Consider the following 57,671-nt stretch of genomic DNA (forward strand, 5'->3'; position numbering starts at 1 on the left):
CATACTGTTTGCCACAGCAATCACCTTTCTTCTTATAAGCAATACATTTCCTATTTTGAGTGTAAATATGATGAAAATGCAAGAGCTATTTTAAAAATAATGTAAAATTTCAATGACCGTAAGGAGTATGGCCTGAAGATGTGAACAAAATGCGAACGGATTTGTGAAAAGTTTTTGAATGGGGAAAGTGATGTGAGAAAAGTCACATTGAATATGTAGCTTCTTTTTTATAATAAAGGCAAATAAAAAAATGAAAGCTTACTAAGGATTGCAGCAGAAAAGAAGGGATATAGATGCACGAGAACATGAAAGATTCTTTAAAGCGGCCACTTCAAGATTTACGCATTTCAGTTATTGATCGTTGTAATTTTAGGTGCACATATTGTATGCCTGCTGAAGTGTTCGGACCTGATTATGCTTTTTTACAGGAAGAGTGTTTATTAACGTTTGATGAAATAGAAAGGTTAGCGAGATTATTTATAAGTATGGGAATTAATAAAATTAGGCTTACTGGCGGTGAACCTTTATTGCGTAAAGACTTACCGAAGTTAATTGGAAGACTTGCAAAGCTAGAAGGCTTAAAAGATATTGGGCTCACAACAAACGGAATTCATTTAGCAAAACAAGCTAAGGCGCTAAAAGAAGCAGGATTAAAGCGTGTAAATATTAGTTTAGATGCAATAGAGGATTGTGTCTTCCAAAAAATTAATGGAAGACATGTAAGTACGAAACCTGTACTGAAAGGAATTGAAGCAGCGAAGGAAGCTGGATTAGAAGTAAAGGTAAATATGGTCGTAAAAAAAGGGATGAATGATAGTCAAATTCTTCCTATGGCTCAGTATTTTAAAGAACAAGAAATACAGTTACGTTTCATTGAGTTTATGGATGTAGGCAGTACGAACGGATGGAACTTTGAACAAGTCGTTACGAAGGAACAATTAATAGAGAAAATTAATCGTGTATATCCAATTGAACCTGTTAAACCTCGTTACTTTGGAGAAGTTGCGAAATTGTATCGATATGTAGGAAGCGATGCCGAAGTTGGATTTATTACTTCAGTATCTGAGTCATTTTGTTCTTCTTGTACGAGAGCCCGTATTTCGGCAGACGGCAAGTTTTATACGTGCTTATTTGGAGAAAAAGGAACGGATTTACGATCGCTTCTTCGAGAAAATATTTCTGATGCATCACTATTAAAAATTTTACAACATACATGGCGATATAGAACAGATCGATATTCAGATGAAAGAACGGCGGAAAGTACAAATAAACGTCAAAAAGTTGAGATGTCTTACATTGGTGGATAGCGAAAGGAGGATTCCTTATGCAAGAGCGATATTCAAGACAAGTATTGTTTTCTGGAATAGGTGAAATGGGACAAAGGAAAATAAGGGAAAAGCATGTGCTCTTAATTGGTGCGGGGGCGCTAGGAGCTGCAAATGCAGAAGCGCTCGTTCGGATGGGAATTGGGAAATTGACAATTGCCGATCGTGACTATGTCGAATGGAGTAATTTACAACGGCAACAGTTATATACAGAAGAAGATGCAAAACAATGCAAACCAAAAGCAATTGCAGCGGCAGAACATGTAAGAAGGATTAATTCTGAGGTGGAAATTGTACCAGTTGTAACGGATGTCACAATGAAAGAAATGGAAGAGTTAACGAAAGAAGTGGATCTCATATTAGATGCGACTGACAACTTTGATACGCGTCTACTTATAAATGATATTTCACAAAAAGAAAATATACCTTGGATATACGGTGGATGCATTGGAAGTTACGGTGTAACGTACACAATTCTTCCAGGAAAAACACCATGTTTTCGCTGCTTAATGGATCATCCGATGGGCGGTGCAACATGTGATACAGCGGGAATTATTCAGCCAGCTGTACAGATGGTTGTTGCTCACCAAGTGACAGAAGCAATGAAAATATTGGTGGATGATTTCGAGACGCTACGAGGAACAATGTTATCATTTGATATTTGGAACAATCAATTTCTCTCATTAAAAGTAAATAAACAGAAAAAAAGTACATGTCCATCTTGCGGAAATACACGTACGTACCCAAGTTTAACATTTGAATCACAGGTGAAAACGGAGGTGCTATGCGGACGGAATACAGTTCAAATCCGTCCAGGAATAAAGAGAGCTCTAAATTTAAACGAAATTAAAAAAAGATTACAAAAAATTGTATATGTCCAAAAAACGCCGTACTTACTATCATTTCTAATTGATGAATATCGTTTCGTTTTATTTACAGACGGTAGGGCATTTGTTCATGGGACAAATGATGTGAAAATGGCAAAACGACTATATGCAAAATATATAGGATGAACAGAGAGAGTTTCTCCTTATTAAAACGAGGTGAAAAAGAATGTTAGAAAAACGTATACCGATTCCAGTGGCAGAAGCAGTTGCACGAGTAATGAAATATGCTCATCAAGGTGAAACAGAAGAGGTTTCTCTTATAGAAAGTTACGGTAGAACGCTTGGAGAAGATGTTATTGCAGATCATGATGTCCCACATTTTGATCGCTCTCCGTACGACGGATTTGCGATTCGAGCGGAAGACACAAAAGAAGCAAGTAGCAGTAATCCCATTCAGTTTGAAGTGATTGGTGAAATTGGAGCAGGGGTTGTTTTTACAGAAGAAGTGAAAGCATTTCAAGCTGTCCGTATTATGACAGGGGCCGCAATTCCGAGAGGGTGTAATGCGGTTGTGATGTTGGAGATAACGGAAGGGTTTGAAGAAAACGAAAAGACTTATATGACATTAAAACGCTGTTTCGCAGCCGGTGATAACATTTCTTTTAAAGGAGAAGATGTAAAACAAAATAGCACCCTTGTGAAAAAAGGGACTGTTATTAATCCTGGAGTTGCAGCACTTCTTGCTACGTTTGGTTATAGTTCCGTACATGTTGTAAAACAGCCGATTATTGGAATTGTAACGACGGGTAGTGAACTGCTTGAAGTACATGAACAATTAAAGCCAGGGAAGATTCGAAATAGTAACTCCTATATGATAGCTGCGCAAATTGAACGAGCGGGCGGAGTTGTACGGTATTATGGACAATTCGTTGACGATTTTGAGACGTGTTATAACAATGTAAAAAAGGCGATAAAAGAAGTTGATATTTTAATTACGACTGGTGGCGTTTCAGTAGGAGACTATGACTATTTGCCTGCTATTTATGAGAGATTACAAGCTAATGTACTTTTTAACAAAATAGCGATGCGACCAGGAAGTGTGACAACTGTAGCTGAGGTAGAAGGAAAACTACTATTTGGTTTGTCTGGTAATCCTTCAGCTTGTTATGTCGGTTGTGAATTATATGTTAGACCAGTCATTGGAACATACTTGCATAGAAAAGATTCGCACGTATTTCGTGCAGAGGCAATTTTACAAAAAGACTTTCCGAAAGCAAATCCGTTTACTCGATTTGTAAGAGGGAGAGTAGAAATTGTAGATGGTCAATTGCAAGTTACACCAGTTGGTTTAGATAAATCTAGCGCAATTTCTTCACTTGCAGAAGCGAATGCATTTATTGTTTTGCCAGGGGGAACGAGAGGATTTAAAGCTGGAATTACTGTTTCGGTACTGTTATTAGAATTAACCAGCGGAAGTGAATGGCCATGGAAAGAATCGCTTCGTTCATACAAATAATAGAAAAATAGGTTGCTAATTTATACAAAGATAAGAGGTGCGAAATGACACATACGTATTATGAAGTAATTGATACACCTATATCAATTGAAGAAGTGACAAACAAAGTAATTCGGCGTGAGTGTGGTGCGATTACTACTTTTATTGGCACTGTTAGAGAATTTACGAAAGGCCGACGTACGCTTTATTTAGAGTATGTAGCTTATAAGACGATGGCGGAGAAACAGCTTGAGAGAATTGGTACCGAAGTAGGGGAGAAATGGCCTGGAACATATGTGGCAATTACACATCGCATTGGTACATTACAAATTTCTGATTTGGCTGTTGTCGTTGCTGTTGCTACACCGCATCGGAAAGCTGCTTATGAGGCGAATGAATATATTATGGAACGTATAAAACAAATTATTCCGATATGGAAAAAAAGAGTTTTGGGAAGATAGTGAGTCGTGGATAGGCGATCAGTTAGAGAAAACAGCATATGGTAATGGCGAGCCTGGAAAGGAGATGAGAATTTGATTGAAGTACTATTATTTGCACATTTACAAGAAGAAGTAAGTAAGCCAGCATTACACATAGATTGTGAAAATATTACAGTCGCGAAGCTGAAGGAAGTTCTGATTAAGGAATATAATGTAGCAATTTCAAACGAGATTATGGTCGCGATAAATGAAGAATACGCAAATGAGGATGACATTATTCAAACTGGTGATGTCGTAGCAATGATTCCGCCAGTAAGTGGTGGTTGATTCTTTTCAGCCTAATCATGTAAGAACGTGATTAGGCTGGAGGGAATGAATATAACTACGTATACATAGGAGGGAACAGGATGAAAAGTCCTAATTTTCAATTAAGTTTACAAACTTCTAATCTAATTATCGGTTTTATGGTGTGGGTTATTTTATCATCATTGATGCCCTATATTAAAGTGGATATTCCATTAACTGCGGGACAAATTTCTATGGTAACAGCAGTACCCGTTATTTTAGGTTCTGTTCTTCGCATTCCAATTGGTTATTGGACCAATCGTTTCGGAGCAAGAAAATTATTCTTTATTAGTTTTATTCTATTATTATTTCCTGTTTTTTATATTAGTGTTGCCAATTCTATGATGGATTTAATTATTGGTGGATTATTTGTAGGAATCGGTGGTGCTGTATTCTCTGTAGGAGTAACTTCTTTACCAAAATACTTTCCAAAAGAGAGTCACGGTTTTGTAAATGGTATTTACGGTGTCGGTAACGCTGGAACAGCAATTACTTCATTTTTAGCGCCTGTTATCGCAACTTCAGTTGGCTGGAGAACGACAGTACAATGTTATTTAATTTTACTTGCAGCGTTTGCACTTATGAACTTTTTATTAGGTGATCGTAAAGAGAAAAAAGTGAATACACCACTAATGGAACAAATAAAAGGTGTATATAAAAATGAGAAACTTTGGTTTTTATGTATCTTTTACTTTTTAACTTTCGGATCATTTGTTGCATTTACAGTATATTTACCAAACTTTTTAGTATCTCATTTCGGATTAGAGAAAGTAGATGCAGGTATGCGGACAGCCGGATTCATCGTACTCGCAACAATTATGCGTCCGATTGGTGGTTGGCTGGGTGATAAGTTTAATCCATTTAAAATATTAATCTTCGTATTTATCGGTTTAACACTTTCAGGTATTATTTTATCATTTATGCCAAGCATGAACGTATATACATTTGGTTGCCTATTAGTCGCATTTTGCGCAGGTATCGGTAATGGTACAATTTTCAAACTCGTTCCGATGTATTTCTCAGAACAAGCTGGTATTGTAAATGGACTCGTTTCAGCTTTAGGCGGACTTGGAGGATTCTTCCCGCCACTAATTTTAACATTACTGTTCCAACTAACAGGTCATTATGCAATTGGATTTATGGCATTATCAGAAGTCGCACTTGCTTGTTTAATCATTACAGTATGGATGTATAGTCAAGAAAAGCTGTTAGTGATGTTAAAGAATCATTAATAAAGAAAAAGAGCCGTCCCAAAGTATTTTGGGGTGGTTCTTTTCGTAATATAATAGGCTTCGCTATATTTTTTAGGACCAGATTCTTTAGTAAGGCTAATAGATATTGTGAAATAGTACACTTAAACTAAAAAATACAGTTTAGGTCGATAAGATAAAATTATACATTTCTATAAATAATCTATAATTTTCTTTATGGATCATATTTGTTATGTTAAAGAAAAGAGAGGGGAGGGAAATGAAATGAGTGTTTTTTCTGATTATTGAGAACTAATGGTGTTTTCCGATGAATTAAATGTGGTCCATATGTAGTAAAGTGTTTAATCCAACTAAAATATATGTAGAATGAGGTTGTAAATGTTTGTTTTTATTATATTAGACGTAATATTACCGATATTAATATTGATGCTAATTGGTGCAATCTTACAAAGAAAGTTTCAATTTGACTTAAAGCAACTATCTACACTTATTACGTATTGCTTGATGCCTGCGGCTGTATTTGTGAATATATATGATATTCGTATAGAAATAGATTTGTTGCTCCAGATAATATACTATTTAATGCTTTACAGTCTAAGTCTGATCATAGTAAGTCATTTTATTTCAAAAATATTAAAGTTAGAAAAAGGGGAAAGTGCAGCTCTAAAAAATAGCATTTCGTTAATGAATTCCGGTAATTATGGATTACCAGTAAGTCAATTAATTTTTAGTCACAATCCAGTGGGGGTTTCCATTCAGATTTTCATTGTTATTTTCCAGAATCTTTTAACCTATTCATATGGAGTATATAACTTACTATCAGCAACAAAAACAATCGGAGGTATTATTCAATCATTTCTAAGACTGCCTGTATTTCATGCGCTCGTATTAGGGATTCTCTTTCAATCTTTTACAATTCAATTACCTAATTCTATCTTGCTACCTCTTAATCAGCTTGCGAATGGTTTTGTTGCAATAGCACTCATATTGCTAGGGGCGCAATTATCCAACATTAAGCTTAAATTTTTCCATCGAGTCATAACATGGGCTTTAATTGGAAGGTTACTGATGGGACCATTAGTAGCACTTACCATGATCTACCTACTAAAGATTGATGGTATTGTTGCACAATCATTATTTATTGCAAGTTCTTTTCCTACTTCAAGAAATACAGCAACCATTGCTATGGAGTATCAAATAGAGCCTGAACTACATGCGCAAATCGTTTTATTTTCAACACTTTTTAGTATTGTTACAGTAACTGTCGTTATTTATTTGTCATATATTTTGTTTTGAATTTACATGCAAAAACGAATAGATTTGAGGTGGCGAGTGATGGAAGGGAATCGATATGAGAAAAAGCAGTCTTTCATATATTAGGTGTCGTTTACAATTGTATCGTGTCTGATAATTAAGCGGCTTAATTCAAAAAAGGAAACTCATTAAGGTTTATTTCGTATACAAATCTTTAAAGCATTTACATATAGACTTGCGAAAAAAGACGCAATCTCGCTTATAATTAAGATTACATGAGCTTAGGATGATAGCGATGGGGCGGGAGTGTCAAGTAAGAATTTTATCTTTATTGATTTTATGAGGTTTTTCCTCATAATTGTATTTAAGGGAGATGATTCTAAAATGAGTAAACAGAATATTAGTACAACTATTTCAGGAGATTTGATTGTTACCCATCTAATTGGCCAGATTAAAACAGAGGATGTGTATGAATGGTTTAATGGCTTTGAGCAGGTTTGTCAGCAATTTATTTCTGAGGGGCGGAAATACAAATTGTTGGTGGATAGAAAAGGATACACGCCAAATCATTTTTCTGTTCAAAAAGTATGGAAAGAGAAGTTCTTCAATGAAACTATTTTGAATCATAGCAAGGCAATTGCATTTCTTCTTGAAGAAGGAGAGATACTGAAGTATTTGCAACAATCCAATACAAAAGAATCCGTAGAGTTTTTTGACGATTATGAACAAGCGCTAAATTGGTTGAATGAATATCCAATATAAAAACTGAATAGAAAGAGTTGCTCGTAATGTTGCACTTGTCATGAAATTTACTTGCTTACAAGTTGCCAACACCATTCATTTTCTTCGCAGATTGCCTGTGCAGTTTCAAAAAAAGAAACCAAAACAAAAAGAACAAACGCTTCTAAAAAACGTTTGTCCAAAGGTAATTACTATTTTAGCTAAGAAATAGATTACAATTTGTGTGAACGAGAAAGTCTTTTTATAAGATTAGGAAGGACAGAGGTTAACTCTAGTTTCAAACGCTTCGTAAACGATGGATCTTTACCAGAAGTTGAAATAGTGACAACATATTCATCATTTCGTATGACACCAGGTGTGTGAAACGATGATTCTGTACCATCGCTTACAACGTTAACCCATTGGAAATCATGGGTGGCCTGTTTGACCATCATATTTACAGCATGTTGATTTGTAGCTGCATAAATAAGATGAGCATCTTTAATATCATCATTACTAAAAGTTTTTTGTTTCCAAGTAATATAAGGTAGTTCCTTCATTTCCTCGCAAATCTCCGGGCTAATAACGGTGACGAAAGCGCCTGTATCTTTTAAACCAGACGCTTTTCGATATGCAATTTTACCTCCACCAATGATAACGACCACTTTATTTTGCAGATTAAACATAAGGGGGTACATGTTATACATACACACATTCCTCCATTCGTTCTAACAATGTTAATTTCATATATGTATCAAACTGTAGGCAATTACAAGTCGTAACGTGATTATATTTTTTTGTATGCAACTTAATTTTTTGAAGTAACAATCCGGTAAAGAGAAGGTATGGCATGACATATACATGGGACGCAGTCGATGTTATCGTCTTGAGCTCAGCAGTAAAAGAGGGCGTTCCTTTCGTTAAAAAGGAGCACGATACTGGCATACCGATTTTTTGCTCGACAGCTGCTCCAATTTGTTGTAACTCATGTATCGGCTGTGGATCACTACTACCTCGTCCTACGAGTAAAATACTACTATTTTGCATTGGCATGGCTTCACGTATTCTTTTCACTACAAGTTCAACCATATACGGATGCGTACTAAAAGGAGGTACAACTGAAAATGTGATATGTGGATATTTCTTTTGTAGTTGCTCTATTTCAAAAGGAATATCACGTTTATAGTGAGCTGCTGCAAATAATAAAACAGGTACAATTATTATTTTAGTTGCTCCCTCTAGTATCGTTTCTGCAACTGCATCCGAAATGGTAGGTGTTGTTAGTTCTAGAAAAGCTATTTTTTGAATTCTTTCATTACGTTCTTTCATGACTGATTGAATAAAGCGAATAAATTGTTCATTGCCTTCTTGCAGGCGACTACCGTGTCCAACATATACAATTCCTTTCATCGTACCACCAAATCTTTCTTCATAATAATGTTTTGTAATTGCTCATCTACATTATGGAATCCGACTTTATTCGCATAGTGTAAAGTTGGAACGTCAGTATACGAGAATGGGAGAGTAACAATATCGAGAAAGCCAAGACGTTTTACTTCTGCTAGAAACGTATCAATAGAAGCGCGTCCTTCAAATACAATGCTATCCCATAAGAATTCAGAAAGCATACGAGAATGAACTTCATCGAAACGATGATCAATTGTATACTCATGAGTCATCATATAGGAGCCGGCACCAATTTTCTCTTGAATAAAAGCAATTCGGTTAATATTTCTGCCTAAATAAACAGTTGTATCGGAAGAGAACTTTGCTTCTTTACTTAGTAGGCCATATTGCATAAGTTTTTCTTGAGTGGCAACGTTCATGTGTTGCAGCTCTGCCTGTAAGGAACGAATATCTTTCTTGTATTTACTACATGATTGCATCAAAATTTCTACACTTTCAGCTGAACAAAAAACAAGGCGATCAACGTTAAAGATTTCATTGATTTGTTCAAGGGTTAATGTATATTCTTCCTTTTTGAAAGTTGGAATTTGATATATTTCTGCACCAGCTTCTTGTAACCTTTGCTTCATTACACTTGTTTTATTTGTTGCGGATGTAAATAAAACTTTTTTACCATGTAATGGTTTACGTTCTTTCCAAGCGATTTGATTACGTAAGGAAACGACATCACCAACAATTGTCATAGAAGGGTTAGAAATATTTTCATTTTTGACGATAGAAACAATGGTAGATAGTGTCCCTGTGACAACGCGCTGTTTACCAGTTGTACCCCATTCAATGACTGCTACTGGCGTATCTTCTTTCTTTCCTGCTTGTCGTAAGTTTTCGCAAATTGTAGGTAAGCTTTTTATACCCATGTAGTAGGCAATCGTATCGCTATTGTGAGATGAATTATATTTTCCATGATCGGTTAAAGGACCTTTTGCATGTCCGGTTAGTAAAGTAACGCTATTACTGTAGTTACGGTGGGTAAGGGGGATACCTGCATAGCTACTAGCGGCGATGCTAGATGTAATGCCTGGTACAATTTCATATGGAATATTTGCTGCTGCTAAAGTTTCTGCTTCTTCACCAACACGGCCAAAAATAGATGGATCTCCGCCTTTTAATCGGACAACAATTTTTCCCTCTTTTGCAAATTGAAGAAGGTGTGCGTTAATCATTTCTTGTCGCATAATATGATTCTTTGGCATTTTTCCGCAATACATAAGTTCACATGTTTGTTTTGTATAGCTAAGAAAGAAAGGGTTTAGTAAACGGTCATATAAAACAATATCTGCACGTTTTAAACACTCTATCGCTTTCTTTGTAATAAGCCCTTCATCACCTGGTCCTGCACCAACTAAATATACATATCCGTTCATATAATTGCACCTCATCTAGTTTTATTTAAAAGGAAGCCAGGGGGGGAGGCTTCCTTTTGTAAATTACATATATATATAAATGTCATCATCAATGACTTCTACTTCGTACGTTTGAATACAACCGTCATCAGGTTTTTGAACTTCACCTGTTAGTAATGAAATCTTCCAATCATGCAGTGGACAAAAGACGAATTCACCAGATACAATTCCTTCTGCTAACGGTCCGTTTTTATGAGGACAACGATTTTCTACAGCTCGAATATCACCATTTGAAAGGCGGAATAGGGCGATAGACATACCTTTCATTTGTACCTCTTTACCGATTTGAATAGGAAGATCTTCTGCACGCATAACTTTTATTTTTTCTTTCGTTTGTATCATATAGATCACAGCTCCTTATTTCACAGTTTCTACTTCATACATCGCTTTTAATGATTTCGTTTCTAGTGCTTGTCCCCAAGCTTCTTTATATGTGCCACGAGCTGTTTGGAAACGTTCATTTAACTTAGTGACCATATTTGCATCTTGCAGTATTTCTTTTATGTGATCGAAGCCTAATCGTTCTGTCCAGTAGGCAGTACGCTCTCCGTAAATACCAGTTTCACGATAATATTGCATGTAAGCTGTAGCGATGCGAAGAACATCATCTTCAGTAGGTACAATCATTACAAAATCAGCTTCACGTACTTCTGTACCACCATTTCCACCAATATAAAGTTGGTATCCATTTTCGACACAAACAACGCCAAAATCTTTCGTAAGTACTTCCGCACAGTTACGCGGACAACCCGTTACACCCATCTTCATTTTATGAGGTGTATCTACCATTTCTAATGATTGTTCAAGGAGCATACCAAGTCCTAATGAATCTTTTGTACCGAAACGGCAGAAACGAGAGCCAACACATGATTTTACATTACGAAGAGATTTTGAATACGCATATCCAGAAGTCATATTTAAGTCAGCCCATACGTTAGGTAAATCTTGTTTCTTAACACCGTATAAGCCAATTCGACTTGCACCGGTAATTTTCACAAGTGGAACATTATACTTTTTCGCAACTTCAGCAATTTTCATTAAATCATCTGCTGTTGTAACGCCTCCGTACATACGTGGAATAACAGAGAATGTACCATCGTGTTGGATGTTACCATTCATTCTTTCATTAACGAAACGGGAGGCTTTATCATCTTCATATTCTTCTGGAATCGCCATACGTAAATAGTAGTTCAAAGCAGGACGACATTTCGAACAGCCATCTTCATGTACAAAACCAAGAACATTTCGTACTTCTTTTGGTGATTTTAAGCCTTTTTCATGAATTGCCGCTACGACTTCATCACGTGATAAAGGTGTACATCCGCACATACCAGCAGACTGGGCTGAGGCATCAAAAGCCTCTCCGAGTGTATGAGATAAAACTTGTTCTACAAGTGGACGACATTTACCACATGACCCTGCGGCTTTCGTACAGCCTTTAACTTCTTCAAAAGTCGTTAACTCTTGTTCTAAAATGGCATGTACGATTGTTCCTTTCGTAACACCATTACATCCACAAATCGTGTCATCCGCACTCATTGTAGCAACATCAAATTCACTTTCTTCACCAGCTTTGTGAAGAATGGACGCTGGTGTATATTCTTGTATATCTTCTTCTTTCTTTAACATGCTAAAGAGGCGTGTACCATCAGCTGTGTCACCATATAAAACGATACCGACGACTTTATTGTCACGAATTAATACTTTTTTATAGGAACGTTTGCATTCATTAAAGATGGATATTGCTTTCGTTTGATCATCTTCATAAATTTGGCCTGCAGAGAATAAATCACAACCAGCAACTTTTAATTGCGTACCGACGATACTGCCCGAATATCCATCAGTTTGTAAATTTGTTATATGTTTTGCTAATATTGCACCTTGTTCATAAAGAGGGGCAACAAGTCCATATGCGATACCGTCATGTTCTGCACATTCGCCAACTGCATAAATGGACTCATCATTTGTTAGCATATAGTCATTGACTACAATGCCGCGATTGACAATTAAACCAGCATCTCTTGCTATTTGCGTATTTGGTCGGATTCCGACAGCCATTACGATTAAATCACAATCTACAACTTCACCATCTTCAAATTGAATGCCCTCAACATGGTTTGTACCAAGAATTTTTACAGTTTTCTTTTCCATTAAAAACTTCATGCCTTGTGCTTCTAAATCTTCACGCAGTAGAGAAGCTGCTTTCGTATCTAGTTGTTGCTCCATTAAGCTAGGCATTAAATGAACAACATGTACGTCCATTCCTAAGTCAATAAGACCTCTTGCTGCTTCTAAACCAAGTAATCCACCACCAATGACAACGGCCTTTTTCTTTTCTTTAGCAGTATCCATCATAAACTGTGTATCTTCAATAGTTCGAAAACCTGTTACACCAGGAAGAGTGGAACCTTCAACCGGTAAAATAAAAGCACTAGAACCTGTTGCAATAATAAGCTTGTCATATGTAAGAGTACGATTCTTTTCTGTAATAATAACTTTTTCTTCTCGGTCAATACTTTGAACTCTTTCATTTGTATACAAAGTTATTTCGTTTTCTTCATACCAACTGTATTCATTCATAATGATATCTTGTATATTTGTTTTACCTTGTAAAACATGAGAGAGCATAATGCGATTATAGTTTGGGTGTGGTTCATCTCCAAAAATAGTAATCTCATATGAATCACAATCATGTTTTAATATTTCTTCCATACAACGTATGCCAGCCATACCATTTCCGATCATAACTAAACGTTTTTTCATTTTCGTTTCCCCTTTTTATGTGAAATGTTGAACAAAGGATTATATTTTTATTATAGAAAATCAAGAAAGGGGGAGATGTGATATTTATCACATTTTTATAATGATTCACAAATTGTTAAAATTCTGATTTATGTGAGGGTGATGTGGATAGGTTTCGCAAAATGAAAAAGCAGGACATCAGTATGTATACTCATGTCCTGCACTTTATTTACGCTCTCGTAATGGCACGTGGAAATAAAATATTATTTTCTACATGAATGTGCTCAAATAAATCAGACTCTAACGCTTCAAGGCGATTGTAAACAAGTCGATAAGTGCCGCAAGCTCCTTCTGGAGGAGTAAAGTCATGTGTAACTTTACGAAGCTCTTTAATAATGTTGCCAGCGTGGTTATGTTCATTTTCTAGTTCATCTACTACTTTACGTAACTTTGCATAGTTTTCATCAGTTGGATTTTTTTCAAATTCTAAAATTAATGGGAAATCTTCTGTTTCTTCTTTAATTAAATGCTGTTCTAATTCCATTTTAAGTTCATGAAATAGCTTATGAATTTTAGCTAAATGCGGCTGATTTGCTCCATGAACACGTAATACTTTCGTCACATAAGGACTTAACTGTGGTAACTCTTCATTTAAATAACGATGATGCTTATGAATTACATAATCAATCAATTCACGATAAGAAGCATTTTTCCAATCAATTTCAGATTCATTTAATCGTTTCGTATTATGATAAAGCGTATTTAACTCTGTAATTACTTCAGTAGCTGATAAATTTCTTTCATGAATTGCATCAATAAGTGGCTTATTACCGCCACAACAAAAATCTATTCTATAGGATTTAAAAAGATCACTAGCTTTCGGAAACTGTGTAACAATCTCACCGACAATAGAAGTTTCAGTAAATGTATGTTCCATATGAATGCCTCCATAAAGTTTAAATGTAATATCTAAATTAAGAATAGCGATAAATGAAAAACAACGTGGTGATTGAAATCACTTATTATGTGTCTGATTTGAGAATAATAGGAGTGGTATTTAACAGCGGACATTAATATTTTTAATAGACTGATGAACATTTATTTGTATATAGAAGAAAATGGATATATTTCCTATTACATTTTTAAATAAAATCCATAAAGTATAATATATAGATTGAAAGGAGGGGATTTGAATGGAATTCCAATTGTTGGTGACTTGTATATTACAAGAAGGTAATGCTTTCTTTTTAGTAACGAAAGTAGACGATGTTATTACGTTAAAAGTACCGATTACTGCGGGAGTAGCAGGTTTATTCTTAGCTTTAGGTGTACCAAGATGTTCTTAATTTAAATCTCTAGAGTAGAAAGAGGAGGACAAGCCTCTTTCTACTAATACATAATTATTTTATGTAAACTGAAGTATTCTTTTTTTAATAGCACGTTTAAAATGGACATGCATATACTATAATGTTTCATTGGCTGTTAGTGATGAAAAGTAGTTTTCATACGTGCATGCAGTGATATTTTTAAGTTATGAAAATTAAAGAGGTGCTATTATATATGAAAAGAAGGACATTTGATATTCCAGTTACATTGCGAAGAGAGTGGTTTTTAATAGAATTAGCCCATTTAACGAAGAAATATGGAATTGAAATTGCAACTAGCAAAATGGAAGCTGCACCGTTTTTAAGAGATCAAGTTACGGAATCAAAAATAGGGTCAGGGCTCCAATACGATAAATATGATGATGAGTATATCATTGAAAATTAAAGGGTAAAAGCAAAACAAATTTCTTTATAACAAAATATAAAATAAAGCAGATTCTAAATATGGAATCTGCTTTATTATGAAATACTTTTAGTCAACTAACCTCTTTCTAGTGTTTTTCCTACATATTTCACTTGCGTTATTCCAAAAGATTCACGAAGAATGCGAGCATAATCTTTTAATTCTATTGGACGTTTATTTTTGGTGCCTTTAAAGGTTTCTGTATAATTTTTATTTGTTAATGATATGTGACCATAATTAGTTAATTTACAAGTGATAGCTCCTTTATTAAAAGGAGATTCTTTATGTTCTACAATGATTTTCTGGATATTATTAACCTTTTTCTCATCTATTGGATTTAAAGTGAAGGCATAGCCTATTTTCCATTCATCTGAAGGTTCAGATTGCAAGAAATTTGTAGATTCCCCGTTAGCTCCTTTTCTCATTTCTAAAATGTGTGTACCTTTTCGGGTAATTCGTTTGCGAATTCGATATTCACCCGTTTGAGAAGAGATGACTTTTCCGTTAAAAGGGACTGGATGTAAAGGTAGATGAGAGGCAAAACCGGCGTCTATAACATAATCTTTATTATTATGATGTAATATGATAATGACATGACCATCATCGGGTTTCCATTTATTATCATAAAGGTCATAAACAGTACCAGCTACTTTATATACTTGAAATCCACAATCCATTAAAAAGTAATACAATAAGGAGTTTAATTCATAACAAAGACCGCCTCGTTTTTGAATAAGTAACTTTTCTATTAAGTTATTTTTTGAGATGTTTTTAATAGTACCAGCCATAATATCGAGATTTTCATAGGGGAGAATCAATCCCATTTTTAAGAGAATTGCATCTAAATCATCAAATGTTATTTCTTTTGCAGGAATTTTTAATCGTTTAAAAAACTCCTTTTGTAAATCGGTCATCATAAAGCATTCTCCTTTCTTTTACAGAATTTTCTTCTGCTCACCAATAGGTTAGTACTTCTAAAAGTTTAATTCAAGTCTGCGAAAATTATCATAATATATGTTTCTGGAAATATTAGTATCTATTCATAAAATTCAGTTTAATATTTAATGATAGGAAAGTCTTACAATATTAGCTTCTATTTTGTTTAGTTTGTATTTAATTAAATAAAAGCACATATATTCATTAACTTTTTTTATAACTAGCTGATAATAAAGTGTTTTTTTACTAAAGTTTTTTCAAGATTTGTATGCTTTATATAAACAATAATAATTGGGGGATATTAGATTCAGTAAAGTTAACAATTGTTGAGAAACTTTTTTTGTAGCATTCACTCAAAAGGAAGAGATAGAAACAAAGAGAATAACGTGTGTTAAGGAAGAAGGGGGACTAGTAATCTCTTAAGAATAGGGACAGGGTCTTGTTTAAGTACAAAGATTATCTAGTATTAAGAGAGAAGATAAAAAATATTACAACGAGCGCCTTCTTTCAAAAAATGTGGGGGGAGTAACATGCGATTGATGAGAAGATGTGTTGCCTTACTAATTGTATTTTTTATCATGGTTCCAATGATTAGCACAAATGTGCGAGCAGAAGTTGTAAAAGAGCTTAAAACAGGCTTTCCAGATCAAGAAGTCTTTACACCTGGAGAATGGTTTTTAGGTCAAAAACCTGCTAATTATGATGAAAGTAAGCCTCCAATTCTCTTTGTGCAAGGAAGGAATGGGAATGCTGATAGTTGGTATGGAAAGACAGTATATCACGATATGAATGATATGTATGACTATGCTTTGAAAGCAGGCTATCAAACAGTATTTATACAATTATATGATGCTGCTGGGAAAGGGTCAGCTAGTCAGTGGGATAACGGAAAATTGTTAGCACAAAAATTAGAAGAAATATATAATCATTTCGGTAAAAAAGTTAATATTGTAGCACATAGTAAAGGTGGTATCGATACACAAGCTGCATTAGTAGAATATGGGGCAAATCGATTTGTCGGAAATGTTATTACACTTGCGACGCCACATCATGGATCAAACTTAGCGGATTTATCATATAGTTGGTGGGCAGGATGGCTTGCTTCTATATTAGGTCAAAAAGATGATGGTACGTATTCATTACAAATGGGCGAAATGGCAAAATTTCGTTCAACGATTGATAATAATCCAGCAGCTAAATTAAACCGTTATTATACAGTTACTGGGACTAGCTGGGGCCCTGTATTTTCGGCGTTATCAATGGGTGGATTATATTTGTCATCATACGGTTCAAATGATGGACTAGTAAATGAGTGGAGTGCTAAGCTGCCGTATGGAACGCATTTATTTACAGATTCTAGATTTGATCATGATAATATACGAAAAGGATCTGCTGTGTTCTCACGAATTGAACCGTATTTACGTACAGCAAATGTACCGGTTCCAGCTTTAGTAGCATCCAGCACTAGTTCAAATGAAAATATAGAACAATTAAATACAACTTCAAATCAAAGCATTTTAGGAGGGGAATTGCCACAAAATCAGTGGATAGAGCAAACTGTTGCGGTTGATAAAAAGGCAGAAGGAATTGTTTCTATATTAACTGCTTCGTCGGATGTAGAAGTACAAATGATATCACCAAAAGGAAAAGTGTATACAAATAAGGATAGTGTTATAACTACTGGTGAAGATGAATCTTTCTTTGGTGGCGCGACAATTAAAACATTTAAATTTGATAAAATGGATGTAGGAGAATGGAAAGTTAAAATGATGGCGAAGCAGTCGAAAGATGCATATTTAGTTGTAAGCGATTACAAGAATAGCGCACCATTTGTTCTTCAAATGCCTACAAAAGTAAAAGCAAATAAATCTGAGTATAAACTGAAAAAATCACCTGTGGCACCTGAAATGAAAGGAAATCTTTCCATAACAGTAAGAGTCGTGAATAAAGAAGGGAAACTAGTCTCTGAATATAATGAATTACAAAATGTGAATAACAATACATTTACTGGTGCTTTGAAGGACATAAAGCAACCAGGAGTATATAACGTTACGATGGATATAAAAGGGATGAATAAAGAAGGACAACCATATAATCGTACAATCGTTAAGTCGGTTTATGTGGAGAAATAAGAAAGAATGAGAAAAAAGTACCGAACTTTTGTAGTAGTAAAGTTCGGTGCTTTTTCATGTTTATTAGATTAACAAAAAGGTACAAAGGGAATTTTTGAAGGCACAAAGGTTAAGTATTTGGTAGCGAATTCTTGAAATGTAGCAGGAATGCTTTTTAAATTGTAATTGCACCTGCAAAAGTAAAACGAGTATCTTCAGTTACAATGATGTGATTGTTTAAGTGAATTTATATCTTTTAAATATTTGTATATATAAGGTTTGGAGTCGTTGACCTTTATTTACGTAGCACGGCAGGAAGAAGAGAAAAAGTATCGAATGAATGTACATATGTAGTATTGTTTGCTTTTGGTGTGAATAGTAGTTAAAGATACGTTGAAATATTTTATACGGTAACAAAAGAGTAATTAAATAATAGAGGGAGCAACTTACATGGAAAATATATTAAAAGTATCTTCAAAATCAAGCCCCAATTCAGTCGCAGGCGCAATTGCAGGTGTACTAAGAACAAGTGGAAATGTAGAAATTCAAGCGATTGGAGCGGGTTCATTAAACCAAGCGATTAAAGCAATTGCAATCGCAAGAGGATTTGTTGCTCCAGGTGGTATTGACTTAGCCTTTGTTCCAGCATTTCAAGAGGTTACTATTAATGATCAAGAAAGAACGGCGATTAAATTGATTATAGGTCCTAGGAAGAAAAGGTCTTAAAAGAAAGTGTTGATATGAATCATTTGAAAAGGTTGATAGATAAAGTAATAAAAAGACCACTCTCATTTTGAAGTGGTCTTTTGTATTTTCGTATTTCATATTGTGGATACGCCCCACATACTGAATTCGTAGTGATATTCAGTGCGCTCAATAACGATCCCGAATTCTAAATCATCCCCAACTAATACAAAATCTGCATATCCAGTTAGAAATTTTGATATGGTTGATAACTCTTCTAAATTCTCAAATACTTCACCAATGTTCAGTTTAACTGCTTCAATTTTACCACCCTTAGAGAAAAAGAGCCTCCCTTGATCAACTGGAAATTTAATGGTTTTAGCTGTTTCTTTTAACAGTACTATTGATAGTCTTCTGTTTTCTTCATAATTAGTGCTACCAAAGTTTTTTATGTTTGAAGTTTGTGTTAGCGTGTTAAATAAGTCTTTACAAAATAAATCATTAGATTTTGGATCCATAAATGAGTCCATAGAAACTGTAACAATATTAGAAAGTTCGTCTACGAGTTCTTTTCTACTACCAGTTCTTTTTGCTTTCATTTTTAGAATTTCAATTCGGCTTTTATTCATATTACTCAAAAATTTTCACACCTTTACTCACGTAGTGGATGAATAAAACCACTTACTTCGACAAAGTAATAATAACATATGGGAGTAATCTTGGTGGGAATTAGAAAAGAAAATCTTGTTGAAATGACAGCTGAAATGACAGCTGAAATTGATTTAGAAATAAACGGAATATATATTGTTGAAAATGGTCAGGTTCAGCTAATAGAACCACCCAAAAGTGGATTTGGTGAACAATCATTTGTATATCAAAGTGGAAAAGTAATTCGGATAGAAGAGCGGAAGACAAGATTAATTTAATACTATTTTAGAAAAGATATAACGTGAAAAATAAAAAGTGCCACAAATGTTTGTACAGCAGACATTTGTGGCACTTTTATCTTTTTATATAGCATAAAACTAAAACTGCTCATTCTTCTCCCAAGATTCCACAATATAATGTGCAATCGTTGGATTAAAGCCTTTCCCAACTAAAAACATAATGGCAGCAACTTCTGTTAAAGCGTGTTTATGTGATGTATGTTTTGCTTCATTTAAACCGTAATCTACCCAAGGTTTTACGAAATCTAGTACAGGTTTCTTTAAAGGTAAGAACTGTGTACCGACAACTTGTTGAATCTGTTGTTGCGTTGGTTCTGTAATTGGTCCAGGTGGTAAAATTTGAGGCTGTGTAATATCCAGTGTTGGTCCAGGCGGTAAAATTTGTGGTTGTGTAATATCTAATGTTGGCGGTTTAGGTGGTGAGACACGTGCGTCGTAGTTTGGTTGATACATTTGTTGTTGTACTTGAGTTTGTTGTGGCTGAGTTGGGTATGGGTTTTGTTGAAACTGTTGTTCTTGAGTTTGTGCTGCTACATATGGATTTTGTTGAAATTGTTGTTCTTGAGTTTGCGGTGCTACATATGGATTTTGTTGAAATTGTTGCTCTTGAGTTTGTGGTACTGCATATGGATTTTGAGGATATTCGTAACTTGGACGTGTGTCATATGGATTTTGTTGAAATTGTTGTTCTTGAGTTTGTGGCGCTGCATATGGATTTTGTTCATATTGTTGCTCTTGTTCTTCATATTGTTCTGTATATCTTTGTTCTTGTTGCTGAGGGTAAAATGGTTGTTGTGGGTAAGGCGGTTGATTATTATAGAACATATTTATTCCTCCTTCATGATGATGCCTACCACCTAGTGTATGGGCGGACAAGAAAATATGTGATGAAAAAATGCGGGCGTGTTACAATAAGTAACTGGGTGAAGATAAAATGACAAAACAAGAAAAGATAGAAAGAACAATTACTTTTGTAAAACATATTTTAGAAAAAGATGCGAGTGGGCATGATTGGTATCATATTGAGCGTGTACATAAACTGGCGATTTCTTTATCCGAGCAAGAAGGAGGAAATCGTTTTATAATTGAAATGGCAGCATTACTTCACGATGTGGCAGATGAGAAGTTAAATGAAAGTGAAGAAGCAGGAATGAAAAAAGTTTCTGATTGGTTAGAAGAGTTACATGTTGAAGAAGAGGAAAGTAAGCATGTTCTTCATATTATCGCCAATATGTCTTATAAAGGTGGTCATGGCGGTAAAGTGGAGTCAATTGAAGGGAAGATTGTTCAAGATGCAGATCGCTTAGACGCTCTTGGTGCAATTGGAATAGCTCGCACATTTGCGTATGGCGGGGCGAAAGGGAGACTAATGTATGATCCAACTATTCCTCCTCGTGAAGTGATGACGAAAGATGAATATAGAAAAAATAATGACCCATCTTTAAATCATTTTTATGAAAAACTTTTAAAACTAAAAGACTTAATGAATACGAATGCAGCAAAACAAGAGGCTGAAGTTCGTCATCGTTATATGGAACAGTTTATTGAACAATTTATGAAAGAGTGGAATGCACAAATATGAAAATGTTAACTGTGGAAAACTTATCAAAATCATATGGAGAGAAACCGTTATTTGATGGATTATCATTTAGTATTGCAGAAGGACAACGTGCCGGAATTATTGGTGTAAATGGTACTGGTAAATCAACGTTATTAAAAATTATTGCAGGGGCAGAAATTCCTGACACAGGTGATATGACTCATTCACGTGGGTATACAATTAGTTATTTATCACAGCAACCAGAGTTTGATGAACAACTAACAGTATTAGAACAAGTCTTCCATGGTGATACACCTTTAATTCGTCTTCTTCGTGATTATGAAAAGGCGCTATTACATATCGAAAAAGATCCAAGTAATGAGAAAGTGCAAGAGCAGTTATTTGCAGTGCAACAACGTATGGACGCAATGAGTGCGTGGGAAGCAAATGCGAATGCAAAATCGTTATTAACGAAACTAGGAATTACGGATTTCACAGCAACTGTTGGAAATTTATCAGGTGGGCAGAAAAAACGTATTGCGATGGCGCAGTGTTTTATTGAAACACCGGATCTATTAATTTTAGATGAGCCTACGAACCATCTTGACCATGAGACAGTTGAGTGGTTAGAGGAATATTTAGCAAGGTACACAGGTGCAGTATTACTTGTAACTCATGATCGTTATTTCTTAGATCGTGTGACGAATCGTATTTTCGAATTAGACAATGGAAAACTGTATAGTTATGAAGGGAATTACAGTACGTTTTTAGAAGCGAAAGCACTTCGTGAAGAACAAGAACTTGCACAAGAATCAAAACGTCAAAACTTATATCGCCGCGAATTAGCATGGATTCGCCGTGGTGCAAAAGCTCGTTCGACTAAGCAAAAGGCACGTATTCAACGATTTGAAGAGTTAAAAGGTCAAGAAGGTCCAGCTGCAAAACAGTCAGTTGATATTGCGCTTAGCGGTAGTCGCCTTGGGAAAAAAGTACTTGAGTTAAAAGATGTAACGAAAAAATTTGGCGATAAAACAGTATTAAACAACTTCAATCATATCGTGAAACCAGGCGATCGTATCGGAATTATTGGAGCGAATGGAAGCGGGAAATCTTCGCTATTAAATATGCTTGCAGGTAAAATATCTCCTGATAGTGGTGAAATTGAAGTTGGGCAAACAGTAAAAATCGCTTACTATACGCAAGAAAATGAAGAGATGAATTTAAATCAACGTATGATTGAATACATTAAAGAAATCGCGGAAGTCATTCATACGACAGACGGAAAAGTAATTGGTGCGTCTCAAATGTTAGAACGTTTCTTATTCCCACCACATTCACATGGTACACCGCTTGGCAAATTATCTGGCGGTGAAAGAAGACGTTTATATTTATTACGTATATTAATGGGAGAACCGAACGTACTATTACTCGATGAGCCTACGAATGATCTAGATACACAAACATTAACTGTATTAGAAGATTATTTAGAAGATTTCCCGGGTGTCGTTTTAACTGTATCGCATGATCGTTACTTCTTAGATAAAGTAGTAGATGAATTGTTCATCTTTACGGGAGAAGGAGAAGTACGTGAATTTTTAGGTAGCTATACTGATTACTTAGAAATGGAAAAAACGAGAGAACTTATTGAGAAAGCGGAAGTGCAGAAAGAGAAAAAAGTAGTGGAAGAAGCACCGAAACAACAACGTAAGCGTAAACTTTCATATAACGAGCAGCGCGAATGGGAAACTATTGAAGATACAATTGCGGAACTTGAAGAAAAGCTAGAATCAATTGGAGAAGAGCTTGCGAATGTTGGTTCTGATTTTACGAAAGCGCAAGAATTGTCTGAAGCACAGCAGAAAACAGAAGAAGAGCTAGAAAAAACGATGGAAAGATGGAGTGAACTATCGGACATTGTTGAAGGATTAAAATAAAAACAAGCTGCATATATTGAAAAGTAAAGAGAAAAACTTTACACTATTGGTAGAACCTATTTTAGGAGGGAAAAAATGAGAACATCTAATCCAATGTTGAAAAAAGAGGCATTCCGTAAAGAAGGAGCAAGTGCTTCTGCGATGACTATTGGCGGAACAGTAGGCAAAACGTTTATTATGCTTATCTTGCTACTTGCAACGTCTGTCTATTCATACATACAGATGATAGAGGGTACGATGAAGATGCCAGTATTAATTGGCGCTTTAATCGTTGCGGCAATCATCGCATTTGCGTCTATGTTCTTCCCGCGTATTTCACCTTTTGGTGCACCAATCTATGCGGCGGTAGAAGGGGTTGTATTAGGTAGTATTTCAGCTGTTTATACAATGAAGTTTGGCGATTCTATCGTTTTAAATGCTGTATTACTAACAATCTCAATTCTATTTGCAATGTTAGTGTTATATGCAACACGCGTAGTAAAGGTAACGGATAAATTCCGTACAGGCGTGATGGCAGCGACACTTGGAATTATGGTTATGTACTTAGTCGTATTTCTACTAAACATGTTTGGTGTAACGGTTCCGTACATTCACCAAGGCGGTACAATCGGTATTATTATTAGTGCAGTTGTTATCGTGGTTGCTGCATTAAACTTATTACTAGATTTCGATTTAATCGAAAATGGTGTACGTAGTCAAGCTCCGAAATATATGGAGTGGTATACTGCAATGGGACTAATGCTTACATTAGTTTGGTTATACTTAGAAATTCTTCGTTTCGTTTCTTACTTTACGAAAAATGACTAATAAAAAATCCTGCATGAAAAATGCAGGATTTTTTTATTTTCAAAGATAAATTGATGATGTGGTATAATATGGATGTTGGTAACTTTAAATTGAAGGGGATGGAATATGATGAAAGAGAAGAAAGGGATTATGAAAAAACTATTTTCTAAAAGTTTTTTCATAGAACTAGATGATGCTTTAACGTATCCATCGGGAGAAGTTATTACTTCAGCTATTGAAAGTTATGCAGCTGAATGTAATGAACAACTTAAATTTGAGAGTAAAGTAAAACCGATAACTTTTTATTTAGAAGAAGTATTGTATCGTGCGGAAATAAAGATGGCCCGTGGAGGATATTACATTTCATGCAGTGAAGTATAAATTTTGAAACCTTACATGTTTAAAATATGTGAGGTTTCTTTTTTTCTTTTATAGCATAAAAAATAATCTTTTTTACTTTAAAATATATTATTTTACGCTTTTTACCCTTCATACATTTTTATTTACAATGAAGAAAAATATGTGAGGTGGTATAACTTATGATGAATCGAGTTGTATTAATCGGTAGATTGACAAAGGAGCCAGAATTATACTACACAAAGCAAGGCGTCGCATATGCACGAGCATGTGTTGCGGTGAATAGAGGATTTCGAAATAGTTTAGGTGAACAACAAGTAGATTTTATTAATTGTGTCGTATGGCGAAAATCGGCTGAGAATGTAACTGAATATTGTAAGAAGGGCTCACTTGTTGGGATTACAGGGCGTATTCAGACGAGTAATTACGATGATGAACAAGGCAAGAGAATATATAGAACTGAAGTTGTGATTGAGAGTATAACCTTTTTGGAGAGAAGGCGGGAGGGGGCATCGTAATAAGAGGGTCTAGTAACATAGCCCTCTATCACTTTTGATTAATACCTTCCCAAACAACATCTAATTGTTGATTGAGAATATTTTTCGCAATGATTTCATTTCCATGTAGTAGCGAATGCGACATTAGTGTATAAAAATAAGTGCTCATAACAGTAGAAGTGATAATATTTATATCCCATTGACTGTTTAATTTTCCTGCCTCTTTCGCTTCTGTAATAATTGAAGACAAACCTTCTTGTAGCTGTTGTATACTTTTTAATTCATTTTCTACTAAGTAGTTTGACTTTATAATCTCAAAGACGGCATGCTTCATTAAATCACCATGTCCAGTAAATCGATCCAGTAAATCGCCTAAAACAAGTTTGATTCTTTCTTTTGGATGTTCCACATTTTCGTAAGTTTTTAAACTTTCATTCCATAGCTCAATTTGAGAATCACCTAAAAATAATAATATGTTTTCCTTTTTCGGAAAGTAGTTGAAGAAAGTGCCCTTCGCTATCCCACATGCAGTAGTAATATCTTGAACCGTTACATTTTCGTACCCGCGTTCTTGAAAGAGCTGTACTGCTTTTAGGAATATAAGTTCCTTTAACTCTTTTTTTCTCGTTTCTCTAAGCATTTTATCTACTCCTAACAAAAACAATTATATCTGTTTAAGAGATAATCTCAAATAGAATCTTACGTCATAATTCTGTTTATAGTTTTCATTATAGTTATATGTTATAAATGAAAACTATATAGTTCATGTGTTTGCTTTTCAGAAACCCATTTTGGCATACGTTTCATTACTTCGTTTCTTACTATAGTTAAAGGTTTACTTTCTATTTGTGCCATTTTTCCAACTTTCCATGCAGTATTTGAGATTTTTTCAATTCTATCCCGTCTTTTTTGTTCGTATTCTATAAATGCTTGACGATAATGGGCATTATTTTTAATGCATTCAGCCAGAATAATCGCATCTTCAATTGCTTGGCAAGCACCTTGGCCTAAATTCGGAGTAAGTGCATGGGCAGCATCCCCAATGAATACGATGCGTTTGTCAAAAAACTGTTTCATTGGAGTGATGTCTATAATATCACGATGAATCATATCAATGTCCGATGCGTTCTTTAAAATAGATGGGATTGGATTATGGTAAGTTTTGAAATGATTATATAAATCTGTTGTTGTGTAAGCTTTGTATTTTTGATCTCTAGCTTTCGCGTTTATGAGCGCATACCAGTATACTTCGTTGTTAGGAAGAGGGACGATACCAAATCTACCGTTTGTTCCCCAAGTTTCAATAAAATCATTTGTTAAAGAAAGATTATTAGCAGGAGTTACGCCGCGCCAACACGTATATCCTGCATAACGATAATTATCGCCTTGTGTTACTTGCTTTCGAATGACAGAATGAATACCATCAGCCGCAATGAGTATATTACCGAGTGCTTCACTACCATCTTGAAATACTATCTTTAAGGCGCTTGCTTCATTCTGTTCTATTTTTACGCATTCTTTTCCCCACTTGACAGTATCTTCTTTTAGTTCAGAAAGTAGTAATTGGTGTAAATCTTTTCTATGAATGGAGTACATTTTTGGATAGCAAGTTGGAATAATTAACTTATTGAAAGTAGTACCTTTTTCGGATACAAGGTTAAAACCGTCACTTTCGTTGCCGAATTTTTTGATTTTCTTAGAAATGCCGTATAGTTCAAGTGCTTGCATTGCGTTTGGGGCAATGATAATACCTGCACCAGCAACAGTAGGCTCATTGTTTTTATCATATACTTTTACTTCTATTCCTATTTTTTGTAAGGAAATTGCTGCGCAAAGTCCAGCAATACCGCCACCAATAATTATGACATTGTTCATTTGTTATCACTCCACCTTTGAATGACTTTGTTCATAAAATGACCACGGTCATTTTATGAGTTAAGGTTAATCCCTTTTTATGTAATTGTCAATTATACTTTTAACTATAGTTATGGAATGATTAGGTGAAAATAGAATGAATGAAACTTTCCGGCGATGTAGAAAGGTAAATAGTAAAATTAAGCATCCGAGTAGGAGTATAGCGTGATAACATGTTACAATACAGCTAAGAACATGCAATAAAGGAGAGTTATTTACGTGAAGATTAAAGCAATTGAACCGACGCCAAGTCCAAATACAATGAAAGTTATTTTGAATGAAGTATTACCATCAGGAGCACGTAATAATTATACAAATGAAAATAAAGAACAAGCGCCAATGCAAGTGCAAGAAATTTTGAAAATTGAAGGCATTAAAGGTGTATATCATGTAGCTGACTTTTTAGCAGTGGAGCGAAATGCAAAGTATGACTGGAAAGTGTTATTACAACAAGTTCGTGCTGTTTTTGGCGAAGAAGTAGTGGAAGAAAGTGAAGAACAACAACTTGCTCATTTTGGGGAAGTGAAAGTGTTTGTTCAAATGTTCTTTACAATTCCAATGCAAGTAAAGTTAACAGATGGAACGACGGAAGAACGTGTTGGTTTACCTGACCGTTTTAAAGAATCAATTATGAAAGTGCAAATGTCTGCACCAAACGTTGTAAAAGAACGTAAATGGGTGGAACAAAGTACACGTTACGGTAATTTTGAAGAAATCGGGAAAGAAGTAGTAGAAGAGATTGTTGCTGCTTATCCGGAAGAACGTGTAAATGAAACGGTTAAAGAATTATTAAATCAGGCAGGTGCTGTTGAAGTAACGATTCAAAAGCGTGAGCCATATAAAGTAACAGAAGAGATGATGAAAGATGCTGACTGGAAAAAACGTTTTGCAGCTTTAGAACAAATGGATCCTACTGAAGAAGATATTCCAGTGTTGAAGATGGCGTTAGATGATGAAAAAGTTTCGATTCGCCGTTTAGCAACAGCATATTTAGGTATGGTAAAAGGTGATGAAGTATTACCGTTATTATATAAAGCCTTATTAGATCGCTCTGTAAGTGTTCGTCGTACAGCAGGTGATTGCTTATCAGACGTAGGTGACCCAGCAGCGATGTTTGTTATGATTAAATCTCTGAAAGATCCAAGTAAATTAGTACGATGGCGTGCAGCGATGTTCTTATTTGAACTAGGAGACGAAAGTGCGATTCCAGCATTAAAAGCAGCGCAAGATGATCCAGAGTTTGAAGTAGCAATGCAAGCACGTCTAGCGTTAGAGCGTATTGAAGGCGGAGAAGAAGCAAAAGGTTCTGTATGGAAACAAATGACGGAGTCTCGTAAAGGGGAATAATGTATGATTGTTTTCTATGATAGTTGGTGTCCGATGTGTACGGCGGTTGCAGAACGTACGAAAAAATTAGATAAAAAGGGTAAGGTGAAATTTTTTTCATTTCGAGATGAAGATGTAGTTGAGAAGTATGAACTTTCTCAAGAACTACAAAGTAAGATGGAACAAAGATTGTATATTTTAAAAAATAATAAGTGGTATGACGGCATTCATAGCATATATGTATTAGCAAAGGTCGTTCCATCTTATTGGTTTGCCGTACCTTTTATAAAGCTATCTATCGTACTTGGTTTTGGAAGTAAAGTATACGATTATATCGCTAACAATAGAAAACTTGTCCCAGTTGGACATTGCCGCGAAGGGATTTGTGAAATCCCTACAAAAAAATGAAATCATCGTTATCTTTCTTTTGCACCTATTAATAGAGCGTGATATGATGAATTTGGAATGAAAGTTGAAGGAGAGATTACAAGATGTCAAATGCTTATGAAGAATACATGCGCCAAATGGTAATCCCAATGCGCCAAGAGTTAGTGCGTTCTGGGTTTGAAGAGTTAACTACAGAAGAAGCTGTAACAGAATTTATGGAAAACGTAACAGGTACAACTTTAGTAGTTGTAAACTCTGTTTGTGGTTGTGCAGCTGGTTTAGCACGTCCATCAGCAGGTCAAGCGGTTGTTCGTGCTGAAAAACAACCTGATCATCTTGTAACTGTATTCGCAGGTCAAGATAAAGATGCTACTGCAAAAATGCGTGAATACTTCGGAGAAATTCCTCCGTCTTCACCATCTATGGCATTGTTAAAAGGAAAAGAAGTTGTTCACTTCATTCACCGTCATGAAATTGAAGGTGCAACTATGGACGAAATTATTACGAATTTAGAACAAGCTTTCGAAAAGAATTGCTAAAGAAGGGGGAGAGTAAATCTCCCTCTTTTCTTTATATAGAGGTGAAAAAATGATAGTAACAACAGCAGGAAGAACGAACAAAGAAATGACAGCTTATGCAAATAGGGTAGCAGCAGAATTAAATGCTTCTTTCGTTAAACGTAATGACATACCAGTACATAAGCTGCATGAACAGTATGAACAAGATGTACTTGTCGTAGGGAAGAACCGATTAGCTATTTATCCAAAAGGTACGGAAGAATCGTTTTTCTTTCATCCGAACTCAGCGATGTTTCGTGTGAAAAGGTTAATGCGCGGAGAACACGATCCGTTTGTACAAGCCACGCAATTAGAGAGAGGAATGACAGTGTTAGATTGTACGCTCGGGATGGCATCAGATAGTATTGTAGCTAGTTATATTGTTGGTGAAAGCGGAAAAGTAACAGGACTTGAAGGCAATGAGTATATGGCTTATATTATGGAAAATGGTTTGAAAACATGGTCTTCATCTGTTTCTGAAATTGATGAAGCAATGCAACGAATTGATGTAAAGCAAACGGAGCACTTCGCATTTTTAAAACAATGTGAAGATAATAGCTATGACATCGTTTATCTCGATCCGATGTTTGAAGAAACTGTCATAGAATCTGACGGAATTAAAGGATTAAAACATTTCGCTTTGTATCATGATATTACTGATGAAACAATTGCGGAGGCGAAGCGAGTGGCGAGAAAGCGTGTTGTATTAAAAGATCATTTCCGTAGTTCTAGATTTGAAAAACACAATTTTCACGTATACAAAAGAAAAAGTGCTAAGTTTCACTTTGGTGTAATTGACCCTTGCTAATTGTTTGAAAAGATGTATAATAAGCAATAATTAATTAAATATACTGTCTGTGATGAAGAGAGTAGTCTTTTTTAGAAGGAAAGCGAGCTAGGGATGGTGTGAGCCTAGTGCGGAAGAAAAAGATGAAGCGCACTTCGGAGATGCTTCTTGAACGAATAGTAGAGTAAGCCGAGGCCCCCTGTCCTCGTTATAAACGGGAAAGTGGTTCGTAATGAACAACAAGGGTGGTACCACGGGTTCAAACTCGTCTCTTTTTTAGAGACGAGTTTTTTGTATTTTAAAAATGAAGGAGGTTGTAGCATGGATTATAAAAAGCAGTTTGCAGAAAGTTTATCTAATATTTTTACGAATGAATTAACGCAACAGCAAATTTTAGATTTAATTGAAACACCGAAACAAGATGAATTCGGAGATGCAGCGTTCCCATGCTTTTCATTAGCGAAGCAATATAAAAAAGCACCGGCTATTATTGCAAAGGAAGTTGCACAGAAATTAAGTGATCCGTTTTTTGCGAAAGTAGAGGCTGTTGGTCCTTACGTAAATGTCTTTTTTAATCGTGAAACGGTAAGTGATACAGTATTAAAAACGATTTTAGCGGAGAAAGAAGAGTACGGTCACAATCATTTTGGATATGAAAAAACGGTCGTTATCGATTATTCCTCTCCTAATATCGCAAAGCCATTTTCAATGGGGCATTTACGCTCTACAATGATAGGAAATTCATTGAAACATATCGCTGAAAAATGTGGCTATGAAGTTGTAGGAATTAATTATATTGGAGACTGGGGAACACAGTTTGGAAAGTTAATTACAGCTTATAAAAAATGGGGAAATGAAGCAGTAGTGAAAGAGGATCCAATACGTGAATTATTTAAGTTATATGTTCAATTTCATGAAGAGGTAAAAGACGACGAAGAATTAGAAGAAGAAGGACGCGCTTGGTTTAAGAAATTAGAAGAAGGTGATGAAGAAGCTGTTGAGCTTTGGAATTGGTTCCGCCACGAATCCTTAAAAGAATTTTCTCGTATTTATGAACTTCTCGGTGTGGAATTTACTAATTTTCAAGGAGAAGCTTTTTATAATAATTTAATGGAAGACTTTATTGGGATTTTAGAGGAACATGATTTACTTGAAGAGTCAGAAGGCGCATTAGTCGTTAATTTAGAAGAAGAGGGAATGCCACCTTGCTTAATTAGAAAATCAGATGGTGCGACGATTTATGCAACGCGTGACTTAACAGCAGCACTATATCGTCAAAACACATTTGGTTTTGATAAAGCGTTATACGTAGTTGGCCCGGAACAAAGTTTACACTTCAATCAATTTTTCACTGTATTAAAAAAGTTGGGCTACACTTGGGTTGACGGCATGGAACATGTACCGTTTGGGTTCATTTTAAAAGATGGTAAGAAAATGTCGACACGTAAAGGAAGAGTTATTTTACTCGAAGAAGTACTTGAGGAAGCAATCGAACTTGCAAAACAAAATATTGAAGAGAAAAATCCGAATTTAAAACAGAAAGAAGAAGTAGCAAAGCAAGTCGGTGTAGGCGCAGTTATCTTCCACGATTTAAAAAATGAGCGTATGCATAATATTGAATTCTCATTAGAAAATATGCTGAAATTTGAAGGGGAAACAGGCCCATATGTACAATACACACATGCACGTGCTTGCTCTATTTTAAGAAAAGAAAGCGTAGAATTTGAAACGTGTACGTTTACCTTAAAAGACGATTATAGTTGGAATATCGTAAAATTACTAAACAAATTCCCAGAAGTAATTGAAGGAGCATGTAACAAAAATGAGCCATCGGTTATTTCGAAATACGTATTAGATGTGGCACAATCGTTTAATAAATATTATGGAAATGTGCGTATATTAGAAGAGAGTGAAGAGAAAGACAGTAGACTGGCATTAGTGTATGCTGTGACGGTTGTATTAAAAGAGGGATTACGTTTACTTGGGGTGGAGGCACCTGAGGAGATGTAACATAAAAAGGTGTATATATCATTACAGATATGTATGCCTTTTTTATTTTGTATAGGAACGGTGTAAGCAGTATTTTCACATTATCAAAACTATATTTGAAGGATTGTTTAAAGCATAGGAATGTTTTTATTAAATGGAGAATTGTAATAGGTGTATATAAAAGGAGGCGTTAAACTTGGAAACGTACGATTGGAACAGTAAACTAGCGTATTTAAAGAATACGAGAGATCTATATTACAATGACGATTATGTAAGTTTTTTAGTAAATACAGTTTGGAGAATCACTAAGCCAGTACATATCGTTGATTACGGTTGTGGAAATGGTTATTTAGGCTTAATATTAATGCCATTACTTCCAAAAGGATCAAAGTATACAGGCATTGATAGCGGGGGAACATTAATAGCGGAAGCGAGAGAGTTGTTTCGTTTACTTCCGTATGATTCAGAATTTCTTGAAGGAGATGCTACAGAAATGGAACTGAACGATAAATACGATATAGCAATCTGTCATGCTTTCTTATTACATATGACTACTCCAGAAACAATGCTACAAAAAATGATACATTCAGTTAAAAAGGGCGGAAAAATAATCTGTTTTGAACCACATTGGATATCAAATATGTCTTCATATTTTTTAGATGGGGAGAATCAATCGGAATTTATTAGGTTAGGCACTTTGCAGAAGTTATTTGAAAGTGACACACAGAGAAGCGGAAAAGATGGAAATATTGGTATGAAAATACCGATATATTTAAGTGAATTAGGCGTGGAAAATATTGAATGTAGAGTAAGTGATAAAGTGAACTTTTTAGATTCTAATATGCACCATCATGGTAAAGCGAAGTTGTATCATTCATTAAAGGAAGAGGGGATTGCGGGGAATCCAGGTGATAAACAGCAATTTATAGGACATTTAATAGACAGAGGATTAACATATGATGATGCGCTAGCTCAATATGAAGCTGAACTACGATTTTTTAAAGCATTTCATATACATTCTTCATTAGTGTACGCTCCGAATATGAAAATTACATTTGGTGAAATAGTATGTTAATAGGTAGTAATACGATGAAACATGTCGCTGAATGTCGATAAGTCGATATTCGACATATAATCGCTGATATATTTTAAGAATCGGTCGATATATTTTGAAAATCGCCGATAAAATGAAAGAATCGCTGATATATTTGAATTATCGCCGATATAATTTCATGTAATGATTTCAGCTATATAAAAATAAGATCCACATGTTACGTTATTCCATATAATCAAACAAAATACAGAGAAAAACAATCATTTTTACTATATTTTGTTATAAATTCGAATAATATTAAATAATACTATCCATTATAGGAGATTTTAGTTGAATACCTACAATATGATGTGTAAAATCTAAGCAAGTAGCAGTATAAATAAATATTCGAGGTGAATACATGCTAGATTTTAAGCAGTTAGATGCTTGTTTGAAAGACAAGAGATTTATAGATGGATTACAGGAAATAAATAATGAAATTTCATATATAAAAGAAAAGAATACTTTATCTTATGTAAAGAATTGGCTTGCTAATATTCCTTCACATAAGGAGTTTGATATATTAATACGTCTTACTGATGAAGGGCTTATGCACCAATACAGTTCATTCCTCATTCGCTACGCCTATAAAAAATTCCCAAATATGAGAACGCTCTCTTTATATTGTGATGAGTTAATTGATGAGCGGAAAATCCTTGAAGCAGAACAGTTGTTAAAAGACTCATTAGAAGAGGTAAATAAAGAAGAAATTGAAGTTGATCTTTTAGCGAAAACATATTTTACTTTAGTACGATGTTTGTTGGAAATGAAACGAAATGAAGAAGCGCTAATCTATATGCAAAAAGCAGAGGAGTACAGTGAACGTGCCGTGTTTGATAAATGGGGATACGTCTATATGCATACAGGTGAATGGGAGAAAGCAGAAGAACAATTTATAGCTGGTATGCAGCATAAAGATTGTGAAGAGTTATCTACCTATTTATTATCACAGTTATATGCGAATAAAGGAGAACAAAAACGTGCATTGCAGCTAATTAATGATGCAATTGTAAAGTTCCCACAAGTACCATATTTTCATTTTGAAAAGATAAAATATGTATTAGATTTAGGGAAGTACGAAGATATGTTATCAGTAATAGATAACATAAATAAACAGCTTCCTTATCATGCGTATAAAGCTTATTTCGTACATTTACGAGCAGAAGCACTGTACAAAATGAATAAACTTGTAGATTTACAACAGTTATTAAAAGAAGAAAAAAGTTTAAAAGGGTCTTTATATCATAATTTAGAAAAAAATCCAGATGGAAAAAAGGTTCACCTGCCGATCGTTCCCATTGTACAAAAGGATAATTATTGTGTGCCGACAAGTTTAGAAATGATGTTGCAGTTATGGGGAGAAAAACGTACACAAGATGAAATAGCAGAGTTTATTTTTGATATGACAGGATCGAAGTTTTCAGATACTGTTTCTTATTTAGAAGAATTAGGTTATGAATATCGTTATTTTAAAGGTAATGAAGAGAATTATAAGAGACTGATTGATGAAGGAATTCCTGTTTTATTAAGTATAGATATTGAGCATGCTTCACATGTACAAGTACTAGCTGGATATGATGATACATTGCAGGCCTTTTATGTTCAAGATCCGAACTTTATAGAGCCAGTTATTGTGGAATATAGTAAGTTACAAGAAAAATATCGTTATACAGGTTGTTTAGCAATTACGTTTGTTCCGCAAGAAAAGAAGGAACTACTATCATTTTTAAATGAAGAAGAACATCATTATTTTAAATCTATTTTTTCTTTAACAGATCATTTGGATGAACAAGATAAAGAGGGGATTCATGACTTAGTACAGTTTTTAAAAGGGACGAGTGATAATCCGAATACGTGGTTATATACGGTTAAGCATTTAGATGTTGAAGTAGATAAAGAATTTATTTTATATTGTATAGAAAAGTTAATGGAGAAATTTCCTAACTCAGATTTTGTTAAATTACATGGTGCACAGTGCTTTATTCGCCTGGAAGAGTTAGAAAAATCTGGGCACATGCTTGCGAGTGTTGAGAAGAAAAATAGTCGTGCCTTATATCATTTCATAAACGGAAGGTATGCTTTTGAGCAGGAAAGTTATTTAGAAGCGATTTCAAGTTTTCGTTCCTCATTACAATTAGACGCAGATCAGCCGATTGCTTGGAGTTTCCTTGCGTTATCCTATATGTATATCGATCAATCTGATAAGGCATTGCAGTTTTCTCAAGTTGCTTTAGAACGTAGTCCAGAAAGATTTACTTTAACGAATCACGGGTTAATATTAATAGATTTAGAAAGATATGAAGAAGCGTATGAAATCTTTAACGACCTGTTAAGAGAGTATAAAAATGAGGCACATGTATGGTATGAGCGAGCGAGATGTGCGCATCATTTAGGGAAATTACATTTAGCGATAAAAGGGCTTAAAGTAGCGATTCATTTGGATAGTAATGCACCTTACATTTATACGAAACTTTCGGAAATATACGAATCTGATTTGAAGGATGAGGAAAGTACGAAAGAAATTTTATTAAAAGGTATTGAGAATTGTGATGATAAGGCACCTCTATATGTAAAACTGGGTGACTATCATTTTCAAAATGATAGCCTGGAAGAAGCAGAATCGTTGTATACTCGTGCTTTAGAAGAAAATCATGATGATGTTTATTCTCACTTCGGACTTACGCAAGTTTATATGGCAAGAGAACAATATAAGGAAGCAAAAGAATATATTCTCGGTATTGAAAAACAAATTGAAAAGAGCCAAGATTTTCTTATGAATGCGGGAATGGTTTTATGGGATGCTGAAGTTGAACTTGGTGGAAGTGAAGAAGGGTTTAAAGTAGCATTGTCTAAGTTAGAGAGTGGTATAAAGCAGAGCGAATATAATGTAGCAAGCGCGTTAGATGAATATGTGAATCGAATTAAAGGAACGGTATTTGTGCAGCGAGGTATAGCATTCTTAAGAACGTTACAAAAAGAAAGAAATGAAGTAAGTGAATATGGTTGTTATACAGGTATTTTATATGAATCTATCGGACAGTATGGCCAAGCGATGAAAAGATATAAAAGGGCGATAGAAAAAAAGGAAACGGCATTACCGTATTACCGAATTGGTGAAACACTTATGGCATTAGGACAATTGACGGAAGCAAAACAGGCATATGAAACATGTTTAGAGCTTGATGGGAATTTCGTCGGTGTACATTTACAGCTTGCGGAAATATATGAAAAAGAAGAAAATCGTTCTAAAGAACAAAGTCATATGGTTCAGGCGATGAAAGAAGAGCCGCTGCATATTAATATGGAATATTTGGCGCAGCTTTCAGTAGAAATGAATCTTCAGAAAGAGTTGCTGACTGAACTAGAACAATTAGTGGACGAAGTGCCTGAAATATGGCGATTAGATGCGATTGCATATGTGTATGGAGCGATGGATGAAATAGATAAAGAACAAGCACAGATTGAAGAGGCACTACGATTAGATAGTGAGCATACAGAAGTTTTATATCATTATGCAAAAGTATTAGTGAAAAATAGAAATGCAAAAGCAATTGAAATTGCAATGAAGGTTATACAAAAAGATGTAAATAATGAACGTATATTTGATGTATATGTAAAAGCGATAGAACAACATAAGAAATGGTCTAACATACGAGATTTTCTTCACATATTAAAAGTCAAAAAGGCAGAAAGAAGTATGGCGTTTATGTACGCTGCATCTGCAGTTACAGAAAGATGGATTGAACGTCAACAAAATGAACAGCCGAAGAAATCCATATTTACGAGAGCTCTTTATCGTATGAAAAACCGTGCGAAAGAAATTTCGATTATTACTACAATCATTGATTTATATGAAATTTCGTTACAGTTAAATCCAAAAAATAGTATGGCAGCGCAGCGATTTGCGCTATTTTATGAGAATGTAGAGATGAATAGAGAAGCAATAGAGATTCTGCACACGTCACTAGAAAATAAATGGGATTATGAAGTAGCGAAGCAACTTGTAAATCTTTTCGTTGAGTGCGAGGAAGAAGGTATGTTAAGAGATGCTATGGAATTAACGAAGCAAATGGTTCGAGAGTTACCAGATGATTACGATACTCTTCTTCTTCAGGCACAAGTATTCTTTAAAGCAGGAGAAGAAAGAAAAGCAGAAAAGATTACTTTACAATTAACGGAGCAAACACCATTTGTAAGTAGAGCATTTCTTGCTTTAGGAGAAATATATCAAAGTCAAGAGAGGTTTGAAGAGGCAATTCACGTATTAGAAAATGCTTCTATCCATCATCCGAATGAAACAGCAATTCTTCTTTCTTTAGCATCTTCATATCATGGTGCTGGCCAAACGATAAAGGCAGAAAAAATAACAAATGAAGTAGTAACAATGGATGCGAGTGATTTGTTAGCAAGATATGATCGTGCTTGTTATTTAGCACAGTTAAACAGGAATGAAGAGGCGAAGGAAGAGCTTGAAATTGTACTTCGTGAGGATGAGTCGGGATTTTTCGCTGAACTTATCGAGGATGATGAAAATTTAGCAGCACTGCGAGAATTTGAAAAGTAATTGTATAAGAATAGTGAAAAAAGGGCATAATTAAATATATATTTCGAATTAGTTGACAATTGATTACCAAATGGCATAAAATAGCTTTTAACAAAGTATACAAATCTGAAGACGAGAAAGAGTAAAATAGTGTACTGTTCCCCAGAGAGCCGGTATGTTGCTGAAAGCCGGTGTGCAGACGTTATTTGAAAATCATCTCCGAGGAGCCGAGGCTGAAAATGAGTAAGCTCGGACGGATGTCTACCGTTACAAAGAACACGTATGATAGTACGTTGCTAAGTGCTATTAGTGAAGAGCTAATAGAATTAGGGTGGTATCGCGGGTAAACCCGTCCCTATTTTATAGGGACGGGTTTTTTGTGTGCTTTAAAACATTCAAAAGGAGTGATTGTAGATGAAGAAAGTAGATGTAAAAGAGTCAGCTGTAGGGAGAGAAACACGTATTCGTAAACAGTGGAACGAGCAGAGCATTTTCGAACAATCAATTCAGAATCGAGAAGGCGCACAATCTTTTGTGTTTTATGAAGGACCACCAACGGCGAACGGACTACCACATGTAGGTCATGCACTTGGACGAACAATTAAAGATGTAGTAGCAAGATATAAAACGATGTCTGGTTATAAAGTATTAAGAAAAGCGGGATGGGATACACACGGTTTACCTGTAGAATTAGGTGTTGAGAAACAACTTGGTATTTCTGGTAAACATGAAATCGAAGAGTATGGAATTGAACCATTTATTAAGAAGTGTAAAGAGAGTGTATTCACATATGAGAAGCAGTGGCGTGAATTCACTGAAAGTATCGGTTATTGGGTAGATATGGATGATCCATACGTTACGTTAGAGAATCCATATATCGAAAGTGTATGGCATATTTTAGGGACGATTCATGAAAAAGGATTATTGTATAAAGGGCATAGAGTTTCACCATATTGCCCAAGTTGTCAAACTTCACTAAGTTCACATGAGGTTGCCCAAGGGTATAAAACAGTAAAAGATTTAAGTGCAACAGTTAAGTTTAAAGTGAAAGATAGTGACAATGAATACTTCCTAGGTTGGACGACAACACCTTGGACACTTCCAGCAAATGTTGCACTCGCTGTACATCCAAATATGGAATACGTGAAAGCGAAACAAGAAGGTCATGTATACATTGTTGCGAAAGAACGTGTACGAGATGTATTAAAAGAAAACTATGAAGTATTATCTGTTCATAAAGGAGAAGAATTATTAAATACTTCTTATACAGCACCGTTTCCGATGAAAGAAGTTACAAATGGGTACCGCGTTATCGGAGCAGATTTTGTAACGGCAGATAGTGGTACAGGACTCGTTCATATTGCTCCAGCATATGGAGAGGACGATTATAGAGTCGTTCAAAGTGAAGGGTTGTCATTCTTACATGTTGTAGATGAGAAAGGTGAATATACAGAAGCAGTACCATTTTTGAAAGGTAAATTTGTAAAAGATTGTGACGTAGATATCGTTCGTTATTTAGCGAAGGAAGATTTACTTTATCATAAAGAAAAGTATGAGCATAGTTACCCACATTGTTGGCGCTGTGATTCACCACTTCTTTATTATGCAGGTGAAAGTTGGTTAATCCGAACGACTGCAATTAAAGATACATTTTTACAAAACAACGATACTGTTACTTGGTATCCAGATCATATGAAACATGGACGATTTGGTAAGTTTTTAGAAAACATGGTGGACTGGAATATTAGCCGAAATAGATATTGGGGAACACCATTAAACGTATGGGAATGTGAAAGTTGCGATCATCAATTCGCACCGAAAAGCATTGCTGATTTAAGAAAGCATAGTATGAAAGAGACACCTGAAGACTTAGAATTGCATAAGCCGTATGTAGATGAAGTGCAAGTTTGCTGCGAAAAATGCGGAAGTACAATGAATCGCACACCAGAAGTAATTGATGTTTGGTTTGATAGTGGTTCGATGCCATTTGCGCAATATCATTATCCGTTTGAAAATAAAGAGTTATTTGAAGAACAGTTTCCAGCAGATGTAATTGCAGAAGGAATTGATCAAACACGCGGCTGGTTTTATAGTTTATTAGCTGTATCAGCACTATATACTGGAAAAGTACCGTATAAACGAGTGCTATCACTAGGGCATGTTCTAGACGAGGAAGGACAGAAAATGTCTAAAAGTAAAGGGAATGCACTAGATCCAGTTGATTTAGTAGAGAAGTTTGGTGCTGATGCTTTAAGATGGGCTTTACTCGTTGACAGTGCTCCGTGGAATGCGAAGCGTTTTTCTGAAAGAACAGTATTAGAAGCAAAATCTAAATTTGTAGATACATTAGTCAATGTGTATAGCTTCTACGTTTTATATGCAAATTTAGATGAGTATAATCCGAACGAAACGTATGACGTAAAGCGGACGAAATTGGATGAATGGGTATTATCAAGATTGCATAGCACAACGAAAAAAGTGAGAACTGCACTTGATGATTATCAATTTACGAATGCAGCTCGTGAAATCGCGACGCTTGTAGATGAAGTAAGTAACTGGTACGTAAGACGATCACGTAATCGTTTCTGGGAATCTGGTATGAATGCTGAAAAAGCAGCTGCGTATGAGACACTTCATGAAGTGCTTGTAACAATTAGTAAACTAATTGCACCATTTACACCGTTTGTCGCTGAAGATATTCATTTGAATTTAACTGGAAGTAGCGTTCATTTAGAGGATTATCCAGTTGTAAATGAATCACTACTTCAGCCGAAATTAGAAGCGGAAATGGATGCAGTTTTACAAGTTGTTGAACTTGGAAGAAGTAATCGTAATCAACATTCTTTAAAAGTAAAACAGCCGTTAGCGGAACTTGTATTACTTGAGCATAATGAAAATGATATGGATTGGGAATCTTACCGTGATATCGTTATGGATGAGTTAAATGTGAAGGCGTTCCATGTTGAACTCGATGAAACGAAATACACATCTTATCAATTAAAGCTGAATTTTAAAACGGCTGGGCCGAAGTTCGGTAAAAATGTGAATGCAGTAAATGGCTGGCTAAAACAATTATCACAAGACGAGGTACAAAACTTTGTCTCTACAGAAAGAGCAGTTTACGAAGTAGCATCAGGAGAAGAAATAGTTGTAACGACTGAAGATGTATTAGTAGAGAAAGTTGCGAAATCTGGATTCTCTAATACAACTAACGGACAATATACAGTAATGTTAGATACGAATGTAACGGAAGAATTGCTACAAGAAGGGGTAGCACGTGAATTCATTCGCGCCGTTCAAGAATATCGTAAGCAGTTGAATTTACCTGTTAATTTACGAGTAGATGTAATTCTTGATACAGAGGAAGAACTACAGCAAACGTTAACGAATCATAAAGAGTTGTTGGAAGAAAACTTACTCGTTAAACAATTTACATTTGGTCACTTAACGAATAAAGACGATGAAATTTCTTTAGGTGAGACAAAAGTCCGCATTAAATTAAGCTCAGTTAATTAAAGAAAAGGAAGTTGGAATGATTCCAACTTCCTTTTTGTATGATGGAAATTTATCCGGCTATTTTCTGCATAATACATTCGATAGGACCTCTAGAAAAATTCTTTCTCCATAACACGCTAATTAAAATGCTGTTAAAATTTATTTCTACAGTATTGTTTTCGCTTTACACATAAATATTGAGAAAATTTCACTCCCCCTAAATGGAAAGGTAATAGAATTGTTCATAGAGAATTACTCGTAGATTCAATTTTTATTCCCCCCATTTTATGGGGAATGATTGCCTAGTGGTAATGGGATAAGGTTGAGCTACTTTATTAGGGGGAGTGGTTCTATGTTTAATAAAAAAATGGTGGCAATGGCAATGACTGTGCCGTTAGTAATGGGGACGATTACTACAGTTTCGGCATTGGAAAAACAACAGCAAGTAAAGCTAGAAGCTTATTCGCCTCAGAAAAAAGCAACAGAATATTTAAAAGAAAATGCTGCGCAGTATGGATTAAAAGCAGACCTTTCAGACTTGCAATATATTTCTACAACAGAAACGTCAGTAGCTTCATATGTTAGGTTCCAACAAGTTGTGAATGGTGCGCCTGTATTTTCAAAACAAATTACAGTTACTCTTAACGGTGAGGGAAAAGGAGTACTTGCTGTTTCTGATTATCAATCTGTTAAAGGTGTGAAGGAAGTTACAACAAAAATTAGTGAAAAAGATGCAATACAAAAATCAATGGCGTATGTTGGAGAAGTAAGTGAACAAAACTTATGGGCTCCTACAGAGAAAGAATTTGGATATATTGTTGAAGAAGGAATTGCTCGTCCAGTATATAAAGTTGTAGTCCATTCTAATAATCCATTTGGTGCATGGGAAACATTTGTTGATGCAGAAAATGGAAAGTTAATTAAAAAGGTTGATATAAACCGTAAAGCAGAAGGATCAGGAAAAGTATTTTTACCTAACCCAGTCGTATCTAGCGGTAGTAAAGTAGGTTTAAAAGATAACAATGATGCAGATTCAACAGCATTAACGAACCAATTAAAGACTGTTACGTTAAAAGGTTTAGATGGGACAGGATTTTTAATTGGAGAGTATGTAACGATTTCCTCAAAAGCAAAAACGAAATCTACAAACTTACAATTTAACTATACACGTGCAAATGATAGCTTTGAAGATGTGATGTCGTATTATCATATTGATACTTTACAACGTTACATTCAAAGTCTAGGTTTTAAAAATATTAATAATCGCTCTATTAAAGTGAATGTGAATGGAACAACGGCGGACAACTCATTTTATTCTCCGACAACGAAAGCTTTAACCTTTGGTACTGGCGGAGTAGATGATGCAGAAGATGCAGGTATTATCGCACATGAATATGGACATTCAATTCAAGATAACCAAGTTCCTGGCTTCGGTAGTTCTGCAGAAGGTGGAGCGATGGGAGAAGGATTTGGTGATTTCTTAGGTGCTACGTATGAAGATGCAGTATCGACAACAGGCTACGGAAAAGCATGTGTTGGAGAATGGGATGCGACTGCTTATTCTAGTTCAGATCCAACGTGCTTACGCCGATTAGATAATAATAAAGTGTATCCGAAAGATATTACGAATGAAGTACATGATGATGGAGAAATTTGGGCTCAAGGACAATATGAGATGGCGCAAGCATTTGGCCGTGATGTTGCAACGAAAATTATTTTACAATCGCACTGGTCGTTAACACCAAACTCTAAATTCAGTGATGGAGCGAAAGCGATTAAGCAAGCGGATGCTCTTTTATATGGCGGACAACATGCTGCGGATATCGATCGTATTTGGGCAGCGAGAGGAATTAGTACGAATTAATATAAAAAGTCGTGGCATGTATAAGCCACGACTTTTTAATTTGCTTAAGAACTGGTACTAGTAAAGTAAGCTATATGAATGATAGTGTGAATATATCCGTATCCCATTTACCTTTTAGCTTCTTTAAAAACAAAATGCTCTTTAAATTTTCTAGATTCAACTTTTTGACCATTTCGCATCGATCGGAATGGGTGTTCTTGCCATGTAATAATAACATCAACTTCATCTGCTTTTGTAGCAACAGGTAAATTAGCGTGTTCAAATCCAGTTTTTCCACTTGCTAAACGACTTTCCTTGAGAGAAAAGAGTTCATATTTCGTTTTTGTTTTTGGTTCGTTGCGGAATACTTCGACTTGTACGTTATATACTTCACTGTTTCCAACATTTTTTACTGAAAATTGATAAGTTTGGAATTCATCTTTTTTAGCTTGAATCTTTTTTTTGTTTACTTTTTTCGGTTCAGCAATATTCACTTGCCATTGATCAGAGTTTTGAGAGATAGGTAAAGATTTTGGTGAATAGGCGTACGTTTCGTTTACTACAATTAGGCAAAACAATAGGAGAAAGAAACTAATCGCTTTTTGCATATACACACCTCGCTATAAAATTTTTATTAATATGTGTAAATAAAACAGTAAATATGTAATTTAATGGAAAAAGGTGATACTTTGATTCAAATGAATTTGAAAAAACTTGAAGAAGTAATAGATGGAGAAGGGTTATACGAATCATTTCATCATTTAGAAATACATGGTGTCTGTATAGATTCCAAAAACATGAAAGAAGGAAATTTATTTGTTCCAATCATTAGGGTGAAAGATGGGCATGAGTATGTGAAAGAAGCAATGGATAATGGAGCTGTCGCTTCCTTGTGGAAAAAGTCTTACGGTACTCCGCCAAAAGGGATTCCAATTATATTTGTGGATGACACTTTGTTTGCTTTGCAACAATTGGCACAATTTTATCGAAGAGAGATAAATGTAAAAGTAATAGGAATTACAGGTAGTAATGGCAAGACTACGGTAAAAGATATAATAGGAAGCATTTTAAGTTCAACTTATAGAGTGCATAAAACAAAAGGTAATTTTAATAGTCAAATCGGTTTGCCGTTAACAATTTTAGAAATGGAACGAAATACTGAGTTCTTAATACTTCAAATGGGAATGAGTGAAAAAGGACAAATTCGAAATTTATCACGAATCGCACAGCCAGATGTAGCGATTATTACAATGATTGGACAGTCACATCTAAAGACGCTTGGATCAAGAGAAGAGATTGCGAAGGCTAAATTTGAAATTGTAGACGGATTACATGACGGTGGACTGTTCTTATATAATGGTGATGAGCCATTACTTTCTCAACATATTAATACGCTAGGTATAGAAAGTAAGTCATTTGGTGGAAAGTATACAAATGATTTGTTTCCAACGAACGTACAATTAGATGAATATGGTGTTCATTTTAAATTAAATCATACAAAAATACAGTACGATGTTCCCTTACATGGAAAACATAATATTTTTAATACGATTGTCGGAATCGCTGTAGGTCAATTTTACAAAGTCCCTATAGAAAAAATACAAGAAGCATTGCAACAAATAAATATTACACAAATGCGCTTTCAGTTTTTAACCGCTAAAACAGGTTTTACAATTATTAACGATGCATGGAATGCCAGTCCTTCCTCCATGAAGGCTGCAATTGAAACGTTACAGAAGTTAAATGCCTATAAGAAAAAAATGATAGTGATTGGGGATATGTTGGAGTTAGGGAAGAACGGTGAAACATATCATAGAGAAATTGGTAAAATGTTAAATGAAGAGAGTATTCAATATGTATTTACGTATGGAGAGTTAGCCGAAATTGTAGCGGAAGAAGCAAGAAAGAACTATCATGCAGGAAAAGTACAATCATTTGATAATAAAGCCGAGATAGCAGAGGAAGTATTAAAAGTAATAACGAAAAAGGATGTTGTTTTACTGAAAGGTTCACGTGGAATGGCTTTAGAGGAAATTGTACAAAACTGGATGTGAAAAATTAAAATATATTTAAAAGTGCTTGCATTTTATAGTGTGAAGAGATAGAATACTCTGTAAATATAAAAAGTGATGATTAGGAAAAGTACATGATGCAAAGGTCTACAGAGAGCAATCGGTTGCTGAGAAGATTGCGATACCGCATGATGGAAAGACACCTGTGAGTGTTGCTTTGAACGTGATAATTAGTAAAAGCAAACGGTACCTACCGTTATCAGGACTAAGATGGTCATTATGACAATTTGGGTGGTACCGCGGAAAAATCCGTCCCTATTTATAGGGGCGGATTTTTGTATTCTTTTAAGGGAGGTGAGTGACCGTGGATGATGACGATGACAACAACAATATCGTAAATAACTATAAAATTACCGGAGGGAAAAATAATGGAGTCAATAATGAAGCGTTCACTCACAAAAGAATGTACAAAGCAAGGCGGAAAAGTTGTATTACTTCAAGGGTGGGTAAAAAAGATTCGTCATCTTGGAAATGTTAGTTTTTTATTATTACGGGACAGAACAGGGGTAATTCAATGTGTATTAGAAAATGAATTAGCTGGATATAAAGTTGATGTAGAAAGTGTCGTCCATGTAATCGGCGAGATAGTCGAAACAACGAAAACAGAATTGGGTGTTGAATTACTTGCGCATGAAGTGAAAGTAATAAACGGTGCAGAACCACTTCCATTTGAAATAAATAAAAAGAAGTTACAAGTTGGCTTAGATCAACTACTGAATGAACGGGTATTATCATTAAGACATGAGCGAACCGCTGCTATATTTAAAGTGAAATCTACGCTCGTCCAGAGCTTTAGTGAATTCCTTATAGAAAACGATTTCACACGTATATTTACTCCAAAAATTGTTTCGCAAGGGGCAGAAGGAGGAGCAAATGTTTTTAAGCTTCCATACTTCCAAAAAGAAGCGTATTTAGCTCAATCACCACAGTTTTACAAGCAAATGATGGTAGCGGGAGGATTAGAACGTGTTTTTGAAATTGCACCTGTATATAGAGCGGAACATCACAATTCTTCCCGTCATTTAAATGAATATATATCGTTAGACGTAGAGATTGGCTTTATAAATGATTTTCATGAAGTGATGCAATTAGAAACGGATGTATTACGATATATGTTTCAACAAGTAGCAAAAAACTGTGAGAAAGAACTACAACTATTACAAATAGAAGTACCTGTCATTACAGAAATACCGAAAATCACATTGTTAGAAGCGCAAGAAATTTTGAAAAGTAAGTATCGGAAAGAATCGCCAATTGGGGATTTAGATACAGAAGGTGAGAAGTTACTAGGGAAATATGTGAAGGAAACATATAAGAGTGAGTTTGTTTTCATTACACATTATCCGAAAGAAGCGAGACCGATGTATACGATGCCGAATAAAGAGAATCCAGCTATAACTGATTCGTTCGACTTACTATATAAAGGATTAGAAATAACATCAGGAGCACAACGAATTCATAATTATGAAATGTTACTCGCTTCGTTTAACGAAAAAGGATTACATCCCGATAAATTTCAATCGTATTTAAATACATTTCGATACGGTTGTCCTCCGCACGGTGGTTTTGGAATTGGGTTAGAGAGAGTTGTATATAAACTATTAGAATTAACAAATGTACGAGAAGCGAGTGCTTTTCCGAGAGATTGTACTCGTCTTATACCATAATTTTAAACCCCTTCTATATTACAGAAGGGGTTTATGTATTTCAACATATGTTAAAGGGAATAATAGTTTTTTTGTGTGAAAATATGTAAATTATATTAAGAACATTTTATAATGAATTGAGAAAAAGAAAATTCATAAGTTATAATGAAATATGAATATAAAAAAAGTTCATATAATAATGTATGGAAGGGTATGAAACATGTTATATCAAACTCAAGCAACACAACAAACACCAGCTTATATAATTTATCTTCTTGATGTAAGCGCATCAATGAACCAAATGATGGATGCAGGCGGAGAAGAAAAAAGAAGAATTGATATTGTAACGGATGCTCTTTCTTTAGCGATTCGCCAAATGGTATTTCGTTCAACAAAAGGTAGTCGCTTGCTCCCGAGATATAAGTTATCTATTTTAGCCTATAGCGATCATGTTTTTGATTTATTGGGTGGGGTGAAAACAATAGACGAGGTAGCAAGACTTCGCCCTCTAGAAAAAATACAAACGCATCGTTTAACTGATACAGCAAAAGCTTTCTCTGTAGTAGAGAAGTTATTGCAAAAGGAATTACCAAATTTACAAGACGGGCCAGCTCCTGTTGTTTGTCATATGACAGATGGTGCTTCTACTGGTGAAGATCCAGAATTAATTGTGCGAAGAATTATGAATATGTCTGTACCTGATGGAAATGTACTAATTGAAAATATTTTTATTTCAGATGAAATCATGCAAGAACACATTACTAATATAAAGAAGTGGGAAGGCATTATGCCAAATACAGAGATTACAGATGAATATGGTGCAAAGTTGCAAAGACTTTCATCGCCTATCCCTCAAAGCTATCGTGAGATGATGACAGAACATGGATTTCATATTGCAGATGGTGCGGTGATGATGTTTCCTGGGACAAATGCGGATTTAGTATCACTTGGATTTCAAATGTCGGCTGCAACGCCGGTTCGATAGGAGGGGGAAGTATGGTGAAATATATCCTATCGCAAAAGAAAGAAACGGTATTGCAAGATAAGAAAACCAATCATTTTTCTTATCGATATAGCTATGTAAGAGCAAAGGAAACGCAGGATTTAAATGAGTGTGGACAGGACTTCCTAGCATTTCAAGATAATGGAACTAGTTTCATATTTGCGTTATGTGACGGTGTAGGGCTGTCTTTTCATGGTGAAATTGCTGCGGAATTTCTTGGTATGAAGTTAGTAAACTTGTTTGAAACATGTCAAGAAAGTGAAATGGATATTGCTACATTATTAAATGAACAGTTAAATAATTGGATAGAAGAAGCTTCAGAGGAAGTGAGTGCATTTCGGTTGCCAGAAAAAACACCGTGGTTACTTCGCGATGTCTTGGAGGAAAAGCGAAAACAAGGTAGTGAAACGATGTTTATTGGCGGGAAAATAGAACTCATTCCAAATGAAGATAAAGTACAAATAACGATAGTTACACATGGCGATTCATTTGTACAATTGTTTCAAGATAAGGAGAATTGTTCGAATGTAATGAAGTTTAAGAGAAATATAGAGAAAAGATGGTCTACACAGCGAGGTATTATTGGTGGGGAATTGGCGGTTTTTTCAAAGGCATTATCTAGGCAAGAAGCGAATCGGATAGTTATTCACTCAGACGGACTTGTGCCGCTTAAGCAGTATAACTTTGAGGAAGTGTTAAAAGAAATTGAGAGGGCACAGAACTCTCCGACAAGCGATGATATTTCATTTTTAGATGTTTCTTGGTAATAAACACGATGGAAAAAAGGTGAATTAACGTGGAAGAGATTATTGTGACATACATAAAACAGTCAAATGAAGAAATTGATATTGCAATTCCAAATGACGTAAAAGTGGTACAAATTATTGAAGCGATTTTACATCATGAAAAAATAGATGAAGCATTGAGCGGGATCTATGAAATTAGAGTGGCGAAAGATAAAGAAGAGTGGCATTCTATTCGAAATGATGAAACGTTGCGCGATAATGAAGTGTGGGATGGACAATATGTAATGCTACATAAAAAAGGAGCAATTATCCCTTCTTTTGAAATGATGCCAGCAGAAGAAGTTTATAATGAACCTGTTAAACAAGATATGTCTTCTAGTGAAGAAGATTATGTATGGAAAATCATTGAGTAATAGTTTTTGGATGGGGAAGGAGAAATGTTTTGTGCAAAAATCACCGTATTTTCAACGCTCTCCGCGTGTGAAAGTAGATATACCAACAGGGGATGTTATTATTCATGATCCACCGAATATACCGGAGGAGCCGAAGTTTTCAATTGAAACAATGTTACTGCCTGCAATGATGACAGTTTTAACATTGGTATTATATTTTGTAATGATGAAATTTATGAAGATGAATTCAAGTTATATGCCATTAATGATGGTTTCAAGTATTCCGATGTTGGGATCATATATAATTACAACGATGGGGCATTTCCGTAAAAAGAAAGAACATCGTCAAATGGTTGAACAATTACAAACAAGATATTTAGAGCAAATTCAAAAGCATCGAGTGGAATTAGATACGTTAAAGGTTGAACAAGCAAAATATTTAATTACACAAAATCCAAGCCCATTAAAAAGTGTACAAAGAATTGAAAACAGGGAAAGTAATTTGTGGGAGAGAACACCTGAAAGTCCAGACTTTTTAGATATTCGTATTGGTACAGGAGAAAGACCATTCCTTGTAGAATTGAAGGTGCCTGAACAGAAAGGTTACGAAGAAAATCCATTAGTTACAGAAGCACAAAATGTGAAAAGAGATTTCAATACGATACCGAATGGACATATTTCAATTTCTTTGAAAAAAAATGATGTAATTGGTGTAGTCGGAAATAAAGAAGATAGACTAAACTTTATTCGAATTGTAACGACACAAATTATGACGCATCATGCACCAAATGAAGTGAAAATAGCAGCATTTTATCATGAGAAGGAGAAAATGCAGTGGGATTGGATGAGGTGGCTTCCTCATGTATGGGATGAACAGAGAAGTATGCGCTTTTTATCTGAAAATCAACAAGATGCACAGAAATTAGCTGAAGTACTATTTACCCCACTTAATATGCGTAGAATCTATAATTCCTCTGCGCAAGCAGATGCAAAAGTTCCTTTAATTCCGATGTATGTATTTTTCTTATCAGCGAGAGAGTTTTTAGAAGATGATCCTTTAACTCCAATGTTACTTAGAGAAGGTGAAAGTGTAGGAGCTTCTACATTTATTTTTGCGGAACAAAAGGAACGCTTACCGATGGAATGTGATCTTGTAATAAGCTTAAATGGAGAAAATGGTGAGTTAGTAGAAACGTTTTCAAGTTCAGCTGAAAATAGTGGAACAACGCGTGCTAGTTTTAAAGTAGATCGACTTTCATTCGAGCGATGTGAACTAGGAGCGCGAAGCATTGCTCCAATTCGAATGAAAAGTTCTACAGCAGCCAACATTCCGAAAGTATTAACATTTTTAGACTTGTTTCAAGCTAAAAATATGGAAGAGCTACAAGTGCTAGAGAGATGGAAAGAAAATCGATATCCGACTTCATTACCGGTTCCAATTGGTGTAAGAGAAGGAAGTAAACCTGTTTTTCTAAATATTCACGATAAAATAGAGAAAAAAGGGCATGGTCCACACGGCCTAATGGCTGGCACAACAGGATCAGGAAAAAGTGAAGTAATTCAGTCTATAATAGCAGCGTTAGCAGCAACCTATCACCCTCATGAGATGGCATTTATGCTTATCGATTATAAAGGTGGTGGGATGTCAAACACATTTGCGGGATTACCGCATATTATTGCATCTATTACGAACTTAGAGGACCCGAACTTAATTGAGCGTGCCAGAATTTCATTAAAGGCAGAACTAGAACGGAGACAAAAATTATTCATTCAAGCTGGAAATGTTCAGCATCTAGATGAATATTATGAAACAAGCTGGCGTGAAAAAGAACCTTTACCACATTTATTTATTGTTATTGATGAGTTTGCTCAAATGAAAAAGGAACAACCAGAATTTATGGACGAGCTAATTAGTGTCGCTGCAATAGGAAGGACATTAGGAGTTCACTTATTATTAGCAACTCAAAAACCTTCAGGGGTTGTAAATGACAAGATTTGGAGTAACTCACGTTTTCGAATTTGTTTACGTGTACAAGATGACGCGGATAGTCGTGAAATGTTAAAGATTCCAGATGCATCTAAAATCAATGTACCAGGGCGAGGATATCTTCAAGTTGGTAGCAATGAAGTATTGGAATTATTCCAATCTGCATGGAGCGGAGCACCTTATAATCCAGATGAAGAGAAAGTTCTTGATATTGTTGACTTTACAGAAGTGAAGCTTTCCGGTGAAAGAATAAAAGTGAAAAAGCGTCCAAAACCAATGACAAATAGTCCAAAGCAATTACAAGCTTTTATTCAATATGTACAGAGCGTATCAGAAAAAGAAAATATTAAAGCACTACCAGGACCTTGGCTGGATCCATTACCGGAAAAATTATTGTTAAAAGAATTTTATGCTATGGAAAATTGGACAATTGCTGAGTGGAATAAACCGAAAGAATATTTACAAGTAACAGTAGGATTAATTGATGATGTTGCAAATCAAGCACAATTTCCTCTGAAGTTAGATTTACAAGAAGGGCATTTAAATATTTATGGTATGCCAGGTACAGGGAAAACGACGATGTTGCAAACAATTATTATGTCCTTAGCTGTATCGCACACACCAGAAGAAGTGAATTTCTATGTTATTGATTTTGGTCGAATGTTCTTAGATTTTAGAGACTTACCTCATATAGGCGGGATTATACAAGAAGGCGAAAATGAGAAAATGAAACGTCTATTTGGATTTTTAAAGAAGGAAATCACGCATAGAAAAGAGAGTTTTTCTAATATCGGTGCAAAGTCATTCTCTATGTATAACCGAATGGTGGAAAAGAAAATACCAGCTATAGTAGTAATGGTAGATGGTTATATAAGATTCAAAAATGAATTCGAGAAAGAAAATGAAGTATTAGAATTATTATTGCGTGAATCAAGTACATACGGAGTTTATTTCTATTTCTCTCTGAATCAAACAATTGATATGTTCGATCGTGTTCGTAATAATATACCGATGGCACTTACATTTGAATTGCAAGATGGAACAGAATACCATAACTTAGTAGGCAGACCTAAATTCCCATTAATTGAAGTTCCTGTTGGCCGTGGATTAATGAAAGGGCAACCGCCGGAATTATTCCAAGCAGCATTGCCGTTTATTGGGGAAAGTGAAATTGAGTACTCTCAACAATTAAAAACAATTATTCAAAAAATGAATAGAGAATGGAGCGGTGAAAAAGCAAAAGAGATTCCAATGGTACCTAAAGAAATATTTGTAGAACATATGATTGAAAAATTAGAAAGGGCTCATATTTCAGCAGGTATAGAAACAGAGGATATTCGTTTGCAAAGTTTTTCTTTAGATGAAATGAGTCATATATTTATTGGAGGAAGAATAGAAGGTGGAAAAACATCGTTATTACAAACACTTCTATTCACTACTACATACCAATACTCTCCTGAAAAGGTTGAGCTATACTTAGTAGACCTTGGTGAAAGACCTACAGGCTTATTAGCCCTTGGAGATTTACCTCATGTGAAGAAGAAAGTTACAGATGGTATGCAATTAAAAGAAATGTTAGATGAATTGTTAGAGCTAATAAATAATAGAGAACCAATAATGCCTTCTATAGATCCAAACGCAACAGTGGAGATTCCATATAAGAGAATAATCATTGCGATTGATGATATCGATCAAATGTTAACTATATTATCTACTGATTATGAGGCGAAAAATAAAATGGAACTAATAGTCCAAAATTGTAAAAATAAAGGGATTCACTTTATGACAGCTGCTACAACGTCTAGTTTAAATAGCTATTCTCATGAAAAATGGTTTGCGGAAATTAGAAAGAGAAGTATTGGTTATTTATTGGGAACGACACAAAATAACGATGTGTATTTCTTTAATATGAAACTGCCACATACTGAAATGGATCAAGAATTATTAAGTGGGGATGGATATTGCATACGTAGAAAGCCAATAAAAATAAAATGTGCATATACACCGTTACATTTACTTCGTAGGATGACAGATAAAATTAGTTTGAAATGGTCTGAATTAAAAGTGAAATAATATTAAAATAGGGTTAAATTACTATAAAATAGAATATTTTTGTAATTTAACCCTTTAAAAATTGTATGAATATAGTTTATAATCTAATTGTTGTATCATTTATGATTTGAAAGGGGAAATTATTAAGATGGCAGAAATTAAAATCACACCAGAAGAACTGGAAAGAATCGCAGGAAACTTTAAAAACGCAGCAGGAGAAGCACAAAGTCAAATTAATAGACTTGAAGGCGATATTAATAGTTTAGAAGGACAATGGGCTGGGGCAACACAAGCGAAGTTCCGTGGAGAATTTATCCAATCTAAACAAGCAATGCAACAATACATTCCAATTTTAGAAGGTATTTCAACAGATTTAAAACGTATCGCTGATAAATTCCGTAACACAGATAACGCATACTAAGAATAGAACAATTGCAAAAGACCAGGAGCTATTGTTCCTGGTCTTTTTTTGAAAAATTGTTATACGAGAGTAAGGGGATAAAATGGGATTCCGACCAGAAGTAGGAGAAAAAATTAATCTTAATAAAGATGTTTATCGTTTTGAGAAACACCCAGCTGTAATTGGTATTGAGATGCCCTATGGTCAAGAGGGAAGACAAGGAACAGTTTATCAATTACAACAGGAAAATGGTGTAGAACGAATTGCATTAAAAGTTTTTAAGGAACGCTATCGTGAGGAAAAACATCAGCTAGCATTTTTAAAACCACTTTCTTCCCTAGTGGGTCTGAAAGTATGTTCACGCTATATCGTTACTAAAGAAGAACATACATCTGCTATCGAAAAATCAGAAGATCTTGCTAATAGTATTGTAATGCCTTGGATTGAAGGTCCAACTTGGGCTGATATTTTACAAGAACAACGAATGTTATCAAAAGAACAATGTTTCTTTATTGCAGAAGCATTTCTTACAACACTTAAAATGATGGAAGAAAATGAAGTTGCTCATAATGATTTATCGTCTAGCAACGTACTTGTACCTTTTTTAAGTGAAAATGCAATTGAAGGCCAACACAATATCGAACTTGTTGATGTTGAGCAAATGTATGGCCCAAAAACGAAAAGACCGTCATTATTGCCAGCAGGTTCAGCGGGTTACGCACCAAAGTATTTGACAAGTGGAGTATGGCAAAAAGAAGCCGATCGATTTGCAGGTGCTATTTTAATAGGAGAAATATTAAGTTGGTGTAGTGAAGAAGTTCGAAATAAAAAATGGACGGATGCAAGTTACTTTAAAACGGAAGAAATGCAGACAGAATGTGAAAGATATACGTTACTTCAGCAAGTATTACATAATCAATGGAACGGGGAAATTGCAAAATTATTTAAGCAGGCATGGAGTAGTAATTCTTTCGCAGAATGCCCAAGCTTTGCACAGTGGTACGATGTATTTAATAGCGCGAGAGAAATAATAAAAATTGATGCGGAAAGGCAGTCAGCAGAAGAACACTCTCTTTTTGTATCAAAATGTTTGGAAATTGCAAGATTATTAGAAGAGAGAGGATTTAAACAAGCGGCATTATATGAATATAAAATAATTTTCAATTCACTCAATTCATCAACAGCTCTGCAAAAAGAACTCGCATATATCATTCAAACTATGGAGAGTCAAGAGCCTGAAATAAATAATAAAATGGTCCTACAACATTATTTGGAATTAGCTACTGAATTGGAACGAGAAAACAATGCAGCATTTGCTTGTTTCGTCTATTCACGAATCGTACAATTTCCAAACATTGATCAGGCGTTAAAACAGGAAATTGAAAGCATTATTAAAGAGATAGAAGAAGAGCAAGGAACAGAGTCGCAGCAAGAAGTAGCAGCTACAATTACAGTGCCAAATAGCATTCTACAGAGCCGAAAACAAACAAAAAAACAAGTGGAATATGATATAGATGATGAGATTTTAAATGCAAAAGCATCCAATCAACCACTTACAGTAGCACATGAACAAAGTGAACCGTCACCTTTTTCTAAATGGTGGAAAAAGAATAAAAAATGGATTTTGATTATTGGTTCAACTGTAGTGGTTGTAATAGGTGGTTCGACGTTGTTTTATTTCTACACAACAAATGCTAAATATCAAAAGTTTATGGAACAAGCACGACAAGCTTATGATGATAAAAAATATACAAAAGCTGAAGAAGCTGTTGGACAGGCAATTGCTGTGAAGGGTAAAGACGAGGCTTATCTCCAATTAGCAACGATTTACGTTGCTGAAGGAAAAAATAAAATTGCAATCGATTATATTACAAAACTAATAAAAGATAGAGAAATAGATAAAGAAAATAATGAAGCTGCTTATTTATTAGCTTCAGCGAATTTCCGCATTGGGAAATATCAAGAAGCAGTGCAAAATTTTGAACAAGCGCTAGCGAATAATGCAAAAGGAATTGAACCATACAAAAAAGATGCAATGCGAGATTTAGCTGTAAGTCATATGAAAATGAAGGAATTTGAAAAGGCAGAAGATGTTATTGTCAAAATGAGTACGAAAACAAATGAAGATAAAGCAATTGTTTCGTATTTAAAAGGTCAACTATCAACCGCAACTGTACAGTTAGACAAAGCAGAATCTTTCTTTAAAGAAGCTATTATGCAAGATTCAAAGAATGCCATATATACAATTGAACTTTCAAATTTATATGTGCTTTGGAATAAAACAAACCTAATTGATAGTGCGAAGAAAGAAATGAATTATCAACAAGCATCTCACATCTTACAAGTTGCAATTCAAAAAGATATGAAAAATATTGAGTTGTTAAATCAACTAGGAATTGTGTATTACGAAGCGGGCCAATTTTATGAAACGCGAGATGGCGCAAAGAGTACGGCTGCATACCAACAAGCGTTAGAAGCTTACAATAGAGTTGTCGGCAGTGGAACACGCGATATAAATACGCTTGTAAATATAGGGATTTTATACGATAAAGTGGGACAAGGAAATGAAGCAGAGAAGCTTTTCACAGAAGCATACTCACAAAACGATGAAAATCCGCATGTGAATTTTGCATTCGGGATGTTTAAAATTAAACAGAAAAAATATGAGGAAGCAAGTCGCTTCTTAAGAAAAACAGTGCAAGCAAATGAAAATGAATCTGAAGTAAGAGCTGCGCAAGAAAAACTAACAGAAATGAAAACAAACGGTTGGATTCAATAAAGATAGGAAAAGGGGAAAAGGACATGGAGGAAAACAATAATAACTTAGGGAAAAAAGTCGCTATATCAGTAATGTCGGTAGCATTACTAGGAACATCAGGATATCTTGTGTATGACAAAGGCTTTAAGACAGCAGGAAAAGAACAAGTAAAACTAGCAAGTAATACAGAAGAGAAAAAAGATGATCGTATTACAGGGGGCGATTTACAGTCTATGTTCCCGAATTTAGTCGCTGATCCTGCAAAAAAAGATGAAAAACCCGGCGAAAAACCAACTATTAATTTAGCAGACTTAATTGGGAATAATAAATCACCAATTACACCAGTGACGTATAAACCAGATGAAGTATCGGTGGAAAAGAAAGATCCACAAATCAAATTATCGGATGCACCAACTCCACAAAAGTTAGATTTGCCATCTAATATGGGGGGACCTGTGGCGGAGCCAAATAAAAATAATGATAATGCTCAATTACCTACATCCACTGTAGAACCGCCAAAAACTAATACTGGAACAGGAGGAACTGAAACAGAAAAACCAAAACTAGACCCAGAACCAAAACCGGAACCAGAACCAAAACCAAATCCAGAACCAAAACCAGATCCAGATCCAGAACCAAAACCAAATCCAGAACCAAAACCAGATCCAGAACCAAAACCAGATCCAGAACCAAAACCAGATCCAAAACCAAAACCAGATCCAGAACCAAAACCAGATCCAGAACCAACACACCCAACAATTACAGTATCACCAAAAACGGGAGATATTTTAGTTGAGTGGTACGCTGGCAATGGAAAATACTACTCATCTGTTTTCTTTAATGATTTTTATACGAGTCAAAAAGAACTGGATGAAAATGCATTAAATAATTTAACGAACTACTATAGCAAAAAAGAAGACTGGACGCTCGTTAGCCAATTGAATACACCATCAAAATCAAAATCAATAGCTGAACATAAGCTAGCATTAGATAATGTAGAACAAATTCTTACAAGTGGTGAATATTCAAATGAGAGAGCACTATTCTATTTACGTAATCAAATGAATGTACTAAATGAATCGGTTACCACTCAAGAAGAGCTACAAAGATATTTAAGTGAAAATAAGAAGGATTATATTAAATCTGTAGCAGAAAAAGTTTATCAAACAGCAACAAAAGAAAAAAGAGAGTGGTCAAATACAGGGGATGTAGCATCTTTAGAACAAGCATTAAGTAAATTTTATTTAGTTACATCAGTATTTGAAAGCGTAGATCCTACATTAGTAGAAAAAGCGAATCAAGATGTAGAAGATATTTTCAACAAGCTATTACAAGAAGAATTACAGAACCTTAATATCCAAACATCAGTAGTGATGTCTGCAACTGAGACAAAAGAAAAAGCAAGCCCTGTAAAAGAAAAGACTAGCAGTAATGAAGGAAAAGCAGTGAAAGATGTTCCTAGCAGTAATGAAGGAAAAGTAGTTAAAGAAGAAAATGTAAGTGAAAATGAGGAAACAGCTACATCAAGTGAGAAAAATCTAAAAGAATCAATAACTGAAGGTGCCACAAATAACAATAAAACAAATAATGTAGATTCAAGTAATCAAAAAGAAAAAGTGAAATCTGATCCGGCTGAAGAAGCAATTGCTCAAATTGATGTATATTTAAATCCAGCGAATCCACAATATGAAAATGCTTTACTATTAGCAAATCAGTATATTGACGGTGCAACAGGAGAACAAAAAGAAAAATTAGAACAGCAATTTAGTGCGGCTGTAGAGGGACTTCGTGGACAAATTAAAGATTCTAATTTCAAAGTCGAAGATGCTATAAATAAAGCGAATTTATTAGCAAATACGGCAAGAGTAGAAA

48 protein-coding genes, 1 pseudogene and 3 other annotated features (2 of these 52 cut by a window edge) are annotated in these 57,671 nt (G+C 35.0%); of the genes and pseudogenes, 36 read left to right on the forward strand and 13 right to left on the reverse strand.

Annotation, left to right across the window (positions count from 1 at the left end):
* Window positions 1–15, reverse strand: partial view of a Crp/Fnr family transcriptional regulator gene (locus tag PQF83_RS05145; protein ID WP_000013859.1) — the 5' portion only. Its footprint begins 678 nt before the window's first position; only the first 15 of its 693 coding nucleotides appear in the window; it begins with the start codon at window positions 13–15; its stop codon lies beyond the left edge, outside the window.
* 278 nt (window positions 16–293) lie between these two features.
* On the opposite strand from PQF83_RS05145, the gene moaA reads away from it, so the two are divergent.
* The 8 genes and pseudogenes from moaA to PQF83_RS05185 all read left to right on the forward strand — a co-directional run bounded on the left by moaA (window position 294) and on the right by PQF83_RS05185 (window position 7,659).
* The gene (moaA, locus tag PQF83_RS05150) at window positions 294–1,307 is read left to right on the forward strand and encodes a GTP 3',8-cyclase MoaA (protein WP_000545017.1); all 1,014 of its coding nucleotides are present in this window, start codon (window positions 294–296) and stop codon (window positions 1,305–1,307) included.
* Window positions 1,308–1,324: 17 nt separating this feature from the next.
* Complete coding sequence (locus tag PQF83_RS05155; protein ID WP_001158140.1) at window positions 1,325–2,338, forward strand: molybdopterin-synthase adenylyltransferase MoeB; 1,014 nt, start codon at window positions 1,325–1,327, stop codon at window positions 2,336–2,338.
* A gap of 40 nt (window positions 2,339–2,378) precedes the next feature.
* On the forward strand, window positions 2,379–3,668 hold the full coding sequence (gene moeA / locus PQF83_RS05160) for a molybdopterin molybdotransferase MoeA (RefSeq protein WP_000890801.1): 1,290 nt from the start codon (window positions 2,379–2,381) through the stop codon (window positions 3,666–3,668).
* A gap of 44 nt (window positions 3,669–3,712) precedes the next feature.
* Window positions 3,713–4,184 (forward strand): annotated as a pseudogene (locus PQF83_RS05165) (molybdenum cofactor biosynthesis protein MoaE).
* A complete protein-coding gene (moaD, locus tag PQF83_RS05170; protein ID WP_000573674.1) occupies window positions 4,181–4,414 on the forward strand; it encodes a molybdopterin converting factor subunit 1 in 234 nt (77 codons plus the stop codon). The pseudogene PQF83_RS05165 and the gene moaD overlap by 4 nt, the downstream one beginning before the upstream one ends.
* An 80-nt stretch (window positions 4,415–4,494) precedes the next feature.
* A complete protein-coding gene (gene narK, locus PQF83_RS05175) occupies window positions 4,495–5,664 on the forward strand; it encodes a nitrate transporter NarK (RefSeq protein WP_000841849.1) in 1,170 nt (389 codons plus the stop codon).
* A gap of 357 nt (window positions 5,665–6,021) precedes the next feature.
* A complete protein-coding gene (locus PQF83_RS05180; protein ID WP_000497481.1) occupies window positions 6,022–6,939 on the forward strand; it encodes an AEC family transporter in 918 nt (305 codons plus the stop codon).
* A gap of 297 nt (window positions 6,940–7,236) precedes the next feature.
* Complete coding sequence (locus PQF83_RS05185; protein ID WP_073535995.1) at window positions 7,237–7,659, forward strand: STAS/SEC14 domain-containing protein; 423 nt, start codon at window positions 7,237–7,239, stop codon at window positions 7,657–7,659.
* A 191-nt stretch (window positions 7,660–7,850) separates the two neighbouring features.
* Here PQF83_RS05185 and PQF83_RS05190 read toward each other — a convergent pair whose 3' ends face one another.
* From PQF83_RS05190 to ric, 6 genes are all read right to left on the reverse strand, one after another.
* Window positions 7,851–8,324 (reverse strand): precorrin-2 dehydrogenase, encoded by a 474-nt coding sequence (locus tag PQF83_RS05190; protein ID WP_000282591.1) that lies wholly within the window; start codon window positions 8,322–8,324, stop codon window positions 7,851–7,853.
* Window positions 8,317–9,027, reverse strand: coding sequence for a sirohydrochlorin chelatase (locus PQF83_RS05195; protein WP_000676482.1), 711 nt, complete (start codon window positions 9,025–9,027; stop codon window positions 8,317–8,319). Before PQF83_RS05195 ends, PQF83_RS05190 begins: the two co-directional genes overlap by 8 nt.
* Window positions 9,024–10,448, reverse strand: a complete 1,425-nt coding sequence (locus PQF83_RS05200; protein ID WP_001014955.1) for a uroporphyrin-III C-methyltransferase — start codon at window positions 10,446–10,448, stop codon at window positions 9,024–9,026. Before PQF83_RS05200 ends, PQF83_RS05195 begins: the two co-directional genes overlap by 4 nt.
* A 63-nt stretch (window positions 10,449–10,511) precedes the next feature.
* Complete coding sequence (gene nirD / locus PQF83_RS05205; protein WP_000616691.1) at window positions 10,512–10,829, reverse strand: nitrite reductase small subunit NirD; 318 nt, start codon at window positions 10,827–10,829, stop codon at window positions 10,512–10,514.
* Window positions 10,830–10,844: 15 nt separating this feature from the next.
* Entirely contained in the window at window positions 10,845–13,250 is a 2,406-nt protein-coding gene (gene nirB / locus PQF83_RS05210) for an NADPH-nitrite reductase large subunit (protein WP_000746897.1), read from the reverse strand.
* Window positions 13,251–13,458: 208 nt separating this feature from the next.
* Complete coding sequence (ric, locus tag PQF83_RS05215) at window positions 13,459–14,166, reverse strand: iron-sulfur cluster repair di-iron protein (RefSeq protein WP_000401354.1); 708 nt, start codon at window positions 14,164–14,166, stop codon at window positions 13,459–13,461.
* A 256-nt stretch (window positions 14,167–14,422) separates the two neighbouring features.
* Between ric and exsG the strand changes: the two genes are divergently transcribed.
* Window positions 14,423–14,575, forward strand: a complete 153-nt coding sequence (gene exsG / locus PQF83_RS05220) for an exosporium protein ExsG (protein WP_000395678.1) — start codon at window positions 14,423–14,425, stop codon at window positions 14,573–14,575.
* Between the two features lie 214 nt (window positions 14,576–14,789).
* Entirely contained in the window at window positions 14,790–14,999 is a 210-nt protein-coding gene (locus tag PQF83_RS05225; RefSeq protein WP_000830253.1) for a hypothetical protein, read from the forward strand.
* A gap of 95 nt (window positions 15,000–15,094) precedes the next feature.
* Here the strand turns inward: PQF83_RS05225 and PQF83_RS05230 are convergent, their stop codons facing one another.
* Window positions 15,095–15,934 (reverse strand): arylamine N-acetyltransferase family protein, encoded by an 840-nt coding sequence (locus PQF83_RS05230; protein ID WP_000988051.1) that lies wholly within the window; start codon window positions 15,932–15,934, stop codon window positions 15,095–15,097.
* Between the two features lie 549 nt (window positions 15,935–16,483).
* Between PQF83_RS05230 and PQF83_RS05235 the strand changes: the two genes are divergently transcribed.
* Window positions 16,484–18,085, forward strand: a complete 1,602-nt coding sequence (locus PQF83_RS05235; RefSeq protein WP_001238724.1) for a lipase family alpha/beta hydrolase — start codon at window positions 16,484–16,486, stop codon at window positions 18,083–18,085.
* A gap of 429 nt (window positions 18,086–18,514) precedes the next feature.
* Window positions 18,515–18,790 carry a stage V sporulation protein SpoVS gene (gene spoVS, locus PQF83_RS05240; RefSeq protein ID WP_000427804.1) on the forward strand — a complete coding sequence of 92 codons (276 nt, stop codon included), beginning with the start codon at window positions 18,515–18,517 and terminating at the stop codon, window positions 18,788–18,790.
* A gap of 95 nt (window positions 18,791–18,885) precedes the next feature.
* Here spoVS and PQF83_RS05245 read toward each other — a convergent pair whose 3' ends face one another.
* Window positions 18,886–19,386, reverse strand: coding sequence for a YxiF family protein (locus tag PQF83_RS05245; RefSeq protein WP_000069081.1), 501 nt, complete (start codon window positions 19,384–19,386; stop codon window positions 18,886–18,888).
* A gap of 84 nt (window positions 19,387–19,470) precedes the next feature.
* Here PQF83_RS05245 and PQF83_RS05250 point away from each other — a divergent pair, with 84 nt between their 5' ends.
* Window positions 19,471–19,674: a DUF3954 domain-containing protein gene (locus PQF83_RS05250; RefSeq protein WP_000512860.1), complete on the forward strand. Its 204-nt coding sequence runs from the start codon at window positions 19,471–19,473 to the stop codon at window positions 19,672–19,674.
* A 99-nt stretch (window positions 19,675–19,773) separates the two neighbouring features.
* On the opposite strand, the gene PQF83_RS05255 is transcribed toward PQF83_RS05250, so the two are convergent.
* Window positions 19,774–20,520: a hypothetical protein gene (locus tag PQF83_RS05255; protein ID WP_000499681.1), complete on the reverse strand. Its 747-nt coding sequence runs from the start codon at window positions 20,518–20,520 to the stop codon at window positions 19,774–19,776.
* Window positions 20,521–20,629: 109 nt separating this feature from the next.
* On the opposite strand from PQF83_RS05255, the gene PQF83_RS05260 reads away from it, so the two are divergent.
* From PQF83_RS05260 to PQF83_RS05280, 5 genes are all read left to right on the forward strand, one after another.
* Entirely contained in the window at window positions 20,630–21,277 is a 648-nt protein-coding gene (locus tag PQF83_RS05260; protein WP_000165948.1) for an HD domain-containing protein, read from the forward strand.
* Window positions 21,274–23,169, forward strand: a complete 1,896-nt coding sequence (locus tag PQF83_RS05265) for an ABC-F family ATP-binding cassette domain-containing protein (RefSeq protein ID WP_000783207.1) — start codon at window positions 21,274–21,276, stop codon at window positions 23,167–23,169. The genes PQF83_RS05260 and PQF83_RS05265 overlap by 4 nt, the downstream gene beginning before the upstream one ends.
* A 75-nt stretch (window positions 23,170–23,244) precedes the next feature.
* Window positions 23,245–23,976: a Bax inhibitor-1/YccA family protein gene (locus PQF83_RS05270; RefSeq protein WP_001260642.1), complete on the forward strand. Its 732-nt coding sequence runs from the start codon at window positions 23,245–23,247 to the stop codon at window positions 23,974–23,976.
* Window positions 23,977–24,081: 105 nt separating this feature from the next.
* Window positions 24,082–24,336: a DUF4318 domain-containing protein gene (locus PQF83_RS05275; RefSeq protein WP_000975123.1), complete on the forward strand. Its 255-nt coding sequence runs from the start codon at window positions 24,082–24,084 to the stop codon at window positions 24,334–24,336.
* Window positions 24,337–24,494: 158 nt separating this feature from the next.
* The gene (locus tag PQF83_RS05280; protein ID WP_000982010.1) at window positions 24,495–24,830 is read left to right on the forward strand and encodes a single-stranded DNA-binding protein; all 336 of its coding nucleotides are present in this window, start codon (window positions 24,495–24,497) and stop codon (window positions 24,828–24,830) included.
* Between the two features lie 28 nt (window positions 24,831–24,858).
* On the opposite strand, the gene PQF83_RS05285 is transcribed toward PQF83_RS05280, so the two are convergent.
* Window positions 24,859–25,449: a TetR/AcrR family transcriptional regulator gene (locus tag PQF83_RS05285; RefSeq protein WP_000943173.1), complete on the reverse strand. Its 591-nt coding sequence runs from the start codon at window positions 25,447–25,449 to the stop codon at window positions 24,859–24,861.
* 101 nt (window positions 25,450–25,550) lie between these two features.
* On the reverse strand, window positions 25,551–26,684 hold the full coding sequence (locus PQF83_RS05290) for an FAD-dependent monooxygenase (RefSeq protein WP_001066844.1): 1,134 nt from the start codon (window positions 26,682–26,684) through the stop codon (window positions 25,551–25,553).
* 258 nt (window positions 26,685–26,942) lie between these two features.
* Between PQF83_RS05290 and PQF83_RS05295 the strand changes: the two genes are divergently transcribed.
* The 9 genes from PQF83_RS05295 (at window position 26,943) to PQF83_RS05335 (ending at window position 42,764) form a co-directional block, all read left to right on the forward strand.
* Window positions 26,943–28,070 carry a conserved virulence factor C family protein gene (locus PQF83_RS05295; protein WP_000692572.1) on the forward strand — a complete coding sequence of 376 codons (1,128 nt, stop codon included), beginning with the start codon at window positions 26,943–26,945 and terminating at the stop codon, window positions 28,068–28,070.
* A 3-nt stretch (window positions 28,071–28,073) separates the two neighbouring features.
* Window positions 28,074–28,457: a thiol-disulfide oxidoreductase DCC family protein gene (locus tag PQF83_RS05300; protein ID WP_000634897.1), complete on the forward strand. Its 384-nt coding sequence runs from the start codon at window positions 28,074–28,076 to the stop codon at window positions 28,455–28,457.
* An 83-nt stretch (window positions 28,458–28,540) separates the two neighbouring features.
* Window positions 28,541–28,975, forward strand: a complete 435-nt coding sequence (locus PQF83_RS05305; RefSeq protein WP_000063713.1) for a BrxA/BrxB family bacilliredoxin — start codon at window positions 28,541–28,543, stop codon at window positions 28,973–28,975.
* A gap of 49 nt (window positions 28,976–29,024) precedes the next feature.
* Window positions 29,025–29,801 (forward strand): class I SAM-dependent methyltransferase, encoded by a 777-nt coding sequence (locus PQF83_RS05310; RefSeq protein WP_000637441.1) that lies wholly within the window; start codon window positions 29,025–29,027, stop codon window positions 29,799–29,801.
* Window positions 29,802–29,841: 40 nt separating this feature from the next.
* Window positions 29,842–30,056, forward strand: a binding site (T-box leader).
* 45 nt (window positions 30,057–30,101) lie between these two features.
* Window positions 30,102–31,790, forward strand: a complete 1,689-nt coding sequence (argS, locus tag PQF83_RS05315; RefSeq protein WP_000384855.1) for an arginine--tRNA ligase — start codon at window positions 30,102–30,104, stop codon at window positions 31,788–31,790.
* Between the two features lie 175 nt (window positions 31,791–31,965).
* Window positions 31,966–32,844: a class I SAM-dependent methyltransferase gene (locus tag PQF83_RS05320; RefSeq protein WP_000451272.1), complete on the forward strand. Its 879-nt coding sequence runs from the start codon at window positions 31,966–31,968 to the stop codon at window positions 32,842–32,844.
* A 379-nt stretch (window positions 32,845–33,223) separates the two neighbouring features.
* The gene (locus tag PQF83_RS05325; protein ID WP_000883802.1) at window positions 33,224–37,426 is read left to right on the forward strand and encodes a bacteriocin-processing peptidase family protein; all 4,203 of its coding nucleotides are present in this window, start codon (window positions 33,224–33,226) and stop codon (window positions 37,424–37,426) included.
* Between the two features lie 99 nt (window positions 37,427–37,525).
* Window positions 37,526–37,765 (forward strand) — a binding site (T-box leader).
* A 54-nt stretch (window positions 37,766–37,819) separates the two neighbouring features.
* Window positions 37,820–40,921, forward strand: coding sequence for an isoleucine--tRNA ligase (gene ileS / locus PQF83_RS05330; protein ID WP_000754927.1), 3,102 nt, complete (start codon window positions 37,820–37,822; stop codon window positions 40,919–40,921).
* A gap of 331 nt (window positions 40,922–41,252) precedes the next feature.
* A complete protein-coding gene (locus PQF83_RS05335; protein ID WP_000482291.1) occupies window positions 41,253–42,764 on the forward strand; it encodes a M36 family metallopeptidase in 1,512 nt (503 codons plus the stop codon).
* A gap of 107 nt (window positions 42,765–42,871) precedes the next feature.
* Here PQF83_RS05335 and PQF83_RS05340 read toward each other — a convergent pair whose 3' ends face one another.
* Complete coding sequence (locus PQF83_RS05340) at window positions 42,872–43,351, reverse strand: hypothetical protein (protein ID WP_001167903.1); 480 nt, start codon at window positions 43,349–43,351, stop codon at window positions 42,872–42,874.
* Between the two features lie 63 nt (window positions 43,352–43,414).
* Here PQF83_RS05340 and PQF83_RS05345 point away from each other — a divergent pair, with 63 nt between their 5' ends.
* From PQF83_RS05345 to PQF83_RS05385, 9 genes are all read left to right on the forward strand, one after another.
* Complete coding sequence (locus PQF83_RS05345; protein ID WP_002163677.1) at window positions 43,415–44,797, forward strand: UDP-N-acetylmuramoyl-tripeptide--D-alanyl-D-alanine ligase; 1,383 nt, start codon at window positions 43,415–43,417, stop codon at window positions 44,795–44,797.
* 66 nt (window positions 44,798–44,863) lie between these two features.
* Window positions 44,864–45,075 (forward strand) — a binding site (T-box leader).
* A 108-nt stretch (window positions 45,076–45,183) separates the two neighbouring features.
* Window positions 45,184–46,482 (forward strand): aspartate--tRNA(Asn) ligase, encoded by a 1,299-nt coding sequence (gene aspS, locus PQF83_RS05350; protein ID WP_000443906.1) that lies wholly within the window; start codon window positions 45,184–45,186, stop codon window positions 46,480–46,482.
* Window positions 46,483–46,681: 199 nt separating this feature from the next.
* On the forward strand, window positions 46,682–47,446 hold the full coding sequence (locus PQF83_RS05355; RefSeq protein ID WP_000966842.1) for a vWA domain-containing protein: 765 nt from the start codon (window positions 46,682–46,684) through the stop codon (window positions 47,444–47,446).
* Between the two features lie 11 nt (window positions 47,447–47,457).
* Window positions 47,458–48,231: a protein phosphatase 2C domain-containing protein gene (locus PQF83_RS05360; protein WP_000241759.1), complete on the forward strand. Its 774-nt coding sequence runs from the start codon at window positions 47,458–47,460 to the stop codon at window positions 48,229–48,231.
* Between the two features lie 29 nt (window positions 48,232–48,260).
* On the forward strand, window positions 48,261–48,623 hold the full coding sequence (locus PQF83_RS05365) for an EsaB/YukD family protein (protein ID WP_000391142.1): 363 nt from the start codon (window positions 48,261–48,263) through the stop codon (window positions 48,621–48,623).
* Window positions 48,624–48,654: 31 nt separating this feature from the next.
* On the forward strand, window positions 48,655–52,662 hold the full coding sequence (essC, locus tag PQF83_RS05370) for a type VII secretion protein EssC (RefSeq protein ID WP_001172761.1): 4,008 nt from the start codon (window positions 48,655–48,657) through the stop codon (window positions 52,660–52,662).
* Between the two features lie 127 nt (window positions 52,663–52,789).
* Window positions 52,790–53,062: a WXG100 family type VII secretion target gene (locus PQF83_RS05375; protein ID WP_000807831.1), complete on the forward strand. Its 273-nt coding sequence runs from the start codon at window positions 52,790–52,792 to the stop codon at window positions 53,060–53,062.
* A gap of 82 nt (window positions 53,063–53,144) precedes the next feature.
* The gene (locus tag PQF83_RS05380) at window positions 53,145–55,820 is read left to right on the forward strand and encodes a tetratricopeptide repeat protein (protein ID WP_000506918.1); all 2,676 of its coding nucleotides are present in this window, start codon (window positions 53,145–53,147) and stop codon (window positions 55,818–55,820) included.
* A 23-nt stretch (window positions 55,821–55,843) separates the two neighbouring features.
* Window positions 55,844–57,671: the 5' portion of a hypothetical protein gene (locus PQF83_RS05385; protein ID WP_000392216.1), read on the forward strand. It continues 935 nt past the right edge of the window; only the first 1,828 of its 2,763 coding nucleotides appear in the window; the start codon lies at window positions 55,844–55,846; the stop codon falls past the right edge of the window.

This window comes from Bacillus sp. FF-1 (assembly GCF_028548245.1).
Taxonomy (GTDB): Bacteria; Bacillota; Bacilli; order Bacillales; family Bacillaceae_G; genus Bacillus_A; species Bacillus_A paranthracis.

Bases quoted from the DNA above. Each gene is read 5' to 3' on its own strand.
- moeA (WP_000890801.1), top strand. From the start codon at position 2,379: ATGTTAGAAAAACGTATACCGATTCCAGTGGCAGAAGCAGTTGCACGA.
- PQF83_RS05355 (WP_000966842.1), top strand. From the start codon at position 46,682: ATGTTATATCAAACTCAAGCAACACAACAAACACCAGCTTATATAATT.
- ileS (WP_000754927.1), top strand. From the start codon at position 37,820: ATGAAGAAAGTAGATGTAAAAGAGTCAGCTGTAGGGAGAGAAACACGT.
- PQF83_RS05260 (WP_000165948.1), top strand. From the start codon at position 20,630: ATGACAAAACAAGAAAAGATAGAAAGAACAATTACTTTTGTAAAACAT.
- nirB (WP_000746897.1), bottom strand. From the start codon at position 13,250: ATGAAAAAACGTTTAGTTATGATCGGAAATGGTATGGCTGGCATACGT.
- PQF83_RS05190 (WP_000282591.1), bottom strand. From the start codon at position 8,324: ATGTATAACATGTACCCCCTTATGTTTAATCTGCAAAATAAAGTGGTC.
- PQF83_RS05380 (WP_000506918.1), top strand. From the start codon at position 53,145: ATGGGATTCCGACCAGAAGTAGGAGAAAAAATTAATCTTAATAAAGAT.
- PQF83_RS05325 (WP_000883802.1), top strand. From the start codon at position 33,224: ATGCTAGATTTTAAGCAGTTAGATGCTTGTTTGAAAGACAAGAGATTT.
- PQF83_RS05340 (WP_001167903.1), bottom strand. From the start codon at position 43,351: ATGCAAAAAGCGATTAGTTTCTTTCTCCTATTGTTTTGCCTAATTGTA.
- PQF83_RS05195 (WP_000676482.1), bottom strand. From the start codon at position 9,027: ATGAAAGGAATTGTATATGTTGGACACGGTAGTCGCCTGCAAGAAGGC.
- spoVS (WP_000427804.1), top strand. From the start codon at position 18,515: ATGGAAAATATATTAAAAGTATCTTCAAAATCAAGCCCCAATTCAGTC.
- PQF83_RS05225 (WP_000830253.1), top strand. From the start codon at position 14,790: ATGAAAAGAAGGACATTTGATATTCCAGTTACATTGCGAAGAGAGTGG.
- PQF83_RS05335 (WP_000482291.1), top strand. From the start codon at position 41,253: ATGTTTAATAAAAAAATGGTGGCAATGGCAATGACTGTGCCGTTAGTA.
- PQF83_RS05270 (WP_001260642.1), top strand. From the start codon at position 23,245: ATGAGAACATCTAATCCAATGTTGAAAAAAGAGGCATTCCGTAAAGAA.
- PQF83_RS05265 (WP_000783207.1), top strand. From the start codon at position 21,274: ATGAAAATGTTAACTGTGGAAAACTTATCAAAATCATATGGAGAGAAA.
- PQF83_RS05230 (WP_000988051.1), bottom strand. From the start codon at position 15,934: ATGATGACCGATTTACAAAAGGAGTTTTTTAAACGATTAAAAATTCCT.
- PQF83_RS05275 (WP_000975123.1), top strand. From the start codon at position 24,082: ATGATGAAAGAGAAGAAAGGGATTATGAAAAAACTATTTTCTAAAAGT.
- PQF83_RS05290 (WP_001066844.1), bottom strand. From the start codon at position 26,684: ATGAACAATGTCATAATTATTGGTGGCGGTATTGCTGGACTTTGCGCA.
- PQF83_RS05235 (WP_001238724.1), top strand. From the start codon at position 16,484: ATGCGATTGATGAGAAGATGTGTTGCCTTACTAATTGTATTTTTTATC.
- exsG (WP_000395678.1), top strand. From the start codon at position 14,423: ATGGAATTCCAATTGTTGGTGACTTGTATATTACAAGAAGGTAATGCT.
- ric (WP_000401354.1), bottom strand. From the start codon at position 14,166: ATGGAACATACATTTACTGAAACTTCTATTGTCGGTGAGATTGTTACA.
- nirD (WP_000616691.1), bottom strand. From the start codon at position 10,829: ATGATACAAACGAAAGAAAAAATAAAAGTTATGCGTGCAGAAGATCTT.
- aspS (WP_000443906.1), top strand. From the start codon at position 45,184: ATGGAGTCAATAATGAAGCGTTCACTCACAAAAGAATGTACAAAGCAA.
- PQF83_RS05255 (WP_000499681.1), bottom strand. From the start codon at position 20,520: ATGTTCTATAATAATCAACCGCCTTACCCACAACAACCATTTTACCCT.
- PQF83_RS05300 (WP_000634897.1), top strand. From the start codon at position 28,074: ATGATTGTTTTCTATGATAGTTGGTGTCCGATGTGTACGGCGGTTGCA.
- PQF83_RS05180 (WP_000497481.1), top strand. From the start codon at position 6,022: ATGTTTGTTTTTATTATATTAGACGTAATATTACCGATATTAATATTG.
- PQF83_RS05310 (WP_000637441.1), top strand. From the start codon at position 29,025: ATGATAGTAACAACAGCAGGAAGAACGAACAAAGAAATGACAGCTTAT.
- argS (WP_000384855.1), top strand. From the start codon at position 30,102: ATGGATTATAAAAAGCAGTTTGCAGAAAGTTTATCTAATATTTTTACG.
- PQF83_RS05360 (WP_000241759.1), top strand. From the start codon at position 47,458: ATGGTGAAATATATCCTATCGCAAAAGAAAGAAACGGTATTGCAAGAT.
- PQF83_RS05155 (WP_001158140.1), top strand. From the start codon at position 1,325: ATGCAAGAGCGATATTCAAGACAAGTATTGTTTTCTGGAATAGGTGAA.
- PQF83_RS05285 (WP_000943173.1), bottom strand. From the start codon at position 25,449: ATGCTTAGAGAAACGAGAAAAAAAGAGTTAAAGGAACTTATATTCCTA.
- narK (WP_000841849.1), top strand. From the start codon at position 4,495: ATGAAAAGTCCTAATTTTCAATTAAGTTTACAAACTTCTAATCTAATT.
- PQF83_RS05280 (WP_000982010.1), top strand. From the start codon at position 24,495: ATGATGAATCGAGTTGTATTAATCGGTAGATTGACAAAGGAGCCAGAA.
- PQF83_RS05200 (WP_001014955.1), bottom strand. From the start codon at position 10,448: ATGAACGGATATGTATATTTAGTTGGTGCAGGACCAGGTGATGAAGGG.
- PQF83_RS05305 (WP_000063713.1), top strand. From the start codon at position 28,541: ATGTCAAATGCTTATGAAGAATACATGCGCCAAATGGTAATCCCAATG.
- PQF83_RS05345 (WP_002163677.1), top strand. From the start codon at position 43,415: ATGGAAAAAGGTGATACTTTGATTCAAATGAATTTGAAAAAACTTGAA.
- PQF83_RS05185 (WP_073535995.1), top strand. From the start codon at position 7,237: ATGAGGTTTTTCCTCATAATTGTATTTAAGGGAGATGATTCTAAAATG.
- PQF83_RS05375 (WP_000807831.1), top strand. From the start codon at position 52,790: ATGGCAGAAATTAAAATCACACCAGAAGAACTGGAAAGAATCGCAGGA.
- moaA (WP_000545017.1), top strand. From the start codon at position 294: ATGCACGAGAACATGAAAGATTCTTTAAAGCGGCCACTTCAAGATTTA.